The 42,922-nt window shown below is 69.9% G+C and carries 50 protein-coding genes, 1 other RNA gene and 1 riboswitch; of the genes, 42 read left to right on the top strand and 9 right to left on the bottom strand.

From position 1 onward, the window contains the following. Positions 1–436: SWIB/MDM2 domain-containing protein (locus RMP09_RS10935; protein ID WP_310566012.1), on the bottom strand; the 436-nt coding region annotated here is incomplete at its 3' end. Between the two features lie 280 nt (positions 437–716). Between RMP09_RS10935 and rraA the strand changes: the two genes are divergently transcribed. Beyond that, complete coding sequence (gene rraA, locus RMP09_RS10930; protein ID WP_310566007.1) at positions 717–1,223, top strand: ribonuclease E activity regulator RraA; 507 nt, start codon at positions 717–719, stop codon at positions 1,221–1,223. A gap of 17 nt (positions 1,224–1,240) precedes the next feature. Here the strand turns inward: rraA and RMP09_RS10925 are convergent, their stop codons facing one another. The 4 genes from RMP09_RS10925 to RMP09_RS10910 all read right to left on the bottom strand — a co-directional run bounded on the left by RMP09_RS10925 (position 1,241) and on the right by RMP09_RS10910 (position 3,052). Beyond that, a complete protein-coding gene (locus RMP09_RS10925) occupies positions 1,241–2,056 on the bottom strand; it encodes a sulfite exporter TauE/SafE family protein (RefSeq protein WP_310566006.1) in 816 nt (271 codons plus the stop codon). Between the two features lie 140 nt (positions 2,057–2,196). Then, a non-coding RNA gene (gene ssrS, locus RMP09_RS10920) (6S RNA) lies at positions 2,197–2,375 on the bottom strand. A 72-nt stretch (positions 2,376–2,447) separates the two neighbouring features. Further along, positions 2,448–2,819: a cell division protein ZapA gene (locus RMP09_RS10915; RefSeq protein ID WP_310566005.1), complete on the bottom strand. Its 372-nt coding sequence runs from the start codon at positions 2,817–2,819 to the stop codon at positions 2,448–2,450. Beyond that, positions 2,816–3,052: a DUF904 domain-containing protein gene (locus RMP09_RS10910; RefSeq protein ID WP_310566004.1), complete on the bottom strand. Its 237-nt coding sequence runs from the start codon at positions 3,050–3,052 to the stop codon at positions 2,816–2,818. Before RMP09_RS10910 ends, RMP09_RS10915 begins: the two co-directional genes overlap by 4 nt. A gap of 50 nt (positions 3,053–3,102) precedes the next feature. After that, a riboswitch (cobalamin riboswitch) is annotated at positions 3,103–3,350 on the top strand. An 80-nt stretch (positions 3,351–3,430) separates the two neighbouring features. On the opposite strand from RMP09_RS10910, the gene RMP09_RS10905 reads away from it, so the two are divergent. The 28 genes from RMP09_RS10905 (at position 3,431) to RMP09_RS10770 (ending at position 29,018) form a co-directional block, all read left to right on the top strand. Beyond that, positions 3,431–5,332, top strand: coding sequence for a TonB-dependent receptor domain-containing protein (locus tag RMP09_RS10905; RefSeq protein ID WP_310566003.1), 1,902 nt, complete (start codon positions 3,431–3,433; stop codon positions 5,330–5,332). Positions 5,333–5,337: 5 nt separating this feature from the next. After that, entirely contained in the window at positions 5,338–6,681 is a 1,344-nt protein-coding gene (locus tag RMP09_RS10900) for a cobyrinate a,c-diamide synthase (protein ID WP_310566002.1), read from the top strand. Between the two features lie 5 nt (positions 6,682–6,686). Further along, positions 6,687–7,499 (top strand): ABC transporter substrate-binding protein, encoded by an 813-nt coding sequence (locus RMP09_RS10895; protein WP_409559716.1) that lies wholly within the window; start codon positions 6,687–6,689, stop codon positions 7,497–7,499. Then, the gene (gene cobU, locus RMP09_RS10890; protein WP_310566000.1) at positions 7,492–8,064 is read left to right on the top strand and encodes a bifunctional adenosylcobinamide kinase/adenosylcobinamide-phosphate guanylyltransferase; all 573 of its coding nucleotides are present in this window, start codon (positions 7,492–7,494) and stop codon (positions 8,062–8,064) included. The genes RMP09_RS10895 and cobU overlap by 8 nt, the downstream gene beginning before the upstream one ends. Further along, on the top strand, positions 8,061–8,954 hold the full coding sequence (locus RMP09_RS10885; RefSeq protein WP_310565999.1) for a helical backbone metal receptor: 894 nt from the start codon (positions 8,061–8,063) through the stop codon (positions 8,952–8,954). Before cobU ends, RMP09_RS10885 begins: the two co-directional genes overlap by 4 nt. Continuing rightward, positions 8,951–10,030 (top strand): iron ABC transporter permease, encoded by a 1,080-nt coding sequence (locus RMP09_RS10880; protein WP_310565998.1) that lies wholly within the window; start codon positions 8,951–8,953, stop codon positions 10,028–10,030. Before RMP09_RS10885 ends, RMP09_RS10880 begins: the two co-directional genes overlap by 4 nt. A gap of 5 nt (positions 10,031–10,035) precedes the next feature. Further along, on the top strand, positions 10,036–10,857 hold the full coding sequence (locus RMP09_RS10875) for an ABC transporter ATP-binding protein (protein WP_310566011.1): 822 nt from the start codon (positions 10,036–10,038) through the stop codon (positions 10,855–10,857). Between the two features lie 117 nt (positions 10,858–10,974). Further along, positions 10,975–11,757 carry a precorrin-4 C(11)-methyltransferase gene (gene cobM / locus RMP09_RS10870; protein WP_310566010.1) on the top strand — a complete coding sequence of 261 codons (783 nt, stop codon included), beginning with the start codon at positions 10,975–10,977 and terminating at the stop codon, positions 11,755–11,757. Then, positions 11,754–12,638: a sirohydrochlorin chelatase gene (locus RMP09_RS10865; protein WP_310565997.1), complete on the top strand. Its 885-nt coding sequence runs from the start codon at positions 11,754–11,756 to the stop codon at positions 12,636–12,638. The genes cobM and RMP09_RS10865 overlap by 4 nt, the downstream gene beginning before the upstream one ends. A gap of 61 nt (positions 12,639–12,699) precedes the next feature. Beyond that, positions 12,700–13,383 (top strand): precorrin-8X methylmutase, encoded by a 684-nt coding sequence (locus RMP09_RS10860; protein WP_310565996.1) that lies wholly within the window; start codon positions 12,700–12,702, stop codon positions 13,381–13,383. Positions 13,384–13,390: 7 nt separating this feature from the next. Next, positions 13,391–14,530, top strand: a complete 1,140-nt coding sequence (locus RMP09_RS10855; protein WP_310565995.1) for a cobalt-precorrin-5B (C(1))-methyltransferase — start codon at positions 13,391–13,393, stop codon at positions 14,528–14,530. A gap of 4 nt (positions 14,531–14,534) precedes the next feature. After that, positions 14,535–15,869 (top strand): precorrin-6y C5,15-methyltransferase (decarboxylating) subunit CbiE, encoded by a 1,335-nt coding sequence (gene cbiE, locus RMP09_RS10850; protein WP_310565994.1) that lies wholly within the window; start codon positions 14,535–14,537, stop codon positions 15,867–15,869. After that, the gene (gene cobI, locus RMP09_RS10845) at positions 15,862–16,665 is read left to right on the top strand and encodes a precorrin-2 C(20)-methyltransferase (RefSeq protein WP_310565993.1); all 804 of its coding nucleotides are present in this window, start codon (positions 15,862–15,864) and stop codon (positions 16,663–16,665) included. The genes cbiE and cobI overlap by 8 nt, the downstream gene beginning before the upstream one ends. Beyond that, positions 16,662–17,423 (top strand): cobalamin biosynthesis central domain-containing protein, encoded by a 762-nt coding sequence (locus RMP09_RS10840; protein WP_310565992.1) that lies wholly within the window; start codon positions 16,662–16,664, stop codon positions 17,421–17,423. The genes cobI and RMP09_RS10840 overlap by 4 nt, the downstream gene beginning before the upstream one ends. Then, positions 17,420–17,860 carry a cobalamin biosynthesis protein gene (locus tag RMP09_RS10835; protein WP_310565991.1) on the top strand — a complete coding sequence of 147 codons (441 nt, stop codon included), beginning with the start codon at positions 17,420–17,422 and terminating at the stop codon, positions 17,858–17,860. Before RMP09_RS10840 ends, RMP09_RS10835 begins: the two co-directional genes overlap by 4 nt. Positions 17,861–17,972: 112 nt before the next feature. Continuing rightward, positions 17,973–18,167 (top strand): CbtB domain-containing protein, encoded by a 195-nt coding sequence (locus RMP09_RS10830; RefSeq protein ID WP_310565990.1) that lies wholly within the window; start codon positions 17,973–17,975, stop codon positions 18,165–18,167. Between the two features lie 47 nt (positions 18,168–18,214). Further along, positions 18,215–19,045: a CbtA family protein gene (locus tag RMP09_RS10825; protein WP_310565989.1), complete on the top strand. Its 831-nt coding sequence runs from the start codon at positions 18,215–18,217 to the stop codon at positions 19,043–19,045. Continuing rightward, on the top strand, positions 19,042–20,058 hold the full coding sequence (gene cobJ, locus RMP09_RS10820; RefSeq protein WP_310565988.1) for a precorrin-3B C(17)-methyltransferase: 1,017 nt from the start codon (positions 19,042–19,044) through the stop codon (positions 20,056–20,058). Before RMP09_RS10825 ends, cobJ begins: the two co-directional genes overlap by 4 nt. Continuing rightward, complete coding sequence (locus tag RMP09_RS10815) at positions 20,055–20,417, top strand: (2Fe-2S) ferredoxin domain-containing protein (protein ID WP_310565987.1); 363 nt, start codon at positions 20,055–20,057, stop codon at positions 20,415–20,417. Before cobJ ends, RMP09_RS10815 begins: the two co-directional genes overlap by 4 nt. Further along, a complete protein-coding gene (gene cobA / locus RMP09_RS10810; RefSeq protein WP_310565986.1) occupies positions 20,407–21,159 on the top strand; it encodes a uroporphyrinogen-III C-methyltransferase in 753 nt (250 codons plus the stop codon). Before RMP09_RS10815 ends, cobA begins: the two co-directional genes overlap by 11 nt. Then, positions 21,149–21,718 (top strand): cob(I)yrinic acid a,c-diamide adenosyltransferase, encoded by a 570-nt coding sequence (cobO, locus tag RMP09_RS10805; RefSeq protein WP_310565985.1) that lies wholly within the window; start codon positions 21,149–21,151, stop codon positions 21,716–21,718. Before cobA ends, cobO begins: the two co-directional genes overlap by 11 nt. Before the next feature lie 16 nt (positions 21,719–21,734). After that, positions 21,735–22,742: a biotin synthase BioB gene (gene bioB / locus RMP09_RS10800; RefSeq protein ID WP_310565984.1), complete on the top strand. Its 1,008-nt coding sequence runs from the start codon at positions 21,735–21,737 to the stop codon at positions 22,740–22,742. A 7-nt stretch (positions 22,743–22,749) separates the two neighbouring features. Further along, a complete protein-coding gene (cbiB, locus tag RMP09_RS10795) occupies positions 22,750–23,721 on the top strand; it encodes an adenosylcobinamide-phosphate synthase CbiB (RefSeq protein WP_310565983.1) in 972 nt (323 codons plus the stop codon). Between the two features lie 47 nt (positions 23,722–23,768). Beyond that, positions 23,769–24,887: an aminotransferase class I/II-fold pyridoxal phosphate-dependent enzyme gene (locus RMP09_RS10790; protein WP_310566009.1), complete on the top strand. Its 1,119-nt coding sequence runs from the start codon at positions 23,769–23,771 to the stop codon at positions 24,885–24,887. Continuing rightward, entirely contained in the window at positions 24,884–26,374 is a 1,491-nt protein-coding gene (locus RMP09_RS10785) for a cobyric acid synthase (protein WP_310565982.1), read from the top strand. The genes RMP09_RS10790 and RMP09_RS10785 overlap by 4 nt, the downstream gene beginning before the upstream one ends. 93 nt (positions 26,375–26,467) lie before the next feature. Next, positions 26,468–27,529, top strand: a complete 1,062-nt coding sequence (cobT, locus tag RMP09_RS10780; protein ID WP_310565981.1) for a nicotinate-nucleotide--dimethylbenzimidazole phosphoribosyltransferase — start codon at positions 26,468–26,470, stop codon at positions 27,527–27,529. Positions 27,530–27,532: 3 nt separating this feature from the next. Next, positions 27,533–28,456, top strand: coding sequence for an adenosylcobinamide-GDP ribazoletransferase (locus RMP09_RS10775; protein WP_310565980.1), 924 nt, complete (start codon positions 27,533–27,535; stop codon positions 28,454–28,456). A 7-nt stretch (positions 28,457–28,463) separates the two neighbouring features. After that, the gene (locus RMP09_RS10770; protein WP_310565979.1) at positions 28,464–29,018 is read left to right on the top strand and encodes a histidine phosphatase family protein; all 555 of its coding nucleotides are present in this window, start codon (positions 28,464–28,466) and stop codon (positions 29,016–29,018) included. Positions 29,019–29,051: 33 nt separating this feature from the next. On the opposite strand, the gene nth is transcribed toward RMP09_RS10770, so the two are convergent. Both nth and RMP09_RS10760 read right to left on the bottom strand, forming a co-directional pair. Continuing rightward, positions 29,052–29,687, bottom strand: coding sequence for an endonuclease III (nth, locus tag RMP09_RS10765; protein WP_310565978.1), 636 nt, complete (start codon positions 29,685–29,687; stop codon positions 29,052–29,054). 24 nt (positions 29,688–29,711) lie between these two features. Next, on the bottom strand, positions 29,712–30,518 hold the full coding sequence (locus RMP09_RS10760) for an HDOD domain-containing protein (protein ID WP_310565977.1): 807 nt from the start codon (positions 30,516–30,518) through the stop codon (positions 29,712–29,714). A gap of 227 nt (positions 30,519–30,745) precedes the next feature. Here RMP09_RS10760 and RMP09_RS10755 point away from each other — a divergent pair, with 227 nt between their 5' ends. Genes RMP09_RS10755 through RMP09_RS10740 form a run of 4 tightly spaced genes read left to right on the top strand, consistent with a single transcriptional unit; the run spans position 30,746 to position 33,583 of the window. Continuing rightward, the gene (locus RMP09_RS10755; RefSeq protein WP_310566008.1) at positions 30,746–31,936 is read left to right on the top strand and encodes a PLP-dependent aminotransferase family protein; all 1,191 of its coding nucleotides are present in this window, start codon (positions 30,746–30,748) and stop codon (positions 31,934–31,936) included. Position 31,937: 1 nt separating this feature from the next. Further along, positions 31,938–32,453: an N-acetyltransferase gene (locus RMP09_RS10750; RefSeq protein WP_310565976.1), complete on the top strand. Its 516-nt coding sequence runs from the start codon at positions 31,938–31,940 to the stop codon at positions 32,451–32,453. Next, positions 32,450–33,103 (top strand): hypothetical protein, encoded by a 654-nt coding sequence (locus RMP09_RS10745; protein ID WP_310565975.1) that lies wholly within the window; start codon positions 32,450–32,452, stop codon positions 33,101–33,103. The genes RMP09_RS10750 and RMP09_RS10745 overlap by 4 nt, the downstream gene beginning before the upstream one ends. Before the next feature lie 33 nt (positions 33,104–33,136). After that, positions 33,137–33,583, top strand: coding sequence for a VOC family protein (locus RMP09_RS10740; protein ID WP_310565974.1), 447 nt, complete (start codon positions 33,137–33,139; stop codon positions 33,581–33,583). Positions 33,584–33,727: 144 nt separating this feature from the next. On the opposite strand, the gene RMP09_RS10735 is transcribed toward RMP09_RS10740, so the two are convergent. Continuing rightward, on the bottom strand, positions 33,728–34,321 hold the full coding sequence (locus tag RMP09_RS10735) for a lysophospholipid acyltransferase family protein (protein WP_310565973.1): 594 nt from the start codon (positions 34,319–34,321) through the stop codon (positions 33,728–33,730). Between the two features lie 83 nt (positions 34,322–34,404). Between RMP09_RS10735 and RMP09_RS10730 the strand changes: the two genes are divergently transcribed. Together RMP09_RS10730 and RMP09_RS10725 are read left to right on the top strand one after the other, a co-directional pair. Beyond that, a complete protein-coding gene (locus RMP09_RS10730; RefSeq protein ID WP_310565972.1) occupies positions 34,405–35,229 on the top strand; it encodes an alpha/beta hydrolase in 825 nt (274 codons plus the stop codon). Then, positions 35,226–35,450 carry a DUF3820 family protein gene (locus tag RMP09_RS10725; protein ID WP_310565971.1) on the top strand — a complete coding sequence of 75 codons (225 nt, stop codon included), beginning with the start codon at positions 35,226–35,228 and terminating at the stop codon, positions 35,448–35,450. Before RMP09_RS10730 ends, RMP09_RS10725 begins: the two co-directional genes overlap by 4 nt. An 86-nt stretch (positions 35,451–35,536) precedes the next feature. Here RMP09_RS10725 and RMP09_RS10720 read toward each other — a convergent pair whose 3' ends face one another. Next, positions 35,537–36,130, bottom strand: coding sequence for a 3'-5' exonuclease (locus tag RMP09_RS10720; protein ID WP_310565970.1), 594 nt, complete (start codon positions 36,128–36,130; stop codon positions 35,537–35,539). Between the two features lie 58 nt (positions 36,131–36,188). Between RMP09_RS10720 and RMP09_RS10715 the strand changes: the two genes are divergently transcribed. The 7 genes from RMP09_RS10715 to RMP09_RS10685 form a co-directional block, all read left to right on the top strand. After that, positions 36,189–36,494, top strand: coding sequence for a hypothetical protein (locus RMP09_RS10715; protein ID WP_310565969.1), 306 nt, complete (start codon positions 36,189–36,191; stop codon positions 36,492–36,494). An 84-nt stretch (positions 36,495–36,578) separates the two neighbouring features. Beyond that, positions 36,579–36,941 carry a DUF6172 family protein gene (locus tag RMP09_RS10710; protein WP_310565968.1) on the top strand — a complete coding sequence of 121 codons (363 nt, stop codon included), beginning with the start codon at positions 36,579–36,581 and terminating at the stop codon, positions 36,939–36,941. Continuing rightward, positions 36,907–39,015, top strand: coding sequence for an excinuclease ABC subunit UvrB (uvrB, locus tag RMP09_RS10705; protein ID WP_310565967.1), 2,109 nt, complete (start codon positions 36,907–36,909; stop codon positions 39,013–39,015). Before RMP09_RS10710 ends, uvrB begins: the two co-directional genes overlap by 35 nt. Positions 39,016–39,132: 117 nt before the next feature. Beyond that, positions 39,133–39,834: a response regulator transcription factor gene (locus RMP09_RS10700; protein ID WP_310565966.1), complete on the top strand. Its 702-nt coding sequence runs from the start codon at positions 39,133–39,135 to the stop codon at positions 39,832–39,834. Then, positions 39,831–41,744, top strand: coding sequence for an ATP-binding protein (locus RMP09_RS10695; protein WP_310565965.1), 1,914 nt, complete (start codon positions 39,831–39,833; stop codon positions 41,742–41,744). The genes RMP09_RS10700 and RMP09_RS10695 overlap by 4 nt, the downstream gene beginning before the upstream one ends. 189 nt (positions 41,745–41,933) lie before the next feature. Further along, the gene (iscR, locus tag RMP09_RS10690) at positions 41,934–42,470 is read left to right on the top strand and encodes a Fe-S cluster assembly transcriptional regulator IscR (protein WP_310565964.1); all 537 of its coding nucleotides are present in this window, start codon (positions 41,934–41,936) and stop codon (positions 42,468–42,470) included. 103 nt (positions 42,471–42,573) lie between these two features. Beyond that, positions 42,574–42,922, top strand: a 349-nt coding sequence (locus tag RMP09_RS10685; RefSeq protein WP_310565963.1) for an aminotransferase class V-fold PLP-dependent enzyme, incomplete at its 3' end; no start/stop codon positions are given.

The following is a 42,922-nucleotide window of genomic DNA, read 5'->3' as shown; positions in this document are numbered from 1 at the left end:
GTTCGTTGATCATCTTGGTCATTTCGAACATCGAAGCCTGGGCCTTCTTGAAGATTTCCTTCAGCTTGGCGTCGGCGTTGATCATGCGCTTGTTGGCTGCGTCTTGCAGCTTGTTCTTCTTGATGTATTCCCAGACCTTCTTGGTCACTTCGGTGCGGGGAATCGCGGTGCTGCCCACGATGGCGGCCAGCGCGGCGCTGGGCGTCATGGCCTTCATGAAGGCGGCGTTGGGGGTGCGCTTCTTGGCGGGAGCAGCGGCCTTCTTGGCCGGAGCGGCTGCCTTCTTCGCAGGAGCAGCGGCCTTCTTGGCCGGAGCGGCTGCCTTCTTCACGGGCGCAGCGGCCTTCTTGGCCGGAGCGGCTGCCTTCTTAGCAGGAGCAGCGGCCTTCTTGGCCGGAGCAGCTTTCTTTGCGGGAGCTTTTTTTGCAGTTGCCATGGTTGGATTTCCTTCTAGAAGTGGAATATGAACCAGCTGAAAACGCGCTTTCTCACTGGTCCCAAGCATGCTAATGGACTTGCCTGCGCATTCCAAGGTGCGCACGGGTGTTTTTTGCATGTTTTCATAGGGAGCGCCGCGCTTTTTGGCCGCGAAAACAACACTTGCGCACGGGCGCGCTGCAAGCGCTCTGTCAGAGCGGCGCGCCATGCTCGTGCACCACGCGCACCGGGGTCCGGTACGCTGTGCGTTGGACTGTGATCTTCGGAGCGTTTTGACCATGAGCGATACCCCTTCCTTTGCGACCTGCGATCTGTGCGATGCCCACAAGGGCGACGACTCGGGCGCCTTCCGCGTGCTGCCTCCGGTGTTCCGCGAGTTCGGTGCGAAGCCGCGATTTGCCGGCCCGGTGGTCACCGTCAAATGCTTCGAGGACAACACGCCGGTCAAGCGCGCGCTCGAAGGCCCGGGCGAGGGCCGGGTGCTGGTGGTGGACGGCGGCGGTTCGCTGCGCCGCGCGCTGGTGGGGGGCAACATCGGCGCCGCGGCGGCGCGCAATGGTTGGGCGGGTGTGGTGATCGACGGCTGCGTGCGCGATGTGGCCGAACTGCTCGTGTGCGAAGTGGGCCTTCGCGCGCTGGCTTCCATGCCGCTGCCGACCGAACGCAAGGCCGACGGGCAGACCGGCGTGGTGGTGCAGATCCAGGGTGTGTGGGTGCGGCCGGGCGACTGGCTCTACGCCGACGAGGACGGCATCGTCGTCTCAGCCACAGCGCTGCACGGCTGAGCCGCGCGGCAGGCGGTTCAGGCGCTCAGGCCCTTGAAGAGCATGTAGGCGGCCAGCGCGAACAGGGTGAAGGCAAACACCTTCTTGAGCGACTTGACGGGCAGCGCGTGGGCCGCCTTCACACCCAGCGGGGCCATGAGCACGCTGGCGCAGGCGATCACGGCCAGCGCCGGCCAGTAGATGTAGCCCAGGGAATGCGCCGGCAGACCGGCCACGCCTTGACCGGCGACGATGTAGCCCGCTGCGTTGGCCAGTGCGATCGGAAAGCCCAGCGCGGCGCTGGTGGCCACGGCGTTGTGGATGGCGACGTTGCACCAGGTCATGAAGGGCACGCTGACAAAACCGCCACCGGCACCGACCAGGCCCGAAAGAAAGCCGATCACCGTGCCCGCACCCAGCTGACCCGCCACGCCCGGCAGCGTGCGTGAGGGCTGGGGCTTCTTGTCCTTGAGCATCTGGGTGGCCGAGAAGCTCACGAAGGCCGCGAACAGCATGGCCAGCCAGGCCCCTTTGAGCAGGGCGAACACACCCAGGCTGGCCAGGGCCGCGCCGATGACGATGCCGGGCGCGAGCCGGCGGGCAATGTCCCAGCGCACGGCGCCGCGCTGGTGGTGCGCACGCACGCTGGACACGGACGTGAACACGATGGTGGCCATGGACGTGGCGATGGCCATCTTCACCGCCAGGTCGGGCGACACGCCGCGCGTGCCCAGGATGTGCGTGATGAACGGCACCATGATCATCCCGCCCCCGATGCCCAGCAGCCCCGCCAGAAAACCCGTGCACAGACCGAGCGCGGCCAACTCGATGATGAGGATGGGATCAAGGTTCATGGGACTCGGTGACAGGCCCGGCGCGCGTGCCCCAGTCCAGGGCAGCCGTGGAACCGGCTTTGCCGGGCCACAGGCTGTGTCCCACCTCCCGCAGGAGAGGGGGGAAGCCGCGAAGCGGCGCAGGGGGGGGTGGGGGGAATAAGGTGTCTGCAGTGCCACCGGACCGGCATCCTGAACCGGGGGTTCAGGTGGGCGAGGGCAACATGGCTTCGGGTTCATCTGACGCGAGACGCTCACACCAGCCATGTGTGTACCAAGCCCGGGCTCAATGAGCATTGGTTCAAGGAAATATAAAGCCCGGCGAGCACTGCAGACGGTTGCCATTGTAGGCGCTGCGCGGGCGGTATGGGCTCCGCCGGTCTTGTGAATTGCGGTGTTTGTGCGGCCCAGATCAGAGCAGCTGGCCGTCGCTGCCCAAGCTCTGGTCCAGGCGCCGGATCAGGTCGTTCACGCGGCCTTGAGCGGCCGGGTCCAGCGTGTCGCCCGCGAGCGAGGCGGTCGGCGTGGTGTCGATGCTGGCCTGCGCACTGGCCTGCAGGGACTGGCTTTCCTTTTGCGACAGTTCAAACGCCAGGTTGAGCGAGGCCAGCACGGCGATGCGGTCGCGCGCCTTGACCTTGCCCGCATCGCGGATGCGGCACATCGCGGTGTCCACACGTTCGACCGCATCCAGCAGGGACTGTTCGCCTCCGACCGGACAGGCCAGCAAATAGCTCTGGCCCATGATCTGCACTTCGATCTGTTTGTTCGCCGGCTTGTTCATGCGCTGCTGTCCTTGCTGTGGGGCTCGGCGGTGGTGGCAACGGGCAGGCGGTCGAGCAGGGCGTCGATGCGCGCACGCGCCGCGTTCAGGCGCGACTTGAGCGAGTCGCGCTCGGTCTGCAGGGCCTGCACCTGTTCCAGCAGCAGCGCATTGGTGCGCTGCAGTTCCTCGTGGCGCAGCAACAGGCGCTCCACGCGTTCGGCGATCTGGTCAAGGTGTTGGGTGTCGGCCATGGTGTGACAGGGTGGATTTCGCATTGTAGGGTTGCCGCAAGCGACCCGGACTTAGAATGCTTCCCGTTGGTGCTCGCGGTGTGGTTCACATGCCGCAGTTCAACGGGAAGCAGGAGGGAAGGTCCACACCGGGCCAACCTAACCTGCGCTGCCCCCGCAACGGTAAGCAGACGAGATGCCTGGATTCTCCAGGTCGCTCCGCTTTCATCTCACAACCACTGGACGGCATGTGCCGTCTGGGAAGGTGATGAAGGTCGTTCTGCCAGCCCGGATACCGGCCAACATGGTGGTGGTGCGTCCTCAAACGGCGCGCCACCGTGACGCTCAGGCGCTGTCGGGGAAGACAGCGAGGGCACCTGTCTGTGTTGTCTTCTCATCATGAAATCCCGCGTTTTTCAAGCACGCCTGGCCGTGCTGCCCCTGGCATGCGCTGCCGCATTCCCGACTCTGGCCCAGTCCGAGACCACCTTGCCTGAGACCGTGGTGACGGCCACGCGCACCGCCCGCACGGCCGACGAGCTGATGCAGTCGGTCGACGTGCTCACGCGGCAGGACATCGAGGTCCAGGCGCCAACCTCCATGATGGAGCTGATCGAGAGCCTGCCCGGTGTGGCGGTGTCCCGCTCAGGTGGTCCGGGCAAGTCGGTCGGTGTGTATCTGCGAGGTGCCAGCAGCGATCATGTGCTGGTCCTGGTCAATGGTGTCCGGGCGTCGTCCGCGACCTTGGGCGAATACGACTGGAATGCCTTGCAGCCCGAGCAGATCGAGCGGGTCGAGGTGGTCCGCGGTCCGCTGGCTTCGTTGTACGGATCCGATGCGATCGGTGGCGTGATCCAGATCTTCACCCGCGGGCAGCGGGAGGGATTCGAGGCATCGCAGACCGTCGGGTCCAACAGGTATCGCGAGACCTCGGCTCGGCTGGCTGGCGGGCAGGAAACCAAGTGGTTCCTGTCTGCTGACACCATGGGTACGGATGGTCTCCAGATGAAGGTGGCTGACCCCCGCCGGTATCCCGCACGCAGTGCGAACCTGGGGCTGGGTGTCAATGGCCGGTTGCAGGACAACTGGTCGTACAGCCTGGGGTTGACCCATACGGAGGCTCATGAACAGTCGGATGTGTCGGCAGGCCCCTCGGACTCCCGCAACCAGGTGGTGGATCTCAGCTTCCAGGGGCGCATGTCGTCGGTGTGGACGCAGAAGATCTCGCTCTATCGCGCCAGCAACCGACTGGTGACACCTGCGGGCTATCCGCCGTCGGACATCGAAACCGATCGAAGGCAGTTGTCCTGGGTGAACGAACTGAACCTCGGTGGGGCGGCGCTGACGCTGGGCGTGGACCGCATGCTCGAAGGCGTCTCCAACTTGAATGCGCAGACCGGAGCCACCGTGTTCGACAAGGGCATGGGCACGACGGGTGTTTACGGGCAGTTCCTCTCCGAATGGGCGGGTAACGACCTGCAGCTGGGCCTGCGGCGTGACCAGCACAGCGTTTTTGGGGGCACCAACACCTACAACCTTTCCGTGGGGCGCCAGTTGTCGAACAGCGCGCGCGTCTATGTGTCGCACGGCACGGCGTTCAAAGGCCCGACGGCGAACGACTACTACTGGCCCTGGCAGGAGTACGACGATTTCCGTGACGGGTACGGCACCTGCGTGGCCTACGGCTACCCCTGCGTGACGATCACCGAAGGCAATCCGAACTTGTTGCCGGAGCGCTCGCGCACCAGTGAAATCGGGCTGCAGATCGACGGTCCGGTGAAATACCGCTTCAACCTGTTCGCGACGCAGGTGAGCAATCTGATCGACTGGGCGTCCACGGAGACCGGATCTGGCACCACCTGGACGGCCGTCTGGACGCCCACCAACGTGGGGCGGGCCTCCATGAAGGGGGGGGAACTCAGTGCGAGCTTCAACTGGGCGCAATGGGCCTTCCGGGCGTCGGCCAGCCGCGTGTTGGCACGCAACGAGGACACCGGAGCCCCGCTGGACCGCCGGCCGGACAACACGGCCTCGCTGTCGGCGGCGCGCCGCTTCGGTGAACACACGCTGCGTGTCGGTTTGACGGCGGCCTCGGCGCGGTACGAAAGCTCCGGGTCCCGGCGCATCGCTGGTTTCGGGCGCGTGGATGTGGCCGATACCATCACCCTCAATCCCCACTGGTCGCTGCGCTTCAAGGTCGATAACCTGTTCGACACGCAGTACACCCTGGCCACCAGCAACGGCGCGCCGTACGCCACGCCGGGCCGTGAGTTCTACGTGACCCTCCGGTACACCCATTGAGCGCCGTGGCCCGTTGTCCTGCCTTGCTGATCGCGGCCCCGGCCTCCGGCCAGGGCAAGACCACGGTCACGGCGGCGCTGGCGCGCCTGCACGCGCGGCAGGGTCGGCGGGTGCGGGTGTTCAAGTGTGGGCCGGATTTTCTGGACCCGCACTGGCACCAAATGGCCAGCGGCCAGCCGGTGCACAACCTCGACCTCTGGCTCAACGGCGAAGACGACATCCGCGCTCGGTTGCACGAGGCCGCTACAAACAGCGACCTGATCCTGATCGAGGGGGTGATGGGGCTGTTCGATGGCGAGCCAAGCGCTGCTGACCTGGCGGTGAAGCTGGGCATTCCGGTGCTGGCGGTGATCGACGCCGGGGCCATGGCCGGCACCTTTGGCGCGCTGGTGCACGGCCTGCGCCACTACCGTCTGGGCCTGCCCTGGGCGGGGGTGCTGGCCAACCGCGTGGCCAGCGAGGGGCACGAGAAGATGCTGCAGGCCTCCGTGCGCGGTGACGACCTGGGGGCGGCGCCGGGCGGCATCGACGCCGGATGGCTCGGCGGCTTGCGGCGCGACACGGGCTTTGCCATGCCCGAGCGGCACCTGGGGCTGACGGTGGCGTCCGAACTGCCCGATGCACTGGCGCGGCTCGATGCCCTGGCCGATGCCATGGCGACCACACCGATGGGCCAGCTGGACGCCGACGGCTGGCAGCGCTGGGCGGTGCCGTTCGGTGCACAGCCCGAACGCCCGGTGGCCCCGCTGTTGCAGGGGCGCACCGTGGCGGTGGCGCGCGACGCGGCCTTCTGCTTCACCTACCCGGCCAACCTCGACACGCTGCGCGCGCTGGGGGCCGAACTGGTGTTTTTCTCGCCGGTGGCCGACGAGCCGGTGCCGGACTGCGATGCGGTCTGGCTGCCCGGTGGCTACCCGGAACTGCATGCGCCCGCACTGGTGAACGGCGCGCGCTGCCGCGCCTCGCTGGCGGCGCACATCGCAGCGGGCCGGCCGGTCTGGGCCGAGTGCGGCGGCATGATGCCGCTGTTCGATGGGCTGGCGCTGGCCGACGGCACGCGGGTGCCCATGTGGGGGCTGCTGCACGGCGAGGTGGCGATGCAGCCGCGCCTGGCCGGGCTTGGCCCGCAGCGCTGGGACACAGCGCAGGGCGAACTGCGCGGCCACACCTTCCACTTTTCGCTCACGACCTCGCTGCTGGCGCCGGTGGCTCACACGGTGCCGGCGCGTGCGCACGGCAAGCCCGAAGCCATCTACGGCCAGGGGCCGGTGCGCGCCAGCTACTTCCACGCCTGGTTCGCGTCCAACCCCGAGGCGACCGCACAACTCTTCCTGTCGGAGGCAGTGTGAGCGTGTTGCTGCCCGGACCACAACGCATCGTCTGCCTCACCGAGGAGACCACCGAGTGGCTGTACCTGCTGGGGCAGGAGGCGCGCATCGTCGGCATCAGCGGCTACACGGTGCGCCCGCGCCGGGCGCGCGATGAAAAGCCCAAGGTCAGTGCGTTTCTCAACGCGAAGATCGACAAGATCCTGGAACTGCAGCCGGACTGTGTGTTCGGCTTTTCGGACCTGCAGGCCGACATCGCCGCGGCGCTGATCCGCGCCGGCGTGCAGGTGACGGTGTTCAACCAGCGCAGCGTGGACGAGATTTTCTCCATGCTGTTCCAGGTCGCGGCCATGGTGGGCTGTGCCGAGGACGGTCTGGCGCGCATCGACGTGATGCGCCTGCGGCTGGCCGCGATCCGCGCCGATGTGGCCGCGCTCGTCGCCTCGGGCCAGCGCCGGCCACGTGTGTTTTTTGAAGAGTGGGACGAGCCGCACATCAGTGGCATCCGCTGGGTGTCGGAACTGCTGGGCATCGCCGGTGGCGACGACGTGTTCCCCGAGCTGGCGGTGCAGTCGCTGGGCAAGCACCGGATCATCGCGGATGGCGCGGAGATCGTGGCGCGCGCGCCGGACATCGTGATCGGCTCCTGGTGCGGCAAGAAGTTCCGCCCCGAAAAGGTGGCCGCCCGCGCGGGCTGGCAGGACGTGCCGGCGGTGCGCAACGGCCAGCTGTTCGAGATCAAGTCGGCCGACATCCTGCAGCCCGGCCCGGCGGCGCTGACCGACGGGGTGGATCAGATGCACCGCATCGTCAAGCAATGGATGGTGGCCCATGGCTGAGGCCGTTACCACCTTCATCCTCGGCGGCCAGCGCAGCGGCAAGTCGCGCCGTGCGGAGATGCTGGCGCGCCAGTGGATCGACGCGTCCACCCAGCACCGCGCTGTGATGATCGCGACCGGCCAGGCGGGGGACGACGAGATGCGCGAGCGCATCGCGCGCCACCAGGCCGACCGTGCACAGCGCGTGCCGGGCATGGCCACGGTGGAAGAACCGCTGGCGCTGGCCGAGGCCTTGCGCCGGCACAGCGACGCGCACACGCTGATCGTGGTCGACTGCCTGACGCTGTGGCTGACCAACCTGATGATGCCGGCCGACCCGGCGCAGGCACGGGATGACGGTGCCGTGGTCGCCGCGGGCGCCAGCCTGTGCGCCGCCATCGCCGCCGCGCCGGGCCCGGTGGTGCTGGTGGGCAACGAGATCGGCCTGGGTGTGATCCCCATGGGACGCGAGGTGCGCGCCTTTGTGGATGCGCTGGGCCGGCTGAACCAGCAGGTGGCCCAGGCCTGCGAGCGCGTGACGCTGATGGCGGCCGGCCTGCCGCTGACCTTGAAGGACACACCATGACAACGCACTTCCGATGGCTGCTGATGGGCCTGTTCGCGCTGCTCGCATGGCCGGCGCAGGCCGCGCTGCAGGTCACCGACGACCACGGCGTGGCCGTGCACTTCGAGCGTTCGCCGCAGCGCATCGTCAGCCTGCTGCCCTCGCTGGCCGAGACGGTGTGCGAGTTGGGCCAGTGCCAGCGCCTGGTGGGCGTGGACCGCTACACCAACTGGCCGGCCGCGGTCAAAGCGCTGCCGCAGGTGGGCGGCGGACTGGACCCGAACATCGAGCAGATCGTGGCGCTGCGGCCCGACGTGGTGCTGATGGCGACCTCGTCGCGCGCGGGCGAACGCCTGCGCGCGCTGGGCATCAAGGTGGTGGCGCTGGAGCCCAAGACCCATGCCGACGTGCAGCGGGTGATGCTCAAGATCGGCCAGTTGCTGGACGTGCCGGATGCCCTGAAAGTGTGGCGCGCCATCGATGCCGCGGTGATGGCGGCGGCGCAGTCGCTGCCCGCCGGTGTGCGCGGCACGCGGGTGTATTTCGAGGTCAACCCCGGCCCGTACGCGGCGGGCGAGGGCTCGTTCATCGGCGAGACGCTGACGCGGCTGGGCGTGAAGAACATCGTGCCCGCGTCGCTCGGGCCGTTCCCCAAGCTCAACCCCGAATACATCGTGCGCGCCGACCCGGACCTGATCATGGTCGGCGAGCGCAGCGTGGACGGCATGAACCAGCGCCCGGGCTGGATGGGCATGCGCGCCATGCGCGGCCAGCACCTGTGCGTGTTCCCGGCCGAAGAATCCGACGCGCTGATCCGGCCCGGCCCGCGCATGGCCGAGGGCGCACGCCTGATGGCGCGTTGCCTGGCGACCAGGGCGCCCGGCGCGAAGAAGGCTGGGGGGCAGTCTTGAACGCTCGCCGCGCGTCCTGGCTGGTGGCGGGCTTGCTGCTCGCCGCGCTGGTCTTGGCCGCGCTGGGCGTCTGCGTGGGCAGCGCCGGCTTCGAAAACCTCGTCGGCCCGCTGCTGGACCCGGCCGCGGACCCGGCCGCCACCGCCATGGCGCAACAGATCGTGTGGGACATCCGGCTGCCGCGCACCCTGGGCGCCTGGGGCGCGGGCGCGCTGCTGGGCCTGGCCGGCGCGGTGGCCCAGGGCCTGTTCCGCAACCCGCTGGCCGACCCGTTCCTGCTCGGCAGCGCCTCGGGCGCGTCGCTCGGGGTGGCGCTGGCGCTGGCGGCCATGGGCGGTGGCGCCGGCATGCTGGGCGCCAGCACGGTGGACAGCGGCGTGGCGGTGAGTGTGTTCTCCAGCAGCGCCTGGGTGCGCCTGGGCCTGACCGGCGCGGCCTTTGGCGGGGCGGTGGCCGCCGTGCTGATCACCCTGGTGCTCTCGCGCGGCGTGCAGCACACGCTGCGCCTGCTGCTGGCCGGCGTGGTGGTGGGCGTGGTGCTGGGCGCCCTGACGCACCTGGTGCTGCTGTTCTCGCCCGAATCGCTGCAGGCCATGCAGGCCTTCATGCTGGGCTCCACCAGCTTCGTCGGCTGGACCGCCTGCGTGCTGATGGCGGGCGTGTGGGTGTTGTGCACGCTGGCGGCCTGGCTGCTGGCGCGGGTGCTCGACGGCCTGAGCCTGGGCGACGCCACCGCGCGCAGCCTGGGCCTGCCGCTGGGGCCCATGCGCGCCGCCCTGGTGGCGGTGCTGGCGCTGGCCACCGGCACCGCCGTGGCGCAGACCGGGCTGATCGCGTTCGTGGGCCTGGCCGCGCCGCACCTGGTGCGCTCGCTGGTCAAGACCACCAGCGCCCGCCTGATGCTGCTGGCCAGCTGCATGGGCGGCGCGCTGCTGATGGCGGCCGACACGCTGGCGCGCTGGCTGATCGCGCCGCAGGAACTGCCGGTGGGTGTGCTCACGGCGGTGCTGGGCGGGGGCTACCTGCTGTGGCTGATGCAGCGCAACACGCGCGTGTCGCGGGGGGCCGGGCTGTGACCACCCTGCACCCCGCTGCCATCGAGACCCGCGAGCTGAGCGCCCGCCTGGGCGACGCGCCCATCCTGCACCGCATCACGCTGGCGCTGCCGCGCGCGCGCTGGACCAGCATCGTCGGCCCCAACGGCGCCGGCAAGTCCACCCTGCTCAAGGCGCTGGCGGGCCTGCTGCCGCACAGCGGCGAGATCGCCTTGCTGGGCCGGCCGCTGGCCGCCTGGCCCAGCCGCGAGCGTGCCCAGCGGCTGTCGTGGCTGGGGCAGAACGAGGCCAGCGCCGACGACCTGACCGTGTGGGACGTGGCCATGCTCGGCCGCCTGCCGCACCAGGCCTGGCTGAGCCCGCCCAGCGCGGCCGACCACACGGCGGTGGAACGCGCCTTGCGCGCCACCCAGGCCTGGGACTGGCGCGCCCGCACGCTGGGCCAGCTCTCGGGCGGCGAGCGCCAGCGCGTGCTGCTGGCCCGCGCCCTGGCGGTGGAGGCGCAGGTGCTGCTGATGGACGAACCGCTGGCCAACCTCGACCCGCCGCACCAGGCCGACTGGCTCGACCTGGTGCAGGCCCTGGTGCGCGAAGGCCGCACGGTGGTCAGCGTGCTGCACGAGGTCGGCATGGCACTGCACGCCGACGAACTGGTGGTGATGGCGCAAGGCCGCGTGACCCACCAGGGGCCGTGCGCCGACGCCGCCACGCACCGCGCGCTGGAAGCCGTGTTCGACCACCGCATCGAGGTGCACGCGCTCAACGGGCAGTGGATCGCCTTGCCGAACGTCGCGCGACGCTCGGCGCTTTTTCAACCCGGGGTGGCCACGGCGCCACCCTCCATCTGACGGGGCTGCCCATCGTGCACAACATGGAATCCGGACGGGTCGCAGGGACCCGCATCGTCATGAACCCTTCGACCGGGCTGCCCGGCCTGCACCATGCGGCCTGATCGCGAGCGCGCCATGGGGGCCGGAACGGTCTGGTTTGTGGGGGCGGGTCCTGGCGATCCGGACCTGATCACCGTCAAGGGCCGCGACCTGGTGGCGCGGGCGGGGGCCATCCTGTTCGCTGGTTCGCTGGTCAACGAGGCGGTCACCCGCTGGGCGCCGCCGGGCTGTGTGATCGCCGACAGCAAGGACATGACGCTCGAACAGATGTCGGCCTGGCTGATCGGGCAGGCCGCGCGCTGCGACACCGTGGTGCGCCTGCAGACCGGGGACCCGGCGCTCTACGGCGCCCTGATCGAACTGGTGCAGCCCCTGGACGCCGCCGGGGTGCCGGTGGCGGTGGTGCCGGGGGTCTCGTCGGCCATGGCCTCGGCGGCGGCGGCGGTGGAGAGCTTCACCTTGCCCGAGGTGACGCAGACCACCATCTTCACCCGCGTCGAGGGGCGCACCCCCATGCCCGACGGCGAGGACCTGGCCGCACTGGCGGCGCACCGCACCACGCTGTGCATCTTCCTGTCCATCACCCTGCTGCACAAGGTCGAAGCCGGCCTGCGGGCCGCCGGCTGGGCCGAGGACGCACCGGTGCTGGTGGTGCACAAAGCCAGCTGGCCGGGCGAAGAACGCATCGTGCGCGGCACGCTGGCGACCATCAAGCAGCAATGCCGGGAGGCCGGCATCGTCAGCCAGGCGATGGTGATCGCCAGCCCCACGCTGGGCGCGCGCCAATGGACCGGGCTGGCCAAGTCCAAGCTCTACGACCCCGCTTTCACCCACCGTTTCAGGAAAGCCACGACATGAAAGACACGACCATCCTGCTGGTGGGCCACGGCTCGCGCGAGGACAGCGGCAACCAGGAAATCCGCGACTTCGTCGCCCAGTGGCGCGCGCGCCAGCCGGCCTGGCGCATCGAGGTCTGCTTCATCGAATTTGCATCCCCCTCGCTGCACGACGGTCTGCAGGCCGCGGCCCAGGGCGCCCGCCGCGTGCTGGTGCTGCCGCTGATCCTGAACGCGGCCGGCCACGCGAAGATGGAGATTCCCGAAGCCATCGAGCACGCTCGCGAACACGCGCCCGGCGTGGCCTATCTGTACGGGCCGCACCTCAGCGCCTGCGACCCCATCCTCGCCATCCTCAAGCGCCGCCTGCGCAAGGCGATGGCCGGACTGGACATGCCCGACCCGACCACCACCGGCGTGGTCTTGCTGGGCCGCGGCTCGTCCGACCGCGGCGCCAACGGCGACATGGCCAAGATGGCGCGCTGGCTGCAGGAGGAGGGCGATCACGAGCTGGTGGACCTGGCCTTCACCGGCATCACCTTCCCGCGGCTGGAGCGCGTGGTGCAGCGCCAGGTGCTGGTCGGCATGCGCCAGGTGGTGGTGCTGCCGTATTACCTCTACACCGGCACGCTGATGCAGCGCATCCACCGCCAGGTGGAACACCTGCGCACGCAGTACCCGCAGATCCGTTTTGCCTGCGGCACGCACTTCGGCTTCGAGAAGGAAATCTTCGAGCTGGTGGAGCAGCGTGTGCACGACCTGCTGGCCGGTGTGCCCGACAGCAAGCTGCCGTGCGACGGCTGCAGCTACCGCGAGATCGCGCACGACCTGGGCCACGGCCATTCGCACGAGCACACCCACGGCCACATCCCGGTCCATGCGCTGGCGGAGGCATTGGCATGAGCGCCGCACGGCCGCTCCGAAGGCGCTCAGCCCCGCAGTGCGCAGCACGGAGGGCAGTCCCATGAGCACGGTCAACACCGTCACCGAGCAGCTCACCCTGGCCGGCCAGGCCATCGAGCACGACAGCTTCGCCATCATCGACGCCGAGGCCGGGCCGCACGCCTACACGGCCGAACAGTGGCCCATCGTGCGCCGCATGATCCACGCCAACGCCGACTTCGAGTTCAACGGCCTGACCCGCTTCCACCCGGACGCGGTGCAGGCGGGCCTGGCCGCGATGCTGCGCGGCGGCACCCCCGTGGTGGCCGACGTCGAGATGATCTGCTCGGGCCTGTCGCGGCCGCGCCTGGCCCACTTCGGCATGGCCACGCACCAGTTCATCAGCGACGTCGACGTGATCGCCCAGGCGCAGGCCGAGAACACCACCCGCGCGGTGCAGGCCATGCGCAAGGCACACCGCCTGGGGCTGCTGGACGGCGCCATCGTCGGCATCGGCAACGCGCCCACGGCGCTGATCGAGCTGGTGCGGCTGATCACCGAGGTGGGCGTGCGCCCGGCGCTGGTGGTGGGCATGCCGGTGGGCTTTGTGTCGGCGGCCGAATCCAAGGCGCTGATGGCCGCGCTGAACGAGGTGCCCTGGATCGTGATCAGCGGCCGCAAAGGGGGCAGCACCCTGGTGGTGGCCGCCCTGCACGCCCTGCTGTCGCTGGCCGAGGCGCGGCAAAAGGCCCAGGCCGGGACCTGAAGACGCCATGAGCGACCAGGACAAGCCACGCGGCACGCGCACCGGTTTCACCACCGGCGCGTGTTCGGCCGCGGCCGCGCGCGCCGCCGTGCTGGGGCTGGTGACGGGCCAGGTGCCCGGGCAGATCGAGAGCCTGCTGCCCAACGGCGACCGGGTCTGTTTTGCGGTGCACGACGGGCGCTGCGACGCCCACAGCGCGCACGCCATGGTGGTGAAGTTCGCCGGCGACGACCCGGACTGCACCGATGGCGCCCACCTGACGGTGGATCTGCGCCTGTTGCCGGACCAGGCGGGCGAGGTCCACTTCTGCGCCGGCGATGGCGTGGGCACGGTGACCCTGCCGGGCCTGGGCCTGGCCGTCGGCGGCCCGGCCATCAACCCGGTGCCGCGCCAGAACATCGCCGACAACCTGCGCGAAGCCGCGCCGCAGCTGCTGGCCCGGCACGGGCTGGAGGTGACGGTCAGCGTGCCCCACGGCCAGGTGATGGCCAAGAAGACCACCAACGCGCGGCTGGGCATCCTGGGCGGCATCAGCATCCTGGGCACCACCGGCATCGTCAAACCCTATTCCACCGCGGCCTGGCGGGCCAGCGTGGTCCAGGGCATCCAGGTTGCGGCCACGCTGGGACACGGGGTGGTGGCGCTGACGACCGGCGGTCGCACCGAGTCGTTCGCCATGGGCGAACTGCGCGCCGAGCGCCCCGGGCTGCCCGCCGCCTGCTTCGTGCAGATGGGCGACTTTTTGCGCTACGCGCTGGACGAGGTGGTGGCCCAGGGTCTGCCGCAGGTGGTGCTGGGCGTGATGGTGGGCAAGCTGACCAAGATCGCCCAGGGCGAGACCATCACCCACGCCAACCGCAACGTGGTGGACACCGACCTGGTGGCCGAGATCGCGCAGCAGATCGGCGCCAGCGCCGAGGACATCGCGGCCATCGCCGCCGCCGAGACCGCGCGCTTCGGCGCCGAGCTGATGGTCGAGCGCGGGCTGGGCGATGCCTTCCACCACGCCCTGGCGCAACGCGCCATCGACACCCTGACCGCGCCCGATCGCTACGGCCGCGCCTTCGCCCTGCGCGTGCTGGTGTGCGACTTCACCGGCCAGAAAGTGGCCGATGTGTGCTCCGCACCGGACCCGCTTCCCACCTGATGCCATGGACACCCGAGTCAAAGACCCCAACCCCTGCCGCGTGATCGGCGTGCTCGACGACGGCGTCGCCAGCCTGAACGCCACCGCACTGGCCCACCTGCGCACGGCCGACGTGGTGATCGGCGGCGCCCGCACGCTGGCGCTGTTCCGCCACGAACTCAAGGCCGACGCGGTGACGCACGACCTGAGCGGCCAGCTCAAGGCCGTTCCGGGCTGGGTGCGCGCGGCGCGCGAGGCCCACCGCAGCAGCGTGGTGCTGGCCACCGGCGACCCGCTGTGCCACGGCATCGCGCCCTACCTGGCCCAGCACCTGTGCCTGGACGCGCTGGACATCCTGCCCAACCTGTCCACGCTGCAGCTGGCCTGCGCCCGCATCGGCCTGGCCTGGCAGGACGCGCGCATCGTCTCCGTGCACAGCCAGGACGCCGGCGAATGGGCGCGCGGCAGCCACCCGGGCCACGGCCTGTACGCCCTGGCCCAGGCGCTGCGCGCCGAACAGCGCCTGCTGGTGCTGACCAGCCCCGCCAACAGCCCGGACCGCATCGCCCGCCTGCTGCTGACCGAGGGCCTGGGCGAGGACTTCCACCTGGCCGTGGCCGAAAACCTGCTGCAGGCCGACGAACGCGTCCACCCGCAACTGAGCGCGGAGCAGGCGGCGCAGATGCGCTTTGCCGATCTCAACGTGGTGCTGCTCTGGCGCAGCCGCGTGGCGCCGCAGCCGCTGCGCTTTGGCCTGAAGGACAGTGCCTTCGAGCAGCGCCAGCCCGAGAAGGGCCTGATCACCAAACAGGAGGTGCGCGCGGTCAGTCTGGCGCGCTTGCAGCTGCGCGCCGACAGTGTGGTTTGGGACATCGGCGCGGGCAGCGGATCGGTGGGCCTGGAGGCGGCGCGCCTGTGCCCGCGGGGCCACGTGTTCGCCATCGAGAAGAACGAGGCCGACCACGCCATCGCCGGGCGCAACCACGCGGCGTTCGGTGTCAGCAACTACACGCTGCAGCACGGCAAGGCGCCCGAGCACCTGGACCACTGGCCCGACCCGGACGCGGTGTTCATCGGCGGCTCGGGCGGTGAACTGGCCGAGCTGATCGCCCTGGTGCTGCGCCGCCTGCGCAGCGGCGGCGCGCTGGTGATGAACTTCGTGACGCTGGAGAACCTGGCCACGGCCACCCAGACCTTGCAGGGCCTGGAGGCCCTGGGCATCGAATGGGACGTGCTGCAGCTGCAGGCCGCACGCAGCAAGCCCATCCTGCACATGCACCGCATGGCCGCCGAAAACCCGGTGTGGCTGGTCTGCGCCAGCCGCGCCCATGGCGCTGCTTTGGAGACCCGCGATGTCTGAAATCACCGCCCCCACGCCCCGCACCGGCACGCTCTGGGGCATTTCCCTGGGCCCGGGCGACCCCGGTCTGATCACCCGCGCCGCCTGGGCCGCGCTGCAGCGGCGCGACACGGTCTGGGTCTACCCGGTGCGCAGCGGCAAGACGCCGAGCTACGCGCTGGACATCGTGCAGCGCGCCGAACTGCCGCCGCCCGAGACCCACACGCCGCTGCTGTTCCCCATGACGCACGACGGCGAGAAGCTGGCGCGCGCCTGGCTCAAGGCGGCGCAGACCGTGCTGCCCTGGCTGCAGGCCGGGCGCGACGTGCTGTTCCTGGTCGAGGGCGATGCCTCCACCTACGCCACCTTCGGCCACCTGGCGCGCACCGTGCGCGGGCTGGACGACACCGTGCCGCTGCAGGTGGTGGCCGGCGTCAACTCGTTCACCGCCGCCTGTGCCGACCTGGGCGAACCGTTTTCCGAACAGGACGACACGGTGGCCATCGTGCCGGCGGCCTACGGCGTGCGCGCGGTGGACCGGCTGCTGCCCGACTTCGACACCCTGGTGCTGATGAAGATCAAGCCGCTGATCGACGAGCTGCTGGACTGGCTGGAGGCGCGCGACCTGCTGGCCGGTGCGCACTTTGTCGAACGGGTGGGGGCGCTGGACGAACGCCGCCTCTCGGGCCCCGCGCTGCTGGCGCTGCGCGGCAGCAAGGTCAGCTACCTGTCGCTGCTGATCGTCAAGAACCCCCACCGCGTGCGCGGCGAGCGCATCAAGGGCTGTCTCAAGAAAACCCCGGAACCCACCGCATGACCGCCGACCTACCCCGCGTCGTACTCGTCGCCATCACCAAACACGGCGCCGCCCAGGCCGCCACCCTGGCGCGTGCGCTGCCCGCGGCCAGCGTCTGTGTGGCGGCCAAGTTCGCCGACGCCTGCGCCGGCCTGCCCAACCCGGTGCTCGCCTACGAAGGCCCGTTCAAAGACCAGATCGGCGGCCTGTTCGACCAGTTCGACCAGATCGTGTTCTTCGTGTCCCTGGGCGCAGTGGTGCGGCTGATCGCCCCCCACCTCAAGACCAAGGACGAAGACCCCGGCGTGCTGGTGGTGGACGATGCGGCGCAGTTCGTCATCCCCGTGCTGTCCGGCCACGTGGGCGGCGCCAACGCCATGGCCGAGACCGTGGCGGCCCTCATGGGCGCCACACCGGTGCTGACCACCGCCTCGGACGTGGGCAAGACAATCCCCGTCGACATCCTGGGCCGCGAGCTGGGCTGGCGGGTCGAGGCGCCCAAGATCAACATCACCCGCGTCTCGGCCGCCGTGGTCAACGAAGAAGCCGTGGCCGTGGTGCAGGAGGCGGGCAGCCCGCACTGGTGGACCCGGCCCACGCCGCTGCCGGCCAGCATCCACCGCTTCGAGCGGGTGGCGGATGTGGACCTGACCCGCTTCCAGGCCGTGCTGTGGATCACCCACGCCGAGGTCACGGCCGAGCACTGGGCGCGCCTGCACGAGCGCCTGGTGGTCTACCGCCCGCCGCTGGCAGCTTCGGCCCCGGAGGGTGGTCAGTGAGCATTGCGCTGGGCATCGGCTGCGACCGCGGCACCCCCGTCGACACGCTGCGGCGGGCGGTGGCCCAGGCCCTGGCGCAGGTGCAGGCCGACTGGCCCGACGTGGCGGCCGTGGGCAGCATCACCCTCAAGGCCGACGAACCCGCGCTGCAGGCGCTGGCGGCGGAGCAGGGCTGGACCATCACCTACTACACCCCCGCACAGCTGGCCGCCGTGCCGGTGCCCAACCCCTCGGAAACCGTGCGCCGCCACACCGGAACGCCCTCGGTGAGCGAGGCTGCGGCCCTGCTGGGCGCGGGCGCCGGAACCGAGGCCGTTGCCGGTGCGGCTGCCACGGCCCTGCTGCTGGAGAAACACAAGCTCAAGGGCGGCGATGGCCGCAACGCCACCGTGTCGGTGGCGCGCTGCGATGTGCGGCACCGGCGCCAGCCGCCCTGATGCCCCAGCCCCTGGCGGATACCCCCATTCCGCCGCCCATTCTTTTTTTTCGTGTGCCGTTTGTTTTGTGTTCCCTTTTCGTCAACCCCTAGCCTTTGATCAGGAGATTCCCATGACCTCTACCACCGCTGTCACCACCACCACCACCACCACCACCGCGTCCACCAGCGCCGCCCTGCTGCGCCCCCTGATCGCCGCCGCCGCCCTGGGCCTGGTGGTGCTGTACGGCGTGGCGTTTGCCGACAGGCCGCTGGCGCACAACGCGGCGCACGATGTGCGCCACGTGACCGTCAAGCCCTGCCACTGAAGCGCGGCGGCCCCGGCCCCGTGAACCCGATCCAACCACCCTCCGCCATGAAACTCTTCCAACGCCTGATCTGGGCCGCCCTGGCTGTGGCGCTGCTCGTGGGCAGCCTGCAGACCCTGGTGCAGCACCGCTGGGCCGTGCCCCTCATCCTGAAGGCCGAAACCTTCGAGGACCAGAAGCTCAGTTCGCCCGAGCCGGCCCATGCGCACGCGGCCCAGGCCGCTGTGCACGACCATGACCACGACCACCAGCCGTCCGCCACCGAAGCCTGGGCACCGCAGGACGGTGCTGAGCGCAGCCTGTGGACCTGGGTGGCCAATGTGCTGCACGGCTTTGCCATGGCGCTGCTGGCGCTGGTGGCCCTGTGCCTGTGGGTGTGGCGCCGTGCGGCAAACACCCCCCGCTGGGCCCTGGCCCTGGGGGTGGCGGCGGCCGGCTTCCTGAGCCTGCACCTGTGGCCGGCGCTGGGCCTGCCGGCCGAAATCCCCGGCATGGACGCGGCCCGTCTGGGTTCGCGCCAGGGCTGGTGGCTGCTGGCCGCCGGTGGCGCCGCCGCGGCCTGCGCTGCGCTGGCCTACGGTCGCGGCGCCTGGCGCTGGGCGGCGGCGGTGGTGGGTCTGGTGCTGCCGTTCGCGGTGGGGGCGCCCCACATCGCCAGCGACCCGCTGGCGGGCTTCGGCCCCGAGGCGCAACAGGTCCTGCGCGACCTGGGCCAGCGGTTCGTGTGGGTGACGCACGGCATCGCCGTGGGCTTCTGGCTGTCGCTGGGCATGGCCTCGGCATGGGCCTTCACGCGCTGGGTGCGGGAGGCGCTGCCGCTGGCGGCGCCTTCGCTCGCCGTTAACGCGGCAACCCCATCGGAAGGCCTGAAGCCATGAACGACACCACCCCTCTGAACACGGCCGGCGGCGCGCCCGCGGCCGGCAAGATCATGCTGGTGGGCATCGGCCCCGGCCACGCCGACCACATGACCGCCCGCGCCCGCAGCGCCATCGCCGAGGCCGACGTGGTGGTCGGCTACGTCACCTACATCAAGCTGGTGGCCGACCTGCTGGACGGCAAGGAAGTGGTCCGCAAGGGCATGACCGAAGAGCTGGACCGCGCCGTCAGCGCGCTGGAGGCCGCCCGCCTGGGCAAGAAGGTGGCGCTCATCAGTTCGGGCGATGCCGGGGTCTACGGCATGGCCGGCCCCACCTACGAGGTGCTGTTCCAGGCCGGCTGGACGCCCGAGGACGCGGTGGAGGTCGAGATCGTGCCGGGTGCTTCGGCGCTCAACGCCTGCGCCGCCCTGGTGGGCGCGCCGCTGACGCACGACTTCTGTGCGATCTCGCTGAGCGACCTGCTCACGCCCTGGCCGACCATCGCGCGCCGGCTGGACGCGGTGGCCAGCGCCGACTTCGTGGTGGCGCTCTACAACCCCAAGAGCGGCCGCCGCACGCGCCAGATCGTCGAAGCGCAGCGCCTGTTCCTGCGCCACCGCCGCCCCGACACGCCGGTGGCCATCGTCAAGAGCGCCTACCGCCGGCGCCAGCACATCGAGTTCACCACGCTGGACCGCATGAGCGAGCACGACATCGGCATGCTCAGCACCGTACTCATCGGCAACAGCAACACGGTGGTGCAGCACGGGCTCATGGTCACCCCGCGCGGCTACGCCAACAAGTACGACATGGCCGAAGGCGGCAGCACGCGCGACGGCGAAAAAGCCGGCCGCTCGCTGAGCACCGGCCTGAACGGCTGGCTGGAGAGCCTGATCGCCGATCACGCCGCGGGCGCCAGCGTCGAGCAGCTGGCGCAGGCGCACCGCCTGCCGGTGGACTACATCGCGGCCACGCTGGCGCAGCCGCCCGAGGCGGCGGCCGACGAGACGGCCGAGGAGTCCGAGGCGTGAGCGCGGAGTCCCCGGAGGTGGTCAAGCCGAAGATCGGCAGCTACCGGCGCCACCTGCTGGTCTGCACCGGCCCCCGTTGCACGCAGGACGGGCAGTCGCAGGCGCTGTTCGACAGCCTGGGCGAGAAGTTCAAGGCCGCCGGCCTGCACGAAGGCGAGCTGCGCGTGAAGCGCAGCCGCGTCAGCTGCTTCGCCGCCTGCAAGGGCGGGCCGGTGATGTGCGTGCAGCCCGACGGCACCTGGTACTACAACGTGACCGACGCCAACATGGACCGCATCGTCGAGCAGCACCTGGTGGGCGGGCAGGTGGTGCAGGACCTGGTGTTCCACCAGGGACCGGGAGGCGCCGATGCCGAATGAGCCGAAGTCCCCCGCAGGCTTTGTCGCCATCGTGGGCGCGGGGCCGGGCCCGGCCGACCTCATGACCCTGCGCGCGCTCGACCGCCTGCAACGGGCCGAGGTCGTGGTGCACGACCGCCTGATCTCGTCCGAGGTGCTGGACCTGATCCCGGCCACGGCGCTGCGCGTGTACGTGGGCAAGGCCCTGGGCGACCACGCCGTGCCGCAGCAGGGCATCCACGCGCTGCTGGTGCAGCACGCCAGGGCCGGCCGGCGGGTGGTGCGCCTCAAGGGCGGTGACCCCTACGTGTTCGGGCGAGGCGGGGAAGAGGTGCAGGCCTTGCAGGCCGAAGGCATCGCCTTCGAGGTGGTGCCCGGCGTCACCGCCGCCAGCGGCTGCTCGGCCGCGGCGGGCATTCCGCTCACGCACCGCGACTTCGCGGCCAGCTGCGTGTTCCTGCCCGGCCACCTGGCCGACGACGATGCCACGCACGACTGGCGCGCCCTGGCGCGGCCCGGGCAGACGCGGGTGTTCTACATGGGCATCCAGCGCCTGGCGCAGATCGCGGAACGGCTGATCGCGCACGGCCTGCCGCCCGAGACGCCGGCCGCCATCGTGCGCGACGGCACGCGCCCCACCCAGACCGTGCTGGCCTGCAGCCTGCGCCGCCTGGTGGAGCGGGCGCCGGCCTACGGCCCCCAACCCGGCTTGCTGATCATCGGCGAGACGGTGCAACTGAGCCCCGACTTCCATGCAGATTGAAACCCCACCGGCTGAAAAGCCCTACGACAAGCCCGAGGGCGAGCGCCGCGGCCTCGTGATCGTCAACACCGGCGACGGCAAGGGCAAGAGCACGGCCGCCTTCGGTCTGGCGCTGCGTGCCCACGGCCGCGGCAAGGCGGTGAAGATCTACCAGTTCATGAAGGTGCCGAGCGCGCGGTTTGGCGAGCACCGCATGTTCGAGCAGATCGGCATCCCCATTGAAGGGCTGGGCGATGGCTTCAGCTGGAAGAGCCAGGACCTGGAACGCTCCGCGCAACTGGCGCGTGACGGCTGGGAAAAGGCCCGTGCCACCATCCTGGGGGGCGAACACTTCCTGGTGGTGCTCGACGAGATCACCTACCCGCTGATCTACGGCTGGCTGCCGCTGGACAATGTGCTGCAGACCCTGCGCGAGCGGCCCGGCCACGTGCACGTCTGCCTGACCGGCCGCCGCTGCCCGCCCGAGATCGTCGAGCTGGCCGACACCGTGACCGAGATGACCAAGATCAAGCACGCGTTCAACGCCGGCATCCCGGCGCAGCGCGGCATTGAAGACTGAACCTGGAGAACCGAACATGAACGCCGCTGTTGAATCCCCCGTGACCCTGCACCGCCCGGCCAAGCCCGCGCCGGCGCAGACCGACCGCTGGTCCGTGGCCGCCGTGCAGGACCTGCTGGACCTGCCGTTCCCCGAGCTGCTGCACCGCGCGCAGACCGTGCACCGCGAGCACCACGATCCGACCCACATGGAGCTGGCGACCCTGCTGTCCATCAAGACCGGCGGCTGCCCGGAGGACTGTGGCTACTGCCCGCAGTCGGTGCACCACGAGACCGGCGTGGCCGCCAGCAAGATGATGACGGCCGAAGACGTGCGCGAAGCCGTGCTGGGCGCCAAGGCGGCCGGTGCTTCGCGCTTCTGCATGGGCGCGGCCTGGCGCGCGCCCAACGACCGCGACCTGGAGAAGGTCGAGGAACTGGTGCGCGTGGTCAAGGACGAAGGCCTGGAGGCCTGCTGCACCCTGGGCATGCTCACGGGCGACCAAGCGCAGCGCCTCAAGGGCGCCGGGCTGGACTACTACAACCACAACCTGGACACCGCGCCCGAGCTGTACGGCAACGTCATCAGCACCCGCGACTACCAGGACCGCCTGGACACCCTGGGCCATGTGCGCGAGGCGGGCATCAGCGTCTGCAGCGGCGGCATCGTCGGCATGGGCGAATCGCGCGCCGGCCGCGCCGGGCTGATCGCGCAGCTGGCCAACCTGGCGCCGTACCCAGAGTCGGTGCCCATCAACCACCTGGTCAAGGTGCCGGGCACGCCGCTGGCCGACGAACCCGACCTGGACCCGCTGGAATTCGTGCGCACCGTGGCCGTGGCCCGCATCACCATGCCCAAGGCCAAGGTGCGCCTGTCGGCCGGGCGCCGGCAGATGCACGAATCGACCCAGGCCCTGTGTTTCCTGGCCGGCGCCAATTCCATCTTCTACGGCGACAAGCTGCTGGTGACCGGCAATGCGGATGTGGAGGCGGACCAGGACCTGCTCCAACGCATGGGCATGCACACCACCCGCGCTCACGCCTGATCACGCCATGAACCTTCCCGGTCTGCCCACCACCGACGCCGCCGTGCTGGCCGGCGCGGTGCTGGTCGCGCTGGCGCTGGATCGCCTGTTCGGCGAACCGCCGGCGCGGCTGCACCCGGTGGTGGCCATGGGCCACTATCTGGGCGCGGTCGGTCGCCGGGTGTCGCGCGCGGCCGGTGCCGCGGTGCCGCGGCCGGGGGCCGAGTTCTGGGGCGGGGCGCTGGGCTGGAGCATCGGCGCGGCGCTGGTGGTTGCAGTGGCGTCCGGGCTGTGGACGGCGATGACGGATCTGCACCCGCTGGGGCAGGCCCTGCTGCTGGGGCTGTTGCTCAAGCCGCTGCTGGCCTGGCGCATGCTGCGCGACGAGGTGCGGGCGGTGGAAGCCGCGCTGGGCGAATCGCTGGCCGCTGGGCGTGCGCGGCTGGCCTGGCTGGTGAGCCGTGATGTGAACCCGCTGGACGCGGGACAGGTGCGCGAGAGCGCGATCGAGACCTTGGCCGAGAACCTCAACGATTCCGTCGTGGCGCCGCTGTTCTGGTTCGCCGTCGCCGGCCTGCCGGGCGCGGCCCTGTACCGCTTCGCCAACACCGCCGACGCCATGTGGGGCTACCGTGGCGAACGCGGTGGGCGCGACTGGACCTGGGCCGGCAAGTGGGCGGCGCGGGCGGACGATGTGCTGTCGTGGGCACCGGCCCGCCTCACCGCTGGCCTGCTCGGGCTGCTGGGTGCAGCGGGCCGCTGGCGCGCCCTGGGGGCGCAGGCCGGCTTGACACCCTCGCCCAACAGCGGCTGGCCCATGGCCGCCATGGCGCTGGCCCTGGACGTGCGCCTGGCCAAACCCGGCGTGTACACCCTGCACCCGGCCGGGCGACACCCGCAGGCGATCGACACCGCACGCGCCCTGCGGCTGGCGGGCCGCGTGGTGGCGCTGCTGGCGGTGACGGCTGCGGCGGTGTGCATGGGAAAGGTGGTTGCATGAGCGCCCCCCCGGCCGTTCCGAAGGGCGCTCGCCCCGCAGTGCGCAGCATGGAGGGAGATGCCGTGAGCCATCTCCACGGCGGACCCGATGCCCAGGGCGTGCCGCGCTGGGACTTCTCCACCAACGCCAACGCCTGCGGCCCGTGCCCGTCGGCGCTGGCCGCCGTGCAGCGGGCCGATGCGGCGCATTACCCCGACCCGGGCTACCAGCTGCTGCGCGGCGCGCTGGCGGCGTTCCACGGCGTCGCCGCCGAACGCATCGTGGTGGCCGGCAGTGCCAGCGAGTTCATCGCGCGGCTCACCGCTGCGGTGGCCAGCGGGGGAGGGCAGCGTGTCTGGCTGCCGGCGCTGGCCTACGGCGACTACGCGCACGCCGCGCAGGCCTGGGGGCTGGCGCGGGTCGACGACCCGGCGCAGGCCGACCTGGCCTGGCTGTGCGAGCCCTCCAGCCCGTGCGGCGTGGCGGAGGCCACGGCGCCCGCGGTGGCCGATGCCGCCGCCGTGGTGCTGCTGGACCGGGCCTACGAGCCGTTGCGCCTGAGCGGCCGCTGCAGCCTGGACGCCACCGCGCTGGACCGCGTCTGGCAACTCTGGTCGCCCAACAAGGCGCTGGGCCTGACGGGGGTGCGCGGCGCCTACGCCATCGCACCGCTGCAGGGCCTGGCGCTGGCGCGCCGGCTGGATCGGCTGGCGCCGTCCTGGCCGCTGGGCGCGCACGCCGTGGCCATGCTGTCGGCCTGGGTGCTGCCCGATGCGCAGCACTGGCTGGCGCAGAGCCGGACGCTGCTGGCGCGCTGGAAAGCCCTGCAGCTGGACCTGTTGCAAAACGCCGGCTGGTGGTGCCTGCCCAGCGAGGCCAACTACTTCTGTGCCCGCGCGCCGTTCCCGGTCGACGTGGCCGCCCTGCGTGCGCGGGGCATCAAACTGCGCGACACGACCTCGCTGGGCTTGCCGGCGCACTGGCGCCTGGGCGTGTTGCCGCCCGATGCGCAGGCCGCCTTGGCCGACGCGTTGGGCGATCAGTCCCGGCGGCCTGTGGCCGTCCGCCCGGCAACGAAGGGAAGTCAGGTTCAAGGCACCCGTGGAACCGGCTTTGCCGGGCCACCAGGTGCGTCCCCCCACCGGGGGGAAGACGCGCAGCGGCGCAGGGGGGCTTTCGAATCATGACTGCGGTCTGTGTGATGGTGCTGGGCACGACCAGCGGGGCCGGCAAGAGCTGGCTGACGACGGCGCTGTGCCGCCACTACGCGCGCCAGGGGCTCAAGGTCGCGCCGTTCAAGGCGCAGAACATGAGCAACAACGCGCGGGTGGTGGCCGGTGCGGCGGGCGGGCAGGGCGAAATCGGATCGGCGCAGTACTTCCAGTCCCTCGCGGCGAAAGCCGAGCCCGAGGTCCGCATGAACCCGCTGCTGCTCAAGCCCGAGGCCGACACGCACAGCCAGGTGGTGCTGATGGGCGAGGTCAGCCGCACACTCAGCGACATGCCCTGGCGCGGCCGCAGCGCCAAGGTCTGGCCCGCCATCGCGGCCGCGCTGGATGCCCTGCGCGAAGAAAACGACGTGGTGGTGATCGAAGGCGCCGGCTCGCCGGCCGAGATCAACCTGCACGCCAGCGACATCGTGAACATGCGCGTGGCCCGCCACGCCAACGCGCGCTGCCTGCTGGTGACCGACATCGACCGCGGCGGCGCCTTCGCCCACCTCTACGGCACCTGGGCGCTGCTGCCCGACGACGAACGCACGCTGATCCGCGGCTTCGTGCTCAACAAGTTCCGGGGCGATGCGACGCTGCTGGCCCCCGCGCCGCAGATGCTGCAGGACCTGACCGGCGTGCCGGTGGTCGCCACGCTGCCCATGTGGTGGCAGCATGGTCTACCGGAAGAAGATGGTGTTTTCGATGACAAGACGCGGGCGGCCGGCGCGGTGCAGACCACCATCGCCGTCATCGCCTGGCCGCGCATCAGCAACCTCGACGAATTCCAGCCGCTGAAAAACGTGCCGGGGGTGCGCCTGGTCTGGGCGCGCACGCCGGCCGACTGCGCGGCGGCCGACTGGATCGTGCTGCCCGGCTCCAAGTCCACCGCGGCCGACCTGGCCTGGTTGCGCCAGCAGGGGCTGGACCAGGCGGTGGCCGAGCATGCGGGGCGGGGCGGGGCGGTGCTGGGCATCTGCGGCGGGCTGCAGGTGCTGGGCGAAGCGCTGATCGATACCCACGGCATCGACGGCAACGCACCGGGCCTGGGCCTGCTGCCGCTGGTGACCGCCTTCGACGCCGACAAGACCGTGTGCCGCACGACCGCGACGTTCGGGCCCCTCATGGGCCCCTGGGCTGCGCTGTCGGGCGTGAGCGCCTCGGGCTACGAAATCCACCACGGCCAGACCGCGCAGCACCCGGCCATGGCCGCCAAGGGCGACATCGCCCGCGAGGCCATCCCCGGCCTGGCCTGGCAGAACGCTGCGGGCAACGTGCTGGGCTGTTACCTGCACGGCCTGTTCGAAGACCCGGCCGTGCTGCGCGCCCTGTTCGGCGCCACCGTGCCCACGCTGGAGACCGTGTTCGACGGTCTCGCCGATTTTCTGGAACAACACGTCGAGCCGGGTGTGCTCGACGCATTGATCGTTCCCCCCTGCGCCGCTGCGCGTCTTCCCCCCTGAGGGGGACCACACCAGTGGCCCGGCGAAGCCGGTTCCACGGTGTGTGCTGGATGGACCCGTCCCCTGTAATGCTTCTGTTTTGGAGAATGCCTGATGCCTTTCACTGTCCCCACCATCGACGACATCACCCAGCCCGCACTGGCCGCCCGCCTGCAGCACCTGCTGGACAACAAGACCAAGCCCCTGGGTTCGCTGGGCCAGATCGAGCGCCTGGCGCAGCGCATCGGCCTGGCGCTGGGCAGCGAAGCGCCCACGCTGAAGGACCCGCAACTGGTGGTGTTCGCCGGTGACCACGGCCTGGCCGCGCGCGGTGTCTCGGCCTACCCCAGCGATGTGACCTGGCAGATGGTCGAGAACTTCCTGGCCGGCGGTGCGGCGGTCAGCGTGCTGGCGCGGCAAAACGGCATCGGCCTCACGGTGGTGGATTGCGGCGTGCGGCACGACTTTGCGCCGCGCCCGGGGCTGGTCATCAACAAGGTGGCGCCCGGCACCGCCGACGCGCTGGAAGGCCCGGCCATGACCACCTCGCAGTGCACGGTGGCCCTGGCCAGTGGCGCCGCCCTGGTGAAAGACCTGCCGGGCAATGCCCTGCTGCTGGGCGAGATGGGCATCGGCAACACCTCGGCCGCCTCGCTGCTGATGAGCCGCCTGGCCGGGCTGGACATCGTGGACTGCACGGGAGCCGGCACCGGCCTGGACGCCGAGGCGGTGCAGCGCAAGATCGGCATCCTGCGCCAGGTGCTGGCGCGCCACCCCGACGCCATCGAACCACTGGACGCTCTGGCGGCCTTCGGCGGCTTCGAGATCGCAACCATGGTCGGGGCCGTGCTGCAGGCGGCGGCCGAACGACGCGTCATCGTGGTCGACGGCTTCATCGCCAGCTCGGCCGTGCTGGTGGCGTCGGCCCTGCAGCCGGCGGTGCTGCAGCGCTGCGTGTTTGCCCACCGCTCGGGCGAGCGAGGCCACGCGCTGATGCTGGCGCACCTCAAGGCCGAACCGCTGCTGGACCTGGGCCTGCGCCTGGGCGAAGGCTCGGGCGCGGCCCTGGCCTGGCCGCTGCTGATGAGCGCCTGCGCCATCCTGCGCGAGATGGCCAGCTTCGAATCCGCCGGCGTGTCGCGGCAGGATGAAGCCAACGCGGCTGTTCAACAGTAAGCCATGTCAGACGAGCGAGGTGACCCCCTCCAGAGCAGCCGCGGAACCGGCTCCGCCGGGCCGCAGGCTGCGTCCCCCCTCCCGCAGGAGAGGGGGGAAGACGCGCAGCGGCGCAGGGGGGAGGGCCTGTTCCTCCGTCACTTCCTCATTGCCCTTCAGTTCTTCACCCGCATCCCGGTCACCGGGCGGCTGGCGGACTGGGTGGGCTTTTCGCCGGCCATGCTGCGCGCCAGCGCGGCGCACTTCCCCGGCGTGGGTTGGGTGGTCGGCGGGCTCACCGCGGGGGTGTTCTGGGGGCTGACGCAGGCGTTGCCAGCACAACCCGCATCGGTCTGGGTGGCGGCGGTGCTCGGCACCGTGTTCAGCGTCTGGCTGACGGGTGCGTTCCACGAAGACGGCCTGGCCGACACGGCCGATGGCCTGGGCGGCGCGGTCAGCCGCGAGCGTGCGCTGGACATCATGAAAGACTCGCGCATCGGCAGCTACGGCGCCATCGCGCTGGTGCTGGCCCTGGTGACCAAGGTGGCGCTGCTGGGCCTGCTGGCGCAGGCCGGTGGCGCGCGGCTGGCGGCGCTGGCGCTGTTCGCGGCGCACGTCACCTCGCGCCTGATGCCGCTGCTGGTCATCCGCACCCTGGCGCACGTGGGCGACACGCCCAGCTCCAAGAGCAAACCGCTGGCCGAGAGCATTGCCACCCGCGGGCTGGTCGTCGGCCTGCTGTGGTGGGTCCCGGCCCTGGCGCTGGCCGGCTGGCTGGCGCCCGGCGCGCCCTGGCTGCCGGCGGTGCTGGGTGCGCTGGTGGGCCTGGCCTGGATGTGGCGGCTGCTGCAGCGCCGGCTGGGCGGCTTCACCGGCGACGGTCTGGGCGCCACCCAGCAGCTCAGCGAACTGCTGTTCTACCTGGGCATGGCCCTGGCACTGGGATGAGGCGCTGGTGAAACTCTGGTTGCTGCGCCACGCCCGGGTCACGCTGGAAGCGGGGCTGTGCTACGGCGCCAGCGACGTGCCGGCCGACCCGGCGCTCACGCGGGTCGCGGCCGTGGCGGCGGCGGCGCGGCTGCCGGCGGGGCTGCCGGTGTGCGTGTCGGGCCTGGGCCGTGCGCAGCAACTGGCCCGCGAACTGCACCGCCTGCGGCCCGACCTGGGGCCGGTGCTCACCGACCCGCGCCTCAACGAAATGGACTTCGGCGACTGGGAACTGCAACCCTGGGACGCCATTCCCCGCACCGCCTTCGACACCTGGATGGCCGACTTCGCCCACCACCGTTTCGGCGGGGCCGAGAGCACGCAGCAGATCATCGACCGTGTGGCCGACGCGCTGGATGATCTGCGCACCCAGGCGGTGGGCGAAGCGGTGTGGGTGACGCACGCGGGCGTGATCCGCGCCGCGCAGTACGTGGCCACGCACGGGCGTGGGCCGATCCGCTACGCCAGCCAGTGGCCGCGCGAAGCGCCCGAGCCGGGCGGCTGGATGGTGCTGGACCTTTGATCGGCGGGCGCGCTCAGCCACCCCGTCCGTGACTCAGCCCGTGGTCTTGGGCTTGAAGTCGCAATACGCCGACACGGCGCACTGGTGGCACAGCGGCTTGCGCGCCTGGCAGACGTAGCGCCCGAGCAGGATCAGCCAGTGGTGCGAGTCCACGGCGTAGGCGGGCGGCACGCGTTTCAAGAGCTGCTGCTCCACCGCCAGCGGCGTCTTGCCCGGCGCCAGGCCGGTGCGGTTGCCGACGCGGAAGATGTGCGTGTCCACCGCCATGGTGGGCTGGCCGAAGGCGACGTTGAGCACCACGTTGGCGGTCTTGCGGCCCACGCCGGGCAGGGCTTCGAGCGCTTCGCGGGTGCGCGGCACCTGGCCGCCGTGCTGCGCCACCAGGATCTGGCAGGTCTGCATCAGGTGCCTGGCCTTGCTGCGGTACAGGCCGATGGTCTTGATGTACGACTCCAGGCCTTCGAGCCCGAGGTCCAGGACCTGCTGCGGCGTGTGGGCCACGGGGAAGAGTTTGCGCGTGGCCTTGTTGACGCCCACGTCGGTGGCCTGGGCCGAGAGCAGCACCGCGGCCAGCAGTTCGAACACGCTGGTGTATTCCAGCTCGGTGACCGGGTGCGGGTTGGCGGCCTGGAGGGTGGCGAAAAACGCCTCGATCTGCGCGGGTTTCATGCCGCGCAGTGTATCGGCCGGGGGTCAGTGCAGGCGCGACGCGTCCACGTAGCGCTGGGCTTGCGGCAGGCGCTCGACCATCCAGCCCGCGTCCACGTCCAGCGCGGCCAGCACGTCGGCCGGCAGCCCGTCCACCGCCTGGGCGGTGGGCTCGGGGGCGGCGGCCAGCAGCTCGGCCACGTGCAGCACCGCACCCAGGCGCGAAAACGGTTGCGCCGCCAGGGGGGCGGCGGCGGCGTCCAGCGCCTGGATCATGTTGTGGGGGAAGTTCCAGCAGCGCGCCAGCTCGGCGCTCACCTGGCCTTCGTTCAGGCCCATCATGGCCTGCTCGCGTTGCCAGCGTTCACCCGGGACCTGTGGCTGGCGTTCGAACTCCATCACACAGGACGGCGACTTCATGCCCATCAGCAGTTCGCCCAGCCGCACCATGAAGCCGCTGAGCCAGGCCTGTTCGCTGTTCGACCCGATGCCGTTGGCCAGCCACTGGCTCAGGCCGCCGCGGGCCTGGCTGGCGCGCCAGAACGCCTCGCGGTCCAGGCCGGGTGAGATCGGAAAGGCGTCGTTGAAACACGAGGCCAGGGCCAGCGCGCGCACCTGGTTCATGCCCACGCGGGTGATGGCTTCTTCAATGCCACCCACCTTCGGGTGGTGGCCGTAGTGGGCGCTGTTGGCCAGGCGCAGCAACTGCACGGCCAGCGCGGGGTCGCGCGCAATGGCATCGCGCAGGTGGGGCAGTGGCACGTCTTCCTCGTTGAGCGAGCGGATCAGCGCGTGCGCCACCTCGGGCATGGTGGGCAGGGTCAGGTCTTTGAAGAATTCGGCCACGGTCATGTGGAGGCTCCGGTCGAAATGGCAGTCATACGATAGATTCTTCCGGTTTGCCTGTGGGCGCAACCCCCCAAAAACCGACCCAAACCACGGCCATTTAAGGTCCCGGATGCCCCCGGTTGACCCCGGGATGCGCGCCGGGACACAGGCGCGCTGCGCGGTGTGGGCGGGGCGCTACCATCGGCAACACCCCGTGTTTTCACCTGTCGAGACCCGCCATGTCCTTCCAGATCCCCTTTGCCGACCGCCTGAACAACGTCGAAACCTCCGCCATCCGCGAACTCTTCAAGCTGCTGGGCAAGCCCGGCATCATCAGCTTTGCCGGCGGCTTCCCCGACAGCGCGATGTTTGACGTCGACGGCATCCGCGAGGCCGTCAACGCCGCGCTGACCGAAGAACCCGGCGGCGCCCTGCAGTACGGCGCCACCGAGGGCTACAACCCGCTGCGCGAGCAGCTGGCCGCCTTCATGACCAGCAAGGGCAACCAGGGCGTGAGCGCCAACGACCTGATCGTCACCACCGGCAGCCAGCAGGCGCTGGACCTGCTGGGCAAGACGCTGATCTCCCCCGGCGACAAGGTCATCGTCGAAGGCCCGACCTTCCTGGCCACCATCCAGTGCTTCCGCCTGTACGGCGCGCAGCTGGTCAGTGCGCCGGTGGACGGCCAGGGCGTGGACACCGACCGGCTCGAACAACTCATCGTCGAACACCAGCCCAAGTTCATCTACCTGATCCCCACCTTCGGCAACCCCAGCGGCGCCATGCTCAGCCTGGAGCGCCGCAAGAAAGTGCTCGAACTCGCCGTGCAGCACAACGTGCTGGTGGTGGAAGACGATCCGTACGGCGACCTGTACTTCGGCGACGCGCCACCGCCCAGCCTGCTGGCCCTGAGCGCCAGCGTGCCCGGCAGCCGCGAGCGCCTGGTGCACTGCGGCTCGCTGTCCAAGGTGCTCAGCCCCGGTCTGCGGGTGGGCTGGATGGTCGGCCCGGCCGAGCTGCTGGCCAAGGCCACCATGTGCAAGCAGTTCAGCGACGCCCACACCAGCACCTTCGCCCAGGCCACCGCAGCGCAATACCTCAAGGCCGGCCGCATGCCCGCCACCCTGGCCAAGGTGCGCGCGGTCTACGCCGAGCGCGCGATGACCATGGGCAACGCCCTGCGCCGCGAACTGGGCGATGCGATCGAGTTCGTGCAACCCCAAGGCGGCCTGTTCGTCTGGGCGCGCCTGACCGGTGCGGGCGGCAAGGTCGCCGACGGCGGCGAACTGGCCAAACGCGCGATCGAAAAAGGCGTGGCCTTCGTGCCGGGTGCGCCGTTCTACGCCAACAACCCCGACCACGCGACCCTGCGCCTGAGCTTTGCCACCGTGGGGGTGGAGAAGATTGAAGAGGGCGTGGGTCGCCTGGGGCAGGCGGTGTGACATGACGTCGACGGTGTTGCGCATCCGGCCCGAAGCGCCCGCGGAGGCCGACACCATCGCCGCCCTCACGACGGCGGCCTTTCTTCACGCGCCGCACGCAGCGCACACCGAGGCCCTCATCGTCAACGCGCTGCGCCGCGCCGGCGCGCTGAGCGTGTCGCTGGTGGCGGAGCAGGGCGGGGTGCTGGTCGGGCACGTGGCCACGTCGCCGGTGCTGGTGTCCGACGGCGCGCCGGGCTGGCGCGGGCTGGGGCCGATTTCTGTCTTGCCTGAACACCAGCGACAAGGCATCGGCTCGGCGCTGATGCAGGCCGCGCTGCAGGCGCTGCGCGACCAGGGCGCCGCAGGCTGCATGCTGGTGGGCGAACCCGGCTACTACCAGCGCTTCGGCTTTCGCCATGCGGCGCAGCTGGTGTACCCCGGCATCCCACCGGCATATTTCATGGTGCTGCCGTTCACCGACGCGCTGCCCAGCGGCACGGTGACTTTTCACCCCGCGTTTGGAGCCACCGCATGAACCTGCTACGCCGCACCGCCATCGTGTCCGGCCTCGCGCTGCTCGCGCCCCGCTGGGCCAGCGCGCAAAACCAGCCCGTGCCGGGGGCCAGCGTGGTGGACAGCGTGGCGCTGTACCTGCTGCCCACCGACGGCGTGGCCGAGCAGGCGGCGGCCCAGGTGGCGCGGGCGCTGACGCAGGACACAGGGCTGTGGGTGAAGGCCTCGCTGTGGGTGCCGCCGGGCCCGTTGGCCCCACTGCCGGGCGGCCAGCAGTTCGCGGGCGAGGACTACCTGGCGCTGGGCAGCACGCTGGCCAAACGCCTGCAGGACGCGGGACCGCGCACCTACTTCATCGTGCTGACGGACCGTGACATCAACGCCCGGTCGCAGAACTTCCGCTTCCAGTTTTCGATGCACAGCCCGATGCAGCGCACCTCGGTGCTGTCGGTGGCGCGGCTGCTGTACGCGAAGGACGGCAGCCCGGCGCCCGGCGACGTGGTCAGTGCCCGGGTGCAGAAGATGCTGATGCGCATCGTGGGCGAGATGCGGCTGGGCTGGCAGCGCACCAGCGACCCGGCAGACCTGATGTACGCGCCCATCCTGTCGGTGGACGACATCGATGGCATGGACCTCGCTTACACCGCGCGCACGCGCCAGCTGGTGCGCTGACATCCCACACCGCCCACCGGCCTGGAGCCCTGCATGACCCCCGTGATCGGCATCGACCACCTCTACATTACCGTGTCGGACCTGGCGCGCTCGCAGGCGTTTTACGACACCGTGTTCCTCGGCGTGCTGGGCTTTCGACGCAACAGCTTCGCCCTCGGTGGCGAGCCGCACGTGCAGTACTACAACCGCCATTTCGGCTATGTGCTGCGGCCGGCGCGGGTGGACCTGCCGCACCAGCCCTATGCGCCGGGCCTGCACCACCTGTGCCTGCGGGTGGACACGGTGGACGATGTGCGCACGGTGGCCGAGGCGCTGAACGCGGCCGGCATCGCCGCCACGCCGGCGGCACTGCACGGCGACTACGCGCCCGACTACTGGGCGACGTTCTTCACCGACCCGGATGGTGTGCGCCTGGAAGTGACCAACTACCGCGCCGAGCGGCGCGAGCGCCACGACCACTGGGACGATTTGCAGGGCTGAGGGTTCGGTTCTCGGCTGTGCCTTCGCGCCGCCCACGGAGCACGAGACGGTCCGCTCCAGAGGCCCCGCCGGGCCGGCTTTGCCGGACGGCCAGTGCCGCCCCCCTTGCGGGGGGGCGCGAAGCGGCGCGGGGGGTGTTCTATTTCAGGCCGCGGTCTCGAACTGGTCGGCGTTCTTGCCTTTGAACGGCGCGTAGAAGGCTTTGATGGCGGCCATGTCGGCGTCCACATCGCCGGTGGGCTGGAACAGCGGGCCCAGGCCGCTGCGCTTGCTGGCGTAGTCCATGTAGGCCATGACGATGGGCACGCCCGCGGTCTGGGCGATGTAATAGAAGCCGGTCTTCCAGTAACGCGTCTTGCTGCGCGTGCCTTCGGGCGGCACGATCAGCTGCAGCGGACCATCGGCCTCTCGGATGGCCTGGGCCGATGCGACCACCAGGTTGTTGCTCTGTTCGCGGTTGACGGAGATGCCACCGAACCAGCGCATCACCGGGCCGTACACGCCCCTGAACAGGCTGTGCTTGCCCATCCAGTACGGGTTCAGGCGCAGGGCAAAGGCCACCATCAGCGTGTAGGGCAGGTCCCAGTTGCTGGTGTGCGGGGCGGCGATGAACACGCTCTTGGCCGCCTGCGGGGGCAGTGCGCCCTCGACCGTCCAGCCGGTGAGCTTGAGGACGGCCAGCGAGAAGCCGCGCAGCAGGGTGTTGACCACCGGCGTGGTGAAGATGGTGCGGTGCATGGGGCGTGAGTATCGTGCACGACAGCCGCCGGCCCATGCGGGGCGCTACCATCGCCGCCACTTCATTTGACGGGAATCAAGCCATGACCCCAAGCCTGGACGTGCAGGACCTGACGGTGCGGATCGAGGGCCAGGGGCCCACGGTGGTGATGCTGCACGGCTGGCCCGACACGCTGGCGCTGTGGGACGGGACCGTGGCCGCCCTGCAGGACGGCTACCGCTGCGTGCGCTTGTGCCTGCCGGGTTTTGACCTGGCACGGCCGCCGCGCCCGGTGTCGGTGGACCAGATGTGCGAGCTGGTCGCCGCCGTGCTGGACGCGGTCAGCCCCGACGAACCCGTGACGCTGCTGCTGCACGACTGGGGCTGCTTCTTTGGTTACGAAGTTGCGGCGCGTTATCCGCAGCGGGTGGCGCGGGTGGTGGCCACCGACATTGGCGACACCAATTCGGGCGCCTACCTGAAGGCGCTCACCGGCAAGGAAAAACGGATGATCGCCGGCTACCAGCTGTGGCTGGCCGTGGCCTGGAAGCTCGGCCGGGTGCTGCCCGGCCTGGCCGACCGCATGACGCGCTTCATGGCGCGCAAGATCGGTTGCCGCACCGCGCCCGACCGCATGGGCTGGCAGATGAACTACCCCTATGCCATGCAGTGGTTCGGTTCGTACGGCGGCCTGCGCGGCGTGGCGCGGGTGGACAAGGTGTTCGGCCCGCAGATCCCGACGCTGTTCTGCTTTGGCAAGCGCAAGCCGTTCATGTTCCATTCGGCGCGCTGGCTGGCGGCGCTGGGCACCACGCCCGGCAGCCGAGTGCAGGGTTTTGACGCCGGCCACTGGCTGATGCACCAGAAGCCCGAGCAGTTCCACGCCACGGTGCGTGTGTGGCTGGACGAATCCACCGGAGCCGCATGAAAGCCGACGACCTGGAACGCCTGATCGCGACCGAGATGCCCTTTGGTAAACACAAGGGCACGCCGATCGCCGACCTGCCGGGCAACTACCTCAACTGGTTCGCGCGCGAGGGCTTCCCCAAAAGCGACATCGGCCGCCTGCTGCAGCTGATGCACGAGATCGACCACAACGGGCTGGGCGAGCTGCTGGCGCCGCTGCGCCGGCTGCACCCGCGGCGCTGAAGGGCCCGCCGCCGGGCCGCCCCAAGGCTGGTCAGCCCCCTTGGGGGCAGCGACCCGCTTAGTGGCGGAGCGTGGGGCCGTCAGCTTCAGCCCTGCAACGCGGCCAGCACGTGCGCGGCGGCGTAGGCGTCGTTGGCTGCGTAGACCAGCTGCGATTCGCTCAGCTGCGGGGCGGCCCAGTTGGAGGTGGCGGCCTTCTTGGACTTGATGAAGCGCTGCTGGAACAGCACCGCCACCGCACCCTTGACGCCCATGTCCTTGCGGTAGCCGCGTTCGCGGAACAGGTGGTTGAGTTCCAGCACGCCGGCCGGCTCCACCCGCAGTTTGGATCGGATGCGGCTGGTGTCGTCGCCCAGGCCGAAGCCGGCCTTGGTGTGCGCCGCCTCGGCCAGCAGGGCGGCCACCAGGTCGCGGCAGACGTCGTCGAACAGCTGGAACACCCAGGCCCGCTGCAGCGTGGACAGCTGCACGATGTGCGGTCCGTCCGAGACTTCGCCGACGCGGAAAGTCGGTTTGCTCTCGGTGTCGAAACCCCAGGCCGGGTGGTCGCGCAGCGCGGCCACCGCCTCACGCGCCTGCGGGCCGGTGTTCACCAGCGTGATGCGGTCCAGCCCCACGCGGGGAAATTCGGGCAGCAGGGCGATCTCTTCCTTGCTCGGGGTGGGGCGGGTGGTGTTCATGTGGGGCCTGCGTGAATAATCCGGCGATTGTGACCCCCTGAGTTCTGTGACCTGCCGCATGACCTACACCCTCAAGCTTTACGTGCCCGACGACACCTCGCCCGCCCAGCGGCAGGCGGCCGAACGCCTGTTCCGCCAGGCGCTGGAAGCCACTCTGGGCGACGCCGCCCTGGTGGCGCCGGTCTACGCGGCCTGGCAGGCCATCGTGGCCGAACACGGCGAAACGCCCGACCCGGAGAGCCTGTCGGCGGACCAGCGCACCGTGCTGGAGAGCTGGCAACTGGCCGAAACGGCCGCGCTGGAAGCGGTTTTCGGCCCGCACCGGCACCTGGACGAGGGCGGCTACGAGATCCGGCTGGGGTGATTCGCCGGGGCGCGATGTCTCAACTGAGATAATCGCCGGCTTTCCGTCCTGACCGGGCGACACCATTCCCCAAAAGGACCGATCATGAAAAAGACTTTCCCCCTGCAACGCGAAGGCCGCCACTCCGACCGCGTGCGGGACGCCCTCAAGCACGAGCTGCGCAAGTACATGGCGCGCGAGCGCCGCCGCCCGCTGCCGGCCGAGACCGATTTCTGGGACTTCGATTGCCGCCTGGGGGCCAGCGAAGACACCGCCGAGACCGTGCACACGGCCGAGCTCAACCGCCTGATCGACGCGCTGGCCCAGGGTGGCGCCACGCAGTGTTACGTGGAGCTGCTGGCCAAGCCGGTGCGGCGCCAGTGGGTGGCCCGCCCGGCCGGCGAAGGCGCCGAGGCTCCGGCACAATCCCCGGATGACGCCGACACCGACGACCACCCCGCTGCATGAAGTCGTGACCGACACGCCCGCCGAGGGCGTGTTCGTGAGCCACCCGGGCTCGCCGTTCGAGCTGTTCCAGCCGTATCCGCCCGCGGGCGACCAGCCCACCGCCATTGAACAGCTGGTCGAAGGCGTGCAGGACGGCGAGGTCTTCCAGACCCTGCTGGGTGTGACCGGCTCGGGCAAGACCTTCACCATGGCCAACGTGATCGCCCGCCTGGGGCGGCCGGCCATCGTGTTCGCGCCCAACAAGACGCTGGCGGCGCAGCTGTATTCCGAGTTCCGCGAGTTTTTCCCGAAGAACGCGGTCGAGTACTTCGTCAGCTACTACGACTACTACCAGCCCGAGGCCTATGTGCCGCAGCGCGACCTGTTCATCGAGAAGGACAGCGCGATCAACGAGCACATCGAGCAGATGCGGCTGAGTTGCACCAAGAGCATCCTGGAGCGGCGCGACGTGGTGATCGTGGCCACCGTCTCGGCCATCTACGGCATCGGCAAGCCCGAGAGTTACCACCAGATGGTGATGACGCTGCGCGTAGGCGACAAGGCCGGCCAGCGCGACCTGATCGCCCAGCTGGTGCGCATGCAGTACAGCCGCAACGAGCAGGATTTTTCGCGCGGCAAGTTCCGCGTGCGCGGCGACACCATCGACGTGTTCCCGGCCGAGCACAGCGAGATGGCGATCCGCATCGAGCTGTTCGACGACGAGGTCGAGAGCTTGCAGCTGTTCGACCCCCTCACCGGCAAGGTGCGGCAGAAGATCCCGCGTTTCACCGTCTACCCCAGCAGCCACTATGTGACGCCGCGCGAGCAGGTGCTCAGCGCGGTCGAAGCCATCAAGGAAGAGTTGCGCGAGCGCCTGGGCCAGCTGGTGGGCATGGGCAAGCTGGTGGAAGCGCAGCGGCTGGAGCAGCGCACCCGCTTCGACCTGGAAATGCTCAGCGAAGTGGGGCACTGCAAGGGCATCGAGAACTACTCGCGCCACCTGGCCGGCAGCGCGCCGGGCGACCCGCCCGCCACGCTGACCGACTACCTGCCGGGCGACGCCATCATGTTCCTGGACGAGAGCCACCAGATGATCGGCCAGCTCAACGCCATGTACAACGGCGACCGGGTGCGCAAGACCACGTTGGTGGAGTACGGCTTTCGCCTGCCCAGCGCGCTGGACAACCGACCGCTGAAGTTCGACGAGTTCGAGCAGCGCATGCGCCAGTGCATCTTCGTCTCGGCCACGCCGGCCGACTACGAAAAGACCCACGCCGGCCAGGTGGTGGAGCAGGTGGTGCGCCCCACCGGCCTGGTGGACCCCGAAGTGGAGGTGCGGCCCGCCACCCACCAGGTGGACGACGTGCTGCAGGAAATCCGCATCCGCGTGGAGAAGAACGAGCGCGTGCTCATCACCACGCTGACCAAGCGCATGGCCGAGCAGCTGACCGACTACCTGACCGAGAACGGCGTCAAGGTGCGCTACCTGCACAGCGACGTCGACACGGTGGAGCGGGTGGAAATCATCCGCGACTTGCGCCTGGGCGCGTTCGATGTGCTGGTGGGCATCAACCTGCTGCGCGAAGGCCTGGACATTCCCGAGGTGTCGCTGGTGGCCATCCTGGACGCCGACAAGGAGGGCTTCCTGCGCGCCGAGCGCTCGCTGATCCAGACCATCGGCCGCGCCGCGCGCAACCTCAACGGCCGCGCCATCCTGTACGCCGACCGCATCACCGAGTCGATGAAAAAGGCGATGGACGAGACCGCGCGGCGGCGCATCAAGCAGACCGCCTACAACGTCGAACACGGCATCACGCCCAGGGCGCTGAACAAGCGGGTCAAGGACCTGATCGACGGCGTCTACAGCGAAAAGGCCGGCAAGGAAGCCGACCGCCTGGCCGCCGAGAGCGCCTTGCGCGCCAGCGTGGACGAGATGAGCGAGAAGGACATGGCGCGCGAGATCAAGCGGCTGGAAAAGCTCATGCTCGAACACGCGCGCAACCTGGAGTTCGAAAAGGCCGCGCAGATGCGCGATCAGCTCCACCGTTTGAAGGAAAGGGTGCTCGGCGCACCCGGTCTGGACCACGTGGCCTGACGCACAATCGCGGCACAAGCGACCCCGCAGGGAACTCCCTGGAGGCTGTCGGCATTCCAAGTCCGACGGCCTCCTACGGGCAGGACGTGGTCGCAACACCTGGCCATCGATTCCAACATGCAAGCAACGCCACCCGCGCAGGGCAGCAGCGGTCCGATCGAGGACACGCGCATCTACCTGATCGAGGACGATCCCACCATCCTGCACTTTGTGCAGCAGACGCTGCTGCTGCGCCCGCACTGGCGACTGATCGGTCAGGCCGGCAGCCTGGCCCAGGCCCGGCAAGAAGCGCTGCTGTGCGACGCCAACGTTTTCCTGGTCGATCTGGGGTTGCCCGACGGCAGGGGCGAAGACGTGCTGCGCCTGCTGGCGCGCCACCAGCCCGACGCGGAACTGCTGGTGTTCACCGTGTTCGGTGAAGAGTCGCGCCTGGTCGGCGCGCTGGAGGCGGGCGCCACCGGTTACGTGCTCAAGGGCTGCTCGGGTGAACAGCTGATCGAGGCGATCGAACAGATCCGCGACGGCGGGGCGCCCATCTCGCCGCTGCTCGCGCGCCTGCTGCTCAAGCAGTTCCGCGCGGTGCAGGACTCGCTGCCCGACTTCCCGCCCAGCGATCTGGTCGGGGAGGTGCTGCTTTCCGAGCGCGAGACCGATGTGCTCAAGCTGGTGGCCAAGGGCTATGTGAACAAGGAAATTGCCCACAAGCTGGGCATTTCGCCGGCGACGGTGGGCACGCACATCAAGAACCTGTACCGCAAGCTGGCGGTGCACAGCCGGGTGCAGGTGGTGCGCGCCGCACAGGAGCGCGGCCTGCTGTGAGGCCTGTGCTGCGGCCCCTGCAGGCGCTGGCCCGTGTGCCGGCCTATCTGTGGGCCGCCGTGCTGGTGGTGGGCATGCTGGTTTTGCTGGCGCTGGTCACCCGCGTGGGCCAGATGCCCGGTGCGCACGTCATCAACCGTGCCGAGCTGTTGGTCATCAACACGACCGCCGCACAGGCCGTCGCCCTGCCTTATGTGTGGCACAACGAACGGCGCGACTGGTCGGGGCAGGCCACCTACCGGCTGCGCTTGCCGGCGGCGCTGGGCGATGCCCCGCTGGACGACGGCCTGGGTGTGCTGCTGCCCCGCGCTGGGGTGCACTACCGGGTGCAATTCAACGGTCACGAGGTGGCGGCCGAGTGCTGGCGACGGGGCCCCGGCTACTGCGACGCCGGCACGCACGCGCATTTCGTGGCCTTGCCGCAGGCGCTCATGGCGCCGGTCTGGGCGGACAACCGCATCGACATCCAGCTGCAGGGGCAGTCGCTGCGCATCAGTGGGTTGTCGCCGGTGTGGGTCGGGCCGCGCGACACATTGAATGCGCGCTACCGCTGGCTCCGCTGGTGGCAGGTGGACCTGACCTGGATGGTCACCGCCTCGGCGTTCATGATGGGCCTGCTCTCGCTGCTGATCTGGGTGCGCACCACCGAGCGCCTGTTCGGCCTGCTCGGTGGCGGCCTGCTGGTGCTGACGGTCCGGTTGTGGCTGTCCACGCCCATCTTCGTTCCGGGGCCGTTCCCGCTCTGGGACTACGTGCACAAGCTCAGCTTCACCTGGTACTGCGGTTTCGTGTACCTGTTCATGTCGGAGCTGTTCGACTTCCGCCAGGGCATCGTGCGCCGTCTGGTGGTGGCCATGATGGCGCTGGGTCCGTTCTGGCTGGCCATGCTGGAATGGACGGCGAACTACCAGCTCTACCGGCTGTGGACCGGGGTGATCGTGCTGGTCTGTGTGGCGGCGTTGCTGGCCGTGATCCACCGCGCCCGCTGGGGCATGAACGTCAACCAGCGCATGATGGTGGTGGTGGGGCTGGCGGTGATGGTCACGGGGCTGCGCGACTTTCTGGTGGTGCAGATGGGGCTGCCCGGTGACGTGGACATCCGCTGGATGACGCCCGGCAGCCTGGTGCTGATGTTCGCCATGGGCTGGGTGCTGGTGCGGCGCACGGCGGTGGCCATGGAACAGGTGGCCCGGCACAACACCGAGCTGGCGCGCAAGGTGCGCGAACGCGAACAGGAACTGCATGCGGTGTTCGAGCGCCTGCAGTCGGTGGAAAGCCAGCGCGTGCTCGAAGCCGAGCGCCGGCGCCTGACGCGCGACATGCACGACGGCCTGGGCAGCCAGTTGGTGCAGACGCTCAACATGGTGCGCAGCAGTGGCCAGCGGATCGAGAGCGAGGCGGTGGCGTCCATGCTGCACCACGCGCTGGACGAACTGCGGCTGACCCTGGATTCGCTGGAGCCAATGGACGGGGACCTCCCCACCATCCTGGGCACGCTGCGCCAGCGCGTGGGGCCGGCGCTGCAGGCGGCGGGCATCGAGCTGGTGTGGCAGGTGGAAGAGGTGCCCGCTGTGCCCGGGCTCGAAGCGCGTGGCGTGATGCACCTGTTTCGCTGCCTGCAGGAGGTGTTCGCCAACGTGGTCAAGCACGCGCACGCCACGCGGGTCACGGTGCGCACCTGGGAGGAGGGTGGCCGCATCGGCCTGAGCGTGGCCGACAACGGGGTCGGGCTCGGTTCCATGCCCGACGCGGTGTTCCAGGGGGGCGGCCGGGGCATCGGCAACATCCGTCTGCGGGCGGCCGAGATCGGCGCCACGGTGCGTTTTTCGTCGGCTCAGCCGGGCACCTGTGTGAGCTTTATGTTCGACACACGAGCCGTGTCGGATGCGCAGCGACCTGATTTTGTCTAGGACAAATAGGCGTAAAATTCGGTAGCCGAGCAAATCACTTGGGTTTAGCGGTATACTCGACGAAAACAGTCGGGAAACTTCGGCAACAAGAACCACGCTCAGCGTGGTGGGTGGGCGGAGCAGCGGTTTTGGGGGCTTGGCCCCGAAAACCTTCCTACGACAGTCAAGCCACACAACCAGGAGCTTGAGATGCGCCTCACGACCAAAGGCCGCTTTGCGGTCACCGCCATGATCGATCTGGCCCTGCGCCAGAACAACGGCCCCGTCACGCTCGCGGCCATCAGCCAGCGGCAGCAAATTTCGCTGTCGTATCTGGAGCAGCTGTTCGGCAAGCTGCGCCGCCACGAACTGGTGGAGTCTACCCGCGGCCCCGGCGGCGGGTATACGCTGGGCCGCAAGGCCGCCGACATCACGGTGGCGGACATCATCGTGTCGGTGGACGAACCCATCGACGCGACCCAGTGCGGTGGCAAGGAAAATTGCCACGGCGAGGGCAACCGTTGCATGACCCACGAACTGTGGGCGCAGCTGAACGCCAAAATGGTGGACTTTCTCGATTCCGTGTCGCTGCAATCCCTGGTGGACGAGCAGATCGCCAAGGGTGTTGTGGTGGAGAACGTGCCCCTGATCAAGCGGGCGATCTCCAGCGCGCCCGTGGTCAAGCCCATCCGTGTGAACGCCCCGAACTCGGTGTTCGCCCTCGGAGGCGTCGCGCTGTCCAAATGAGCGAGGCCGGTGTCCGCACCGGCATTCGATGGGTCGGTGGTCTTCCTGTTTGCAGGAGCGCTCCGTCCCGTTCCCACGATTTTCATACCAAGAACCTGCCGCCATGAGCACGCCGCACTTTCCCATTTACATGGATTACAGCGCCACCAACCCCTGCGACCCGCGGGTGGTGGACGCCATGATTCCCTGGTTGCGCGAACACTTCGGCAACCCGGCTTCGCGCAGCCACGCCTGGGGCTGGGAAGCTGAAAAAGCCGTCGAAACCGCCCGCGAACAGGTGGCGGCCCTGATCAACGCCGACCCGCGCGAGATCGTCTGGACCAGCGGCGCGACCGAGTCCAACAACCTGGCCCTCAAGGGTGCGGCGCACTTCTACAAGACCAAGGGCAAGCACCTCATCACGGTGAAGACCGAGCACAAGGCCGTGCTGGACACCATGCGCGAGCTGGAGC

It is taken from the genome of Hydrogenophaga sp. (assembly GCF_031426985.1).
In the GTDB taxonomy this organism is placed as follows: Bacteria; Pseudomonadota; Gammaproteobacteria; order Burkholderiales; family Burkholderiaceae_C; genus Hydrogenophaga.
Note: the sequence above shows the minus strand (reverse complement) of the source record. Positions and strands in the feature narration are given on the sequence as shown.

Coding starts and splice junctions, on each gene's coding strand:
- RMP09_RS10715 (WP_310565969.1), top strand. CDS start 36,189: ATGACCTACACCCTCAAGCTTTACGTGCCCGACGACACCTCGCCCGCC.
- RMP09_RS10905 (WP_310566003.1), top strand. CDS start 3,431: ATGAAATCCCGCGTTTTTCAAGCACGCCTGGCCGTGCTGCCCCTGGCA.
- RMP09_RS10750 (WP_310565976.1), top strand. CDS start 31,938: ATGACGTCGACGGTGTTGCGCATCCGGCCCGAAGCGCCCGCGGAGGCC.
- RMP09_RS10925 (WP_310566006.1), bottom strand. CDS start 2,056: ATGAACCTTGATCCCATCCTCATCATCGAGTTGGCCGCGCTCGGTCTG.
- RMP09_RS10745 (WP_310565975.1), top strand. CDS start 32,450: ATGAACCTGCTACGCCGCACCGCCATCGTGTCCGGCCTCGCGCTGCTC.
- RMP09_RS10730 (WP_310565972.1), top strand. CDS start 34,405: ATGACCCCAAGCCTGGACGTGCAGGACCTGACGGTGCGGATCGAGGGC.
- RMP09_RS10825 (WP_310565989.1), top strand. CDS start 18,215: ATGAAACTCTTCCAACGCCTGATCTGGGCCGCCCTGGCTGTGGCGCTG.
- RMP09_RS10725 (WP_310565971.1), top strand. CDS start 35,226: ATGAAAGCCGACGACCTGGAACGCCTGATCGCGACCGAGATGCCCTTT.
- RMP09_RS10785 (WP_310565982.1), top strand. CDS start 24,884: ATGACTGCGGTCTGTGTGATGGTGCTGGGCACGACCAGCGGGGCCGGC.
- RMP09_RS10840 (WP_310565992.1), top strand. CDS start 16,662: ATGACCGCCGACCTACCCCGCGTCGTACTCGTCGCCATCACCAAACAC.
- nth (WP_310565978.1), bottom strand. CDS start 29,687: ATGAAACCCGCGCAGATCGAGGCGTTTTTCGCCACCCTCCAGGCCGCC.
- RMP09_RS10790 (WP_310566009.1), top strand. CDS start 23,769: ATGGAGGGAGATGCCGTGAGCCATCTCCACGGCGGACCCGATGCCCAG.
- RMP09_RS10700 (WP_310565966.1), top strand. CDS start 39,133: ATGCAAGCAACGCCACCCGCGCAGGGCAGCAGCGGTCCGATCGAGGAC.
- cobM (WP_310566010.1), top strand. CDS start 10,975: ATGGGGGCCGGAACGGTCTGGTTTGTGGGGGCGGGTCCTGGCGATCCG.
- cobU (WP_310566000.1), top strand. CDS start 7,492: ATGGCTGAGGCCGTTACCACCTTCATCCTCGGCGGCCAGCGCAGCGGC.
- RMP09_RS10830 (WP_310565990.1), top strand. CDS start 17,973: ATGACCTCTACCACCGCTGTCACCACCACCACCACCACCACCACCGCG.
- cobJ (WP_310565988.1), top strand. CDS start 19,042: ATGAACGACACCACCCCTCTGAACACGGCCGGCGGCGCGCCCGCGGCC.
- iscR (WP_310565964.1), top strand. CDS start 41,934: ATGCGCCTCACGACCAAAGGCCGCTTTGCGGTCACCGCCATGATCGAT.
- RMP09_RS10740 (WP_310565974.1), top strand. CDS start 33,137: ATGACCCCCGTGATCGGCATCGACCACCTCTACATTACCGTGTCGGAC.
- RMP09_RS10735 (WP_310565973.1), bottom strand. CDS start 34,321: ATGCACCGCACCATCTTCACCACGCCGGTGGTCAACACCCTGCTGCGC.
- cbiE (WP_310565994.1), top strand. CDS start 14,535: ATGGACACCCGAGTCAAAGACCCCAACCCCTGCCGCGTGATCGGCGTG.
- bioB (WP_310565984.1), top strand. CDS start 21,735: ATGAACGCCGCTGTTGAATCCCCCGTGACCCTGCACCGCCCGGCCAAG.
- RMP09_RS10720 (WP_310565970.1), bottom strand. CDS start 36,130: ATGAACACCACCCGCCCCACCCCGAGCAAGGAAGAGATCGCCCTGCTG.
- RMP09_RS10915 (WP_310566005.1), bottom strand. CDS start 2,819: ATGAACAAGCCGGCGAACAAACAGATCGAAGTGCAGATCATGGGCCAG.
- cobA (WP_310565986.1), top strand. CDS start 20,407: ATGCCGAATGAGCCGAAGTCCCCCGCAGGCTTTGTCGCCATCGTGGGC.
- uvrB (WP_310565967.1), top strand. CDS start 36,907: ATGACGCCGACACCGACGACCACCCCGCTGCATGAAGTCGTGACCGAC.
- RMP09_RS10885 (WP_310565999.1), top strand. CDS start 8,061: ATGACAACGCACTTCCGATGGCTGCTGATGGGCCTGTTCGCGCTGCTC.
- RMP09_RS10860 (WP_310565996.1), top strand. CDS start 12,700: ATGAGCACGGTCAACACCGTCACCGAGCAGCTCACCCTGGCCGGCCAG.
- cobO (WP_310565985.1), top strand. CDS start 21,149: ATGCAGATTGAAACCCCACCGGCTGAAAAGCCCTACGACAAGCCCGAG.
- RMP09_RS10760 (WP_310565977.1), bottom strand. CDS start 30,518: ATGACCGTGGCCGAATTCTTCAAAGACCTGACCCTGCCCACCATGCCC.
- RMP09_RS10865 (WP_310565997.1), top strand. CDS start 11,754: ATGAAAGACACGACCATCCTGCTGGTGGGCCACGGCTCGCGCGAGGAC.
- RMP09_RS10775 (WP_310565980.1), top strand. CDS start 27,533: ATGTCAGACGAGCGAGGTGACCCCCTCCAGAGCAGCCGCGGAACCGGC.
- cbiB (WP_310565983.1), top strand. CDS start 22,750: ATGAACCTTCCCGGTCTGCCCACCACCGACGCCGCCGTGCTGGCCGGC.
- RMP09_RS10910 (WP_310566004.1), bottom strand. CDS start 3,052: ATGGCCGACACCCAACACCTTGACCAGATCGCCGAACGCGTGGAGCGC.
- cobT (WP_310565981.1), top strand. CDS start 26,468: ATGCCTTTCACTGTCCCCACCATCGACGACATCACCCAGCCCGCACTG.
- RMP09_RS10855 (WP_310565995.1), top strand. CDS start 13,391: ATGAGCGACCAGGACAAGCCACGCGGCACGCGCACCGGTTTCACCACC.
- RMP09_RS10710 (WP_310565968.1), top strand. CDS start 36,579: ATGAAAAAGACTTTCCCCCTGCAACGCGAAGGCCGCCACTCCGACCGC.
- cobI (WP_310565993.1), top strand. CDS start 15,862: ATGTCTGAAATCACCGCCCCCACGCCCCGCACCGGCACGCTCTGGGGC.
- rraA (WP_310566007.1), top strand. CDS start 717: ATGAGCGATACCCCTTCCTTTGCGACCTGCGATCTGTGCGATGCCCAC.